Source organism: Anaerococcus sp. NML200574, from assembly GCF_026131665.1.
GTDB lineage: Bacteria > Bacillota > Clostridia > Tissierellales > Peptoniphilaceae > Anaerococcus > Anaerococcus kampingae.
In genome coordinates, this window is sequence record NZ_JAMXSM010000007.1 from 1 (window position 1) to 57671 (window position 57671).

Here is a 57671-nt window from a genome sequence, read left to right on the forward strand (position 1 = left end):
GAATTTAGAAGTTTAAATCAACTAAAATTAGAACTATCAGAGTATGTTTACTGGTACAACAACCTAAGGATCCATGGATCCTTAGGTTACTTGCCACCAGTTAAATATAGACATTTAAGATTAAATAGATATTATTAGTTAATCTTAAATTAGTACGTTCGATTTTAGATTGTACAAATAGGTGTTGACAATCCAATTCATTCTGGTACAAAATCTATTATTTCAAATCTCGTCAGCTAAAAATTTAGATTCGCTTCGCTCAACAAAATTTTTGGACGCTTCCTCGATTTAAAATAATTAACGATTTTATTTATGTAAGTCTTAAAGTCTTTATCCTTAGACCTACCTATTGCAATGTTTGCCAAAGGCAAACGAGCCTTGGAATTACTCAGAGGTTAACATTCTCTCAGAATACAGAATAATTCACCCAAGGTCGGAAGATTTTGTAAATGGAGATGCCGTTAAGAAAATCTCTTGATGCACGAGTTAAAATTAAATTTCAGTAAGTGCTGAGATGTAGAGTGAATATGAAAGAAATATTCGGGCTAGATTGAGATTTTTAGGCATCGGAATGTCAAAATCAGTTGGAATAAGTATAGCTAATACAAGGGATTCTGTATACAAAGAGTGGCTTGCCAACGGCAAGCTTCTAATCATGCTCCCCGCCTTAGGGGCCGCCTGGGGGTGTAACGGGGAGGGGTTTAAGGGGAGGCCGATGAGGGACCATGCGGAAGGTCCCTTGGGCCTCCCCTTATTACGAAGATTCAATAGTATATAAATATTATTCATTATGAGATTAAGGTACGAAGAAAAATACCATATGATATTGTATCACTAAAATAAAAGACTCTTGGATAATAATCCTCCAATAGTTTTCTGGAACAAAAAAACCAGAATTTTTAAAATCCTGGTTTTCACATAAAGTATGCTAATAAAAATATTGGCGCTAGAAGTAGGAGGACGAAGGGCATGAAGACCCTCATTGCTGCTAGAAACATTGCTAGCTTGTCTCCTCTTTCTAGGTTGTCCCTATCTAGGAGGTCTTCTTTTGCTTCGATTTCCTCCCTGGACTTGCCTTTAAATCTGTCTATTGGTCTTTTCATATGGCAGATATTTCTTCTAATTCTTCGGCTTCTTTGGCTCTCTTGGCCATGTTTTTCTCATAAGCTCTTTGTTTTTCTTCTTCTGATACATCCATTAGGTGGCAGGCTATAAAGTGGCCGCCGCCATTATCTTTTAGTTCTGGCTCGAAGTTTGAGCAGATGTCCATCGCGTATTCACATCTTGTGTGGAACCTACATCCCTTTGGTGGTTTTACTGCTGAAGGTATATCTCCCTCTATTACCGCTAATTCTTGACCTTGCTCTACATCTGTCCTTGGTATGGCTTGTAGTAGGGCTTTTGTGTATGGGTGAAGTGGGTTTGCGAAGATTTTTTCTGAATCTGCAAGCTCTACCATTACTCCTAAATACATTACCCCTATCCTGTCAGAGATGTATTTTACTACTGATAGGTCGTGGGTGATGAATAGGTAGGTTAGGTTGTTTTCTTCTTTTAGGTCTTGAAGAAGGTTGATGATTTGTGACTGGATAGATACGTCTAGAGCTGATACTGCCTCATCACAAACTATGAAGCTTGGTTTTAGGGCAAGGGCTCTGGCTATACCTATTCTTTGTCTTTGTCCACCTGAGAATTGGTGTGGGTATCTGTGAAGGAAGTATGGGGCTAGACCACATTTTTCCATTGTTTCTTGAATATACTCGTTGTAGCCTTTTTCATTTCTAGATTTGAATAATTCGTGACCTAGAACTCCTTCACCGATGATGTTACCTACTGTCATCTTTGTATCAAGGGATCCGTAAGGGTCTTGGAAGATCATTTGTAGGTCCTTACGAAGCTGTCTCATCTCTTCTTTTGTTAGCTCTGATAAATCTATACCATGATCTATTTGACTTTCTAGCTCATTAAACTTATCTTTATCTTTTAGGCTTTGTCTGTAAACTTCGATTTCATCTCTTTTTTCTTGGACTCTCTTTGAGATTTCATCTAACTTGTTTGTTAATTCTTTATACTTTGGATCTTCTGCCAAGATCTTGTCGTACTCTTCCCAAGTCCTTACCATCATTTGAGATTTTTGTTCAAATTCTTCTATGGCTGTAAAAACTTTGGCTCTTTCTTTTAGGATTTGATATTCCTCATTTAGCAGGCTTGCTACCTTGTTTAGATCATCTGATGCAAGAAGTCCTCCTGCTATCCTTATCATATTTAGGTATTCTTCTTCTATTTCACGGCGTTTGAACATGGCTTTTTCGTTGTTCATTGCCCTGTCTTCGTCTGTTTCTGCCTTTTCTAGGTCCTCATAGATTTTGTTTAACTCATCTAGTTCCTTGTGGTAATTTGGGAATTTTGATGGTATTTTTGAAATCATCTTGCCCATATATTCTGGGGCTAAATCTTCTAGAGTTTTGCCGTAGTATAGAGTTGTTCCCTCTGTTTGTTCATATATTTGTAGAAGGGTCCTACCGAAGGTTGATTTACCACAACCTGACTCTCCTACTAGACCAAGTGTTTCACCCTCATAGATATCTATTGATATAGATTCATTGGCGTGGACATATTCGCCTGGACCTCTGTTGAAAAAGCCCTTTTTCTTAAGAGGGAAATATTTTTTGAGGTTTCTTATCTTAAATAAGACCTTCTTGTCTTTATTTTCCATCTTCTTCTCTTTCCTTTCTATTTGGGTAGTGGCACCTGATTAGTTGGTTCTCGCTTACCTTTCTAAGCTCAGGCATCTCTTTTACGCATCTTTCTGTAGCAAATTTACACCTATCGGCGAATTTACAACCTTCTGGTAGGTTGAGTGGGTGAGGTACACTTCCTGGTATGATGTCTAATCTCTCGTTTCTATCTGATGTGATAGATGGGATTGAGTTTAGAAGGGCTACTGTGTATGGGTGGTTGAAATCTGTTATATCACGTTTGAAGATAAATTCTACTGGTGATTGTTCTACGATTTGTCCACAATACATTACTGCTACTTCATCAGCCATTTGGTTGATTACACCTAAATCGTGGGTGATAAAGAGGATTGATGTGCCAGCCTTATGTTTTAGGTCATTCATTAGCCTTAAGATTTGGGCTTGGATTGTTACGTCAAGCGCTGTTGTAGGCTCATCTGCTATTAGTAGCTTTGGTTCACAAGCAAGTGCCATGGCTATCATTACCCTTTGGTTCATACCACCTGATAATTCAAATGGGTATTGCTTAGTTACTACGTGTGGGTTTGGTATCTTAACAGCTGCTAAGAGTTCTTCAACTCTTTCAGCTGCTTGTTTTTTATTCATTCCCTTATGGAGCATTAGCACTTCTGAAAGTTGCTTTTCTACTGTAAATACAGGGTTTAGGGAGCTCATTGGCTCTTGGAAGATCATTGAAATCTTATTTCCCCTTATATGCTCCATCTGGCTTGTATTATATTCTGAGATTTTTTCTCCATCGAAGTATATCTCACCACCATAAATCTTTTGGTTTGATTCAAATAATTGGAGAATACTCATAGCTGTCTGGCTCTTACCAGATCCAGACTCGCCTACAAGTCCTAGGGTTTTTCCTGCGTCAACTGACAAGCTTACGTCGTTAACTGCCTTTATTAGACCACGTCTTGTAGAAAAGTAGGTATGGAGATTTTTTATTTCTAGTAAACTCATATTTTCACCTATCTTTCGTTTGCTCTTGGGTCGATTGCATCTCTTAGGGCATCACCTATAAGGTTAACTGAGAAGGATGTCAAGAATACTGCTAGGGCTGGGAATACCCATCTCCACCAGTAAGTGTTAAGTACATCTGAACTTTGGGCCGCTGTTAGCATGTTACCCCAAGATGGTGTAGGCTCTTGAACACCGAATCCTAAGAATGATAGACCACTTTCAGTTAGGAGGTTGCCCGCATAACCTATGGTCGCATTTACTATAACTATTGATAAGACGTTTGGTAAAATGTGTTTGATCATGATTGACCAGTCTTTTACACCAAGTGCCTTGGCTGCTGTAATATAATCTCTTTCACGTTCTGCAAGGATTTGTCCACGTACAAGACGAGCAAGTCCTGTCCAACCTAGGACACCTAAAAGAATCATAACCATAGTTATTCTTTGTTCTTGGCTTGCTCCTGGTGGAAGAAGTGCAGATAGGGAAATAAGCATTGGGTAGAATGGGAAGGATGCAACAATCTCTGAAATTCTCATTAGCACGTTATCAACCCTACCACCGACGAAACCTGATACCATACCTATTAAAACACCAAGTCCGATTTGGATAATTGATGAAATAAGTGAGATAATCATGGTCATCTTTCCACCGTGGATTAGTCTTGTAAATATATCACGTCCTTGGTCATCTGAACCAAATCTAAAACCATTTAGTCCCCAAGTATCTATTTTTCCATTTTCATCTACTGCATAATTGTTGAAGTAGTTGGCAAATACTTGCTTAAATTTGCCGTCTGGAGTCTTAAGCTCTCCGTAGTTTTCTATACCCCATTGGTAGATTTTTCCATTTTCATCAAGGGCTGTTAGAACTGAATCACTTGCTTGAATATCTACAAGCTTAGCGTTAAATTTTGGAACATTGTCTCCTGATAATTTATCTCTTGATGGACCCCAAACAAATAGCTTGCCATCTTCTGTAAGGGCTGCTGCAGAGTTGGCTGTAAGAACGGCTTTTTTGACCTTCTCCTTACCTTCTCTTAGCTCAGCAGGCATAGCTGTATCATTTTCAGCTCCTCTTACACCTAAAAGGTCGATTGAGCCATCTTTTTTAACTACTATTACGTTAATTGTGTTTGTATCAAAGTCGACTATTTGACCTTGTAACTTTGATGGAATCATATCCAGTCTTGATGCAAGGGTTGAACCCCACACTATAAGGTTGTTCTTATTTGTTAGAACTACTGAATATTGACTACCACCGCCAATTTTTGCAATCCCCTCTTCTTTGATTTTAGCTTCTTGCATTGGAGGTGTTTTTGTTTGGTCAAAGGTCTTGTTACCCCAACCATATATTTCATTATCATTTGTAGCAACTAGGATATGTCTATCACCTGCTGCCACATCTTTGATATTACCTTGTTTAATCTTATCCTTTATATTATCTGGAATAGTTAATACATTATCTTCGTTATTTGAACCCCAAACATAAAGGTTATTTTCTTCTGTAAGACCTACTGCAAAGGTGTTACCTATAGAAATTTTAGCCACACCTTCCTTTTCCATTGCACTAGGATAATTCATATAACCTGCACCTGGTGATACGTTTGTAAGATTACCTTGAGAATAGTATTGGTCAAAAGGAAGCATCTTTGATCCGACAAAGATTACAAGAACTATAGCTATAAACATAGCAAGCCCTATAACACCAAGTGGATTTCTAAAATAGTTTCTAACTGCTACCTTGCCAGGGCTCATGATAGCTTCTTCTTTTAGCTTATCATTTTCAGGGCTCTGTTTTGGGCCGCCCTCAAGGTTAGCATTAAGGTCATTTTTTGGACCTTCATTTTCTGAATTTTGCGAATTTAAATCGCTATCCATGCCATTTGCAAAGGTAAAGCCTCTTAAGAGGTAAGCTTTTAGGAAGCTAAAATAAGATTTGAATGGTTTATTTAATTTTCTATTCATATTAAGCCTCCAATTTTACTCTTGGGTCTACTATGGCATAGGCTATATCCATTAGGAGGTTACCTAAAAGTGTAAGTATAGCATAAAACATTGATAGGGCAAGGATTACATTGTAATCTTGAGCCATTACCGCAGAAATAAGCTCATTACCAATTCCCCTATAAGAGAAGATTCTCTCTGTTATAGCAGAACCTGAGAACATTCCAAGAACCGCCCATGTCAAAGCTGTTACTACTGGAATAAGAGCATTTCTAAAGGCGTGAGAATATACAACTGTTTTTTCCTTAAGACCCTTAGATCTTGCTGTTCTTATATAGTCTTGGTCAAGAGCATCAAGCATTGAGTTTCTTACATATCTAGAAAGAGATGCAAGAGAACCTACTGTAAGGGTAAGGGTTGGTAGGGTTAGATATTTAAGCCATTCAGCGAAGGTATTTTCTCTAGGCATACCATTAGCTGGGAACATCTTTAGCCTAAAGGCAAAGAAGAATATCATAATCAAACCTATAAAGAAAGTCGGAATTGATAGACCGACCAAGGTTAGGGTCTGACTCGTCTTATCAAAAATTCCTCCCTTCCTAGTCGCCGACCTAATTCCTATGAGCACCGAAAGCACAAAGGAAATTATTGTAGAACCAATATTTAAATAAACTGTATTTTTAAGTGGTTCAGACAAGTATTCCTTAACAGGTCTTCTAACTCTGGTAGATTCACCAAAGTCTCCCTTAAGGGTTCTGCCTAACCATCTTACATATTGTTCTGGTAGTGGCTTATCATATCCATATCTTGCTTGTAAGTTCTTATACATTTCTTCTTTTTGTGCCTTAGTAATCCTACCTGTAGTAGGGATCATTGCCTGGATTGGGTCACCTGGCATGGCCTTTGAAAAGGCAAAAAGCATGATAGATATAATAAGAGCTACTGGTATTAAGTTTAATATTCTCTTAACTATATAACGTAACATAAGTTTCCTTCCTATTCTCGCCTAGTTTCTGCTGCCTATGTATTATTACTTTAATATATTAGTAAAATGAATTTTGGGCATAGTCCTAGACCATTATAATTTATACATACAAATTTAATATATTTAGCCATTTTTGTCAACCTTAATTTTCCTACAATCCCTTGGACTGATTAATAAAAATTCTTCTAAAAAATTATAGGCTTGTTAACAATTGACTTGTTATGTATATTTATAAAGTTTTGTAAATATTGATAATCATACTTCCTAATGAGTAATTTTTCAACATTCTTTATCTTAATTCATTGCCTATATTAAAAGGTCCACCTAGGAGTAGACTTAGTGTTTTAGTACCTTGTATATAGCATTATAAAAGCTTAGGATTGAAATATAAACTTAATATTCATGGTTTCTCCATAAAGTATAAGCTAAATTCCAATCCTTTATTAAGAAAATTTTACAATGTTAATTAGATATTTTCTTCACTTTTTTCATCCTAGGTGGACTTTATTTTTATTCTAGAGTCATAGCATTGATCTGATATTCAGATTCCCAAACTGGTGTGTTGATATCAAATCCTTTTACTCTCTTAGAGTAACCTGAGTGGTATTGGTTAGAGTATAGTGGGATTTCTGGTAGATAGTCGTTGTACCACATTTGGAAAGCTTCCCAGTTATCTAGGTATTCATCTTTCTTTGTAGGATCTGTTTGACGAAGTTTAACTGTGATTTCATCAGCTTTTGGATCGTTTGTCCTTGTTGTGTTGTTTGATCCTTTTGAGTTATATTGATACCATGGATCAAATGGTGTACCAAATCCTGTACCCATGTTGAATGCTGTGTATTCTGCGTCTTCTTTTGGATAGTAGTAGTAATCAAGTAGAGTTGCAAATGAACCAGCTGTTACGTTATATTCCATACCAACTTGCTTAGCATTTACTGGGACTTGGTTTGAGATTAGGGTTGTGATTGGTGATTCATCAGAACCGTATTGGTTTACTTGAAGTTTCTTACCATCTTTGTCGTATCTATAGTAATCGAATCCGTCAGGATTTTTAGCAAATTCTTCATCAGCTTTTGCCTTATCCCATGGAGTTTTTCCGTCAGCTTCGAATGTATATGGACTTGCATCAAGAAGTTTGTTTGCTTCATCAAGGTTTAGTTGATATTTCTTGAATTCTGGGTTAGCTTCAAGATCAGCTCCTCTTTCTTTGTACATCCATTGGCTTGTACCATACATACCGTTTGTTACCACACCGTAACCACCAGCAAATGATTGTACGAAGTTGTTTCTATCCATTAGTGAAGCTATAGCTTGTCTAACTTCTTTATATTTTGTAGCTCCTCTATCTGTTAGGAATGTTACGTTACCATAACCATTTCTTTCAAATGTGTTGTAACCACCGATTTTACCTTCATCAGCTGCAGCTCTCATTTGGTCTATTAGTGGGCCTTCGCCTTCAGCTTCCCAAATATCGATATCGCCATTGATTAGTAGGTCGATAGCTATGTTTTTGTTTACGTATTGTAGGATTACGTGTGGGATGGTTGGTTTTTCGCCTTTGAAGTTACCAGCATAGTTTTCGTTTAGGCTTAGCTTAACCATGTTATTTTCGAATCCATCGAATTTGTAAGGACCAGCTGTTACAGTTGGTTTAATTCTGTATTCATTGTATTCTCTTTGCATTGCTTCTTCTATTAGCATAGAAGTTGGATCAACTTCACCAGTTTTTCTCTTTTCAAGATCTGCTAGCTTTTCTTCTTGAGCCTTTTTAGCTTCTTCATATGCTGCTTTTTCCTCATCTTTTGCATCATCTTTTGGAGCTGGGTTGTTTTCATCAAAGTCTTCTTTAGATTTTGCTATTTGATTGTCGATGTTTTCTATATATTTTTTCTTCTCATCTTCTGTTGGCTTATAGCCATCTTTTGCAACTATCTTATTTCCTTCTTTGGCTACTTCGATATTATCAGCTATAGCGTGAATTGGGAAAGGTGACACTTGTTTTAGGAAGGCTGATTCATAATATGGTAGGTATGAAGCATCAGTTGTAACCTTAAATGTATAATCATCAACTTTTTCAAGACCTTCAAACTTGTCATCATCTCCACCCTTATAAGCCTCATAACCCTTTACAGAGTCTGCACCTATAGTAAAGGCTCCTGTTACCAATTGATAAGAAGGATAAGCGTGGAATAACATATCGAAAAGATAGTTATCTGCTGTTATAGGTTGTCCATCAGACCACTTCAAGTCTTTTTTGATTGTGAAAGTTGTTGTTTCAGAACCATCTTCATTTTTAACTGTTTTTGGTTCTTCTTTAAGAACGGTCATGTTGTTAACCCATTGACCAGCTTCATCTTGAACTACTGTTCCATAGCCGTTGTTACCTTCGATACCCATGTATCTACGAGCCTTAACGTCCATTGAGTTGTTTATCCAACCTTGTAAGAAGTCGCCGTTGAATTCTTGAACAGCACCTACTACTAGGGTGTCATCTGATGTTTGTTTGTCAAATGAGTCTAGTTCAGCCTTATCATCAGCTGCTTTTTCTTCACCATCAGCTGGAGTTTCAGCTTTGTCAGTAGATTCTTTTGAATCTTCTGCTTTTTTGTCAGCATCTTTTGCTGTGTCTCCACCACAAGCAACTAGAGTTGTTGCTAAGCCTAGGGCCATAAGTGATGAGAATACTTTTTTCATTTTCATAGTTTTCCCCCTAAAAAATTAAGTAACTTTTTTATAGTATAATATTTTATTCTATTAAACCGATTTTGTCAAGTTTGTTAGCGTTTTACTTTTCGCTTTTGTGAATATTTATTCTGTTACTTTGTCATGTTTTCAAGGAATTTGTTATTTATTATTGCAAGTTCTTTCATTTCCGGTTAGTTCTTTACCTAGCTAAACGCATTATTTTAAGCTTATCTTAAGCTTGGCTGGGAAATGTTATCCCCTTGAAGGAATTAGGATATTATTGAATATTATACAAGAAAATTCCCACAACAAAAGCAAGGATTAATCCTTGCTTTCGTTGTGTACTTAATTTTATTTGGGTTTTCTATTTGTTGCTATTATCTAAGCTCATTGCGTTGATTTGATATTCAGATTCCCAAACTGGTGTGTTGATATCAAAGCCTTTTACCCTCTTAGAGTAACCTGAGTGGTATTGGTTTGAATATAGTGGGATTTCTGGTAGGTAGTCGTTGTACCATTTTTCAAATTCTTCCCAAGTATCTAGATAACCTTCCTTATCATCTGGGTCTGTTTGACGTAGCTTAACTGTTAGTTCATCTGCCTTTGGATCATTTGTCCTTGTCATATTATCAGAACCTTTTGAGTTGTATTGATACCAAGGATCAAATGGTGTACCAAAGCTTAAGCCCATGTTGAAGACTGTATATTCAGCATCTTCTTTTGGATGGTAGTAGTAATCTAGGAGGGTTGCAAAGGATCCTGCTGTTACGTTATATTCCATACCAACTTGCTTAGCATTTACTGGGACTTGGTTTGAGATTAGGGTTGTGATTGGTGATTCATCAGAACCGTATTGGTTTACTTGAAGTTTCTTACCATTTTCATCATACCTATAGTAATCAAATCCATCTGGGTTTTTAGCATATTCTTCATCTGCCTTTTTCTTATCCCAAGGTGTCTTACCATCTTTTTCAAATTTGAATGGTGTTTTATCTAATAATTCATTTGCTTTTTCTAGGTTTAGGGTGTATTTATTAAAGTCATCAGAAGCTTCTAGGTCTGCTCCTCTTTCCTTATACATCCATTGGCTGGTACCGTACATACCATTTGTTACTACTCCGTAGCCGCCTGCAAATGATTGAACATATGAGTTTCTGTCCATTAGGTGGGCAATTGCTTGTCTTACTTCCTTATATTTTGTAGTTCCCCTGTCTGTTAGGAATACTACGTTACCATAACCATTTCTCTCAAAGGTATTGTAACCACCGATTTTGCCTTCATCAGCTGCAGCTCTCATTTGATCTATTAGAGCACCTTCAGCTTCTGATTCCCAAAGATCGATGTCACCATTTTCAAGTAAGTCAACAGCTATCTTACTGTTTACATATTGAACTATTACATGTGGGATGGTTGCTTTTTCACCCTTGAAGTTGCCTGCATAGTTTTCGTTTAGGCTTAATTTTGCCATGTTATTTTCATAAGAATCAAACTTGTATGGACCACAAGAAACTGTTGGCTTTATCCTATATTCGTTGAATTCTTTTTGCATAGCTTCTTCTATTAGCATGTTTGTTGGGTCTATATCACCTGATTTACGGCTTTCAAGGTCTGCTACCTTTTTGTCATTTTCTGCCTTAGCTTCTTCGTAGGCCTTCTTTTCATCTTCACTTGCATCATCTTTTGGTGCTGGATTTTGTTCATTGAAGTCCTCATTAGTCTTAGCTATTTGAGCATCGATGTTTTCTATATATTTTTTCTTCTCATCTTCTGTTGGCTTATAGCCATCTTTTGCAACTATCTTATTTCCTTCTTTGGCTACTTCGATATTATCAGCTATAGCGTGAATTGGGAAAGGTGACACTTGTTTTAGGAAGGCTGATTCATAATATGGTAGGTATGAAGCATCAGTTGTAACCTTAAATGTATAATCATCAACTTTTTCAAGACCTTCAAACTTGTCATCATCTCCACCCTTATAAGCCTCATAACCCTTTACAGAGTCTGCACCTATAGTAAAGGCTCCTGTTACCAATTGATAAGAAGGATAAGCGTGGAATAACATATCGAAAAGATAGTTATCTGCTGTTATAGGTTGTCCATCAGACCACTTCAAGTCTTTTTTGATTGTGAAAGTTGTTGTTTCAGATCCATCTGCATTCTTAACTGTCTCTGGTTCTTTTTCAAGAATAGTCATATTGGCTTTCCACTGGCCGCCTTCATCTTGTACCATTGTTAGGTAAGCATTATTACCTTCTGTACCTATGTAGCGTCTAACCTTAACATCGTAAGAGTTATTTGACCAAGAACCGTAGAAGTCCCCGCTCATCTCAGATGTACCTACTACTAATGTGTCATCTGCTGTTTGTTTGTCGAAGTTATCTAGTTCTGCTTTTTCATCATCAGAAAGAGCATTTTCATCAGCATCTTTAGCATCTTTGTCGTCTTTTTTATCTGCTGCTTGATCTACTGCTTGATCATCTTTCTTATCAGCAGCGTCGTCTTTTTTAGCGTCATCTCCACCACAGGCAGCAAGGGTTGCTGCAAGGCCAAGGGCCATCATGGTCGAGAATATTTTTTCATTTTCATTTTTATTCCCCCATTTAATAACTTTTCTTGTTTAGTATTTTATCCTGATAATATAGTTTTGTCAAGTAGTGTTTTGAATTTATTTTTGCATTAAGGAATAATAATGCAATTTCACTCTAGATTTTCAAGGTCTTTGCAATTAATAATGCAAGTTTTTACATTTACTTACGGATGTTATCAAGCTAAATCTTTATTTTTAGCCCAAGATTTATAAAATCTTCTATAAGCTGGGGGTTATTATTTTATTCTTAAATCTGGATAATATTCATGATTTTTTTAAAAAATTTTATAAAGAAATAGAGCAGATTAAAGTAAAATAGTCAACCTGCTCCATAAATATAGATTTAAGTTCTACAAAAGTTTTTTAAAGAAAAAATAAATTCAATACAAGGGGAATTTTATTTTCATCAATTGAAAATTTAATCAAAATTTTTTCACTAATAAAAAAACTAGCCCCTAAGGACTAGTCTTTAATATTATTTTTTATCTACAAAGATCCTGCTTGATTTGGCTCCAACAAGCCTGTAATATCTTATTGGTCTGCCTGAAGCATCTCCCATTCTTCCTTTTCTAGGTGTTACTCTCACTCCGTTGTCTGAGTAATTCATATGGATTATGGAGTCATTTTGTTTGTTTAAGATGAAACCTGTATGACCACCTGCTCCTAGAGACTGACCTGGATTACCTGCTACGAATATATCACCGTAGTCGATTTCATTTTCTTTAATTTCATACATTACTTCGCCCTTTGCACCCATGGCAAATAGGGTTTCAGTGTTTCCTACGTAGGCATCAGATTTTAGGAAACCTCCGTAGATTAGGGCTCTGTATACAGCTGATGAGCAGTCTGCTTGTGTTTCTGTATTTCTTCCAGCACCCATATTATAGGTCATATTTTTGTTTTTTGCTTGGAACATCCAGTCCATGACTGTGTCGATATTTCTATCGCCTTTTACTTCAAAGCCTGTTCTTCTTGCAAGACCTTTATCATCTGTGCTATACTCTAATCCATTTTGTAGGTATTTAGAATTTCTAACTAGACCATTATCATCAAAGCAATAAGTCTTGCCTTCTATATCCCATATACCTTTTTGGATGTAGCCATTTGCATTGGTGTGGAAGGTTTTGCCTTCGTGTGTTACCCATGCATCTTTTGGATTTGTTGCTACTCCGCGATTGTCAATTTCAAAGAATTTACCATTTGCTAGGGCAGTTTTTCCTGTAATCATTACTCCGGTTTTATGATCGAATACATAGGTGTTATTATTTATCTCTTGGACATTTTTTACAATTTTACCATCTTTATCTGTCCTATATGTTAGACCATCTATGGCTAGCCATTCGTTCTTTGGATTTGTTACTAGTCCTGTTGCATTTACTGTGTAGTATTTGTCATTTAGGATTAGTTTTTTATTGGTTTGAAGCTTACCGCTATTGTCAAACATGTAGTCGGCATTTCCAATTTTGGTAATTCCTCTAGCTATAGAACCATCATTTTGGGTACGATATATCGCACCGCTGATATTAACCCATTTGTTAGGGGCTGTCTTCATTTGGCCAAGCCTATTTACTTCATAATAAGTATTTTGGGTTACTAGCTTTTGGTTTCTTTGTAGGACTCCTTCATTATCAAAGTAATATTTTTGATCTTTGATTTGAGTGATTCCCTTTGTTATAGAGCCATCCTTGCCATTGTAGTAGATGCTTTTGCCTACATTTAGCCAAGAATTTCTAGGGTTTGATAGGGACCCTGTTTTATCTGCCCTATAAATCCTATCTTTTACTTTGATAGATTCATTTTTAACTAGTTTATTATTTCTAAAGTAGTTTATCTTGCCCTTATTTTTGACAAAATAACCACTTGTGCTTGGTGCATAATATTTCTTTTCTTCTATTTGAGTTTGGCTATTATGAATAGTATTTGTAGCTTCATTGCTAACTTCGCTCTTGTTTACTTCAGGTATGCTTAAATCTGAATTATCATAATAAATTACATTAGCAAGCTTCTTAGGGCTTTGTCCAAAAATTTGATCTAAGTCATCAGAGCTTTGATCTGCTTGTTGATTTTCATCTACAGAAGGAGCTTGACTTGCCTTATCATCGACTAATTGTTTATTTTCCAGAGAGATTTCTCCATCAGAAATAGAAGCCTCTTCTGGCTTGTTTGCCACTGGCTCAATTTTAGTATCTATTTCAGACTCTGCTGGCTTTGCATCTTGGTTTTCTGCTGCCTGGTCTGTATTTGTTTGAACTTTCGTGAAATTTTCACTTGTAATAAGTTCACTATTATCAGAACTGTCAATACTCTCCTTTAAATCTAGCTTATAATCATTTTTAAACTCTTCGCTAGCGTAAGTTTTATCAGTCAATAAGAAAGCTTGCGAAATAAGAAATGATGAGGCGAGTAGGACAGTTTTATTGATTTTTTTCATTGTCTTTACCTCACTTTTTGTTACAAATAATTTACAAAAATATAGTCTTTTACTCAAATTCTATTCCTATTATATAACAAAGCGGAAAAAATTGCAACAAAAAGGTTACAAATTTGTTAAAATTGGTGATTTTTTTTTCTAAAATACATAAGAACGATAAAGAAGAAGGGGCTTATCTTTTAAAACAACTTTAAAAATGGTATGATTGTATAAGAAAAACCTATCACATATTATCAAAAAATTGAAATAAAGAGAGGATAAGCATGAAAAATAAAACTTTAATCCTAGCCCTTGCCCTAACATTTTTAGTTACAGGCTGTAACAAGGCAGATAGCCCTTCTTCAAAAGTATCTGAAGAAACTATTGCCAAGGCCCTAGATAAAAAGGTTGATCTAGAAAAAGAAAAAGCAAATGAAGAAAAAACTGACGAAAAGTCTAGCGATTCTAAATTTGAAATAACCGGCAAGAACCTAAAGAAGCTTCTAACAGATATAGGAGAATTTGACCCAGCTTTTGTAAGAAAATTAGATGACGATGAGCTTATTAAGCTTTACGAAAAGGCAGAAGAGGAAAGCAAAGATACTGGATATTGGGATGTAAAAGACTTCTTCTTCCAAGAGCTTGCAAATGAAAATCCAGAAAAATCCCTCAAATTTCCACTAGATTCAGTAGAAAGCAAATATAATTGGCAGGCAAGCCAAGATGACACCATAGGCAATAAATTTGAATACGAAAGAAATACCATGGTAGAAAATGGTGAAGACTACAATGAAGTATGGTCCTACACCGACAAGGAAATGGAAGATGCCTTCCACGAGGCTTACGAAAAAGACCCATTAGCCTACTATGAAGACTATGTAAAAATGGCCTATGAGATCCTTTCTGGAGAAGATCAAGGAAACTCAAAGAATGACAAAAAATCCACCTCAAAAGAAGATGGTGCAGCAAATCCAGAAGACTACGAAAACCTACTCAAATTCGGCTCAAGCGACAAAGACTACCAAGCACTAAAAGAAGCCCTTGTAAATCACTACGAATTTGACAAGAAAATAGTAGATAAGATACCAAACAAGGACATAGACCTAGCCTTCACCAGGGCCCAAAAACGCCTAGAAGAAACAGGCTTTGGCGATATAGGACTAGTATTTGACGAACTAGGAAAATTATATCCAGGCGCATCCACAATGTATACAGGTAAAAATTAATATTTACAAAGCTAAAGACGGGGAAATCCTCGTCTTTTACTCTTCCAATTAAAATCTAACCAATCATCTTTCTAAGTTCTAAGGCATGGTAAATAATATCTGTACCAGATTTTTTAAAAGTCATCTGCCTATAATTTTTGAATCCATTATTATAGCAAGCTTTTAAAGATCCAATATTTTCTTTAGCCACATCTGCTGATATAATTTTCCCACCTCTAGATTTAATAAATTTTTCTAAGGCTGAAATCAACTCTGTCGCAAGACCCTTGCCCCAAGATTCTTTTTTAATAGTATAACCAATACCCCAGATATCTCCATCAATTATCCAGGTACAAGCAGTGCCGATTATTTGATTATTTATTTTATCTAGCAAAACAAAATAAAAATCATCATCCCAATAAGAGCTATTATCAAAAACACCACTTCCAAAACAACTTCTAAGATCCTCACCATCCTTATAATAGGGATCAGCTAGGTATTTTCCAACTTCAATATTTCCCCAAATCTTTGCAACTTGGTCTAAATCTTCTAAAGTCATGTCACGAATAATTAACCTGTCCGTCTTAAATCTATACTCTGCCATCAAAATACTCTCCAGATTCTATATAGTAATATAATACCTCATAGGTTCATGCTTTTGTCAATAGCTTTTTAACCCCTGAAATACTAGTCTAATTTTAGAAAGTATTTTCACTCGCCAAGCCCCTTGTTTCTAAACCCTTGCAGCGTATATTTACTAAAAAGGGGGATTTATGATACTTGATAATATAAAAAACTTAGAAAAATACGAAAAAGTCCACGATCAGATAAAAAATATAATAACTTTCTTGAAAAATTTTGACAAAAATGATTTTAAAACTGGAAGAATTGATATAAATAATAATCTTTTTGCTTCTCTTCAGACCTATGAGCCACTTGAATCGAGTAAAAAAGATTTTGAAGTCCACAAAGACTATATAGACCTCCAATACCTAGTGACATCTTCTGAAAGAATAGACTTTGCCACAGAAGATTCTTATGGTAAGACTTATGAAATGGATAAGGACGGGGATTTCTTTTTAACAAATGATATAGCAAACTTCTCAAAACTCATCCTTAATGAGGGAGACTTCGCTATATTTTTCCCTGGCGAATTCCACAAACCAGGTTGCGCCCTAGAAAAAAGTGGAGAGGTTAAAAAAATCGTATTTAAAATCAAGGCCTAATAAAAAGGTGGTAAGATTTAGAAAAAATTTCTATTTATTTACCACCTTTTTTTATTAATTTATTTGCATAAGTCCCTTAGAATCTAACTCATATACCCTATCAAAGACCTCCCTTATGAAGTCCCTATCGTGAGATACAGCAATTATAGCTCCTTTGTAAGATTTAAGACTTTCTATGATTTCTGGTTGGGAAGTTGGGGATAAGTTTCTAGTTGGTTCATCTAAAAGCAAAACCTCTGCCCTATCCATATTCATCTTAGCAAAAAAAACCTTGGCTTTTTGGCCGCCTGATAGGCTTTTGAGGCTTCTTTCCATCTCTTCTCTAGAAAAATTTAAACTGCCTAGGAGATTTGAAACCCTGGTTTTCTCATCCTTACTATCTTGTTTTGCAAGGTAGGAGATGGGAGTTTCCGAATCTTTAAGGTATTCAAAATAATCTTGAGGCATATATCCTATTTTAAGATTTGTTTTTTCGAGACACTTATAAATCTCCTTCAAAAGAGTAGTTTTTCCTGCACCATTTTTCCCAATTATGCATATTTTTTCAGGTCCTACTACTTTCAGCTCAATATTTTTAGATAATATTTTTTCTCCCGCCAAAAGCTCATCCAAGTTAAAATCCAAAACCACTTTTGAATTGGGAATATCGATACTATCATCAAAAAATATTCCTATCGAATCTTCAAAATCAGGTCTTTGGGTTAAATTTTCTTTTTCCTTATCAAGCCTTTTTCCAAGCGATTTTACACTGGCCATCTTATCCTTTAGATTTTTGCCTTCTATATCATTTTTCGTAGCATTTATAGCATAGTTTACAGAATCATAGACTTTTCTGTACCTTTCTGCCTTCTTAGCAAATTCTTCCCTTTCCTTATTTGCCCTGGCATTTTGAATCCTAATTTGATTTTCTCGCTCTTTCACATACCTATCATAAGATCCATTAAAAACCGTAAATCTAGGGACTTGCCTCCTATGAACTTGTTCCAAATGAACAATCCTATTGGCGACTTTTCTTAAAAGCTCTGGATCGTGGGATACAAAAATTAAGGGGATTTTCATCTCAGCCATAAGCTTTGTGATAAAGCTTGCCGATCTGTAATCTAAATCATTGGTCGGTTCGTCAAATAAAAAGACAGTCGGCTCTTTTAAAAGTTCAAACAAAAGCAGGGCTTTTATCCTCTCCCCACCTGAAAGATCCCCTAGTTTTAATTTGCCAAAAACAAGGTCTTCATCAAGGCCAAATTGATCCAAATACTTATAAAGTTTATTATAATCTAATAGGCTCATACCAAGCACTTTATTCATATAGGTCTCTACTGTCATTTCTAAAAAATTCTCATCAAGACTTTGGGGAAGATATCCAATAATTTCTTCTTTTTTGTATATTTCTCCACTTATTTGAGCGTAATTCTCAACACTTTTCCTATCAATTATTGTCTTTAAGAGAATTGACTTGCCATTTCCCTCTTCGCCAATAAGGCCGACCTTGTCTCCCTGATTTAGGGCAAAATCAAAATCCTTTAACAAGTCTCTGTCATCCTTAATTAAGTTAATTCCTAAATTTTTAATCTGCAACATATATCCTCCTAGGATGATATGCCACTTATGAATAATATTTATAAATTTTCACAAAAAAAGTCCGTCCCAAGTGAACAGACCTATTCCAAGAAGAATTATCTTATCCACAATATGGCATACCAAAACACGCCAAGGAAAATCCTCAGCACAATCAGTATCAATTTCCATATTGCTTATAAAATCATCTATATATTTCTCCTTATATGTTTATTAGCTTACTATACTAGATTTGTGAAAAAATAAAAGCTGATAGATATCTGTTTCTTAAAACAAGCAGATTTACCATGTATTTGAATTAATCACCAAGATTCTAAAAATATATCTCATGCATCTTTTCAAGTAATTCTTTGCTTAGAATAAATGATTTTGACTCAGCTATCACAGAATCTACAAAACAATATGGGTAGAGGGCTGTGGAGTCTGGCTCATCTTCAATCCGCATAGTTATTTCCTCCGTGCAAAATATCCTACAGCAATAAAAACACCCACACTTCTTAGCTTGCTTAAGAATCTTCTTGTTTGCAAATGAATTCCTGTGAATTTCTATTAAATCCATTCCTTCTCCTTATAAAACAAGACCCGAGCCTGAGCTGCGGGTCTTGGTTTGTTATTTTTTTAATCTTCTCTATATTCTCCAGTTATTAGTTTGGATGATATCCAGGCATTATCGCCTATATTTAGCCAATATCTTTCGCCATCGCTTTTTACATCATAGATGTGGTAGATTTCTCCTCTGTAGACATCTCCTATTTGCTCTGAGTTCATGTCTGCATTTGCCCTTACTTTTCCACTGTCTGTATCGATTCTAAATGATTTGTTTAAAAAGTCTTCTGGCTTGTAGATTTCTGTGTATTGTGGATTGCTACCCTCGCCGTAGGAGTTATTTTTTCTTATTTCTTCTAGGTCGTAGTCTTTGCTTTTTTCTAGGTCACTTTCATTACGAGCTTCACTATCTTCGATTTTACCACTTTCTAATTGATTATATATGTCTTTTATTTTCTTAGAGTTTGGAATTATTTTTAGGTAGCTTGCTGCAAGGCTTTTTGCTGTATTGTAGTCCTCATCTTCTATATAGGAATTGAGGTCATTTACTAGTCTTTTTTCTATTTGTGATAGATTTTTTTGTGCCTTGGTGTATAGGTCGACCTCTTCTTGCGGAATTGATTTGAATTTCTCAGCTGCTTCGTTGTAGTCTTCATTATAAAACGCATCTAGGGCCTGGTCGTATAGGTCTTGGTAGGAACTATTTTCAGTTGATTCTATCTCTTGATTTTGCTTATAAGCTGGCTTTTGGGATTTTTTGGATCCGAAAAATCCTACCGCTATTACTACTGTTAGAACTATTAGGCAAAATCCTGCTATTAGAGCGTAGACTAGGACATTTTTCTTTTCATTTTCTTCGCTGAATTTTTCTTCTTGGGCTCTTTCGTGCCTCTTAGCTCTTCTATTTTCTCCAAGCTCCTTGTTTAAGTCTTTTTTAAAGTCTTGGCCTAGTCTTTCGGTATCTCTTCTCTTTTTGATTTCTATATAGGAGTCCTCGCTTGCTTTGTGGGCAGCTTTCTGTGGGTTTTCCTTATTTTCTGCCTTTTTTACTTCTTGGCCGAGGTTTTTTTCTTGAGAATTTTCTCTATTTTTCCCTATTAGCTCTTCAAGTCTTTCTTTGTTGACTAAGGTAGTTTGGCCTTTTTCTTCTTTTGCTTCATCTAGTTTGCTGCCACAAGATTCGCAAAATTTAGAGTCTTTGTCATTTTCAAAGCCACATTTTGGGCAAGCTTTGCTGTCTTTTTTCTCTTCTATGATAGCTGGCTTTATATTTTCTAATTTTGATCCACAAGATTGGCAAAACTTGGAGTCTTTGTCATTTGCAAAGCCACATTTTGGGCAAACTTTGGTGTCTTTTTTCTCTTCTATAATCTCTGGCTTTATCTCTTCTAATTTTGATCCGCATTTTTCACAAAACTTAGAATTTTTTTCGTTTTCATGGCCGCAGTTTTTACAAATCATTGGATGCTCCTTTTCTCTACTTGGATTAGGATAATTATATCACATCTTCATTTTTTTTACTAGAAAAGACCTAGCTTATTGCTAGGCCTTTAAGATTTTAGTCTCTAAATTCACCTGTGACTAGTTTGGATGATATCCAGCCATCGCCTATATTTAGCCAATATCTTCCTCCATCATCGTGGACTTCGCTTACCTTGTAGGTTTCGTTGCGGTTGACATAACCTGCTACTCCTGAGTTTAGGTTTGGTTCTGTTCTGATTTCACCCATGTTGGCATCTATCTTTACAGTTTTGTTTAAGAAGTCGCTTTCACTGTAGACATCTGTATAAGCTGGGTTACCATTTTGACCGTAAGAATTGGTTCTTCTTAGGTATTCCTTGTCATAGTTTTTAGATTCTTTTTTAGTATTTTCTTTCTTGTCAGTTTCTTCGTCTGTACTTTCTTCTGTGTCTTTATCAGTTTCTTTTTCTTCGTCTTTTTCTGGAGTTTCTTCCTTATCTTTCATATTAGCTCTGAGCTCTTTTATATTTTTAGCATCGGCATTTGCCTTTAGGTACTCATCAGCAAGGTTTCTTGCCTTGTCTTCATCACCTGCTTCTACTAGCTCATTTATCTTAGCTTCTACATCTTTTTCCATGTCTGCTATTTGCTTTTGACCCTTGTCATAGAAGTCGCCTGCTGCCTCTGGTATAGCATTTAAAACCTTAAGAGCGCCTAGATAGTCTTCATCTTTTATAGCTTCTTCTGCCTTAGTAAGGGCTTGTTTGTAGAGGTCTTTGTTCTCTTCAACCTTTTCTTCTACTTGGCTTGGTGACTTTTCAGTTTTATTTGAGCCTAGGTTTATGAAGTAGGAAAAGATTATGGCTGCTACAGCAAATATTAATATTCCACCAAATATCATACCTACTGTTATTAGGTCCATATCCTTATCTTTTCTATTATTTTCTCTTTTTCTGATGACTATTTTCTCATCATCAGCCTGTTGGCTTCTTCTTTGTCTTCTTCTATCTCTTTGGTCAGAATTTTCTAACTCTTGTCCGCAATTTTCACAGATTTTTTTGCCATCTTCATTTTCGTGGCCACAATTTTTACAAATCATAAAATCTCCTTTACTATGTTCTCATATTATTATATCACAAGTTGTCTAAAATTATTAGTTTTTCAAGGTATTTTTTTAGATTTGTCTGATTTTTTATTTGTTGAGGCTGTCTATATAGAAACTTAGGTCTTGGACAGTTTCTAACACTCCCTTATAGGTACCATTCTTATCTCTGACTGCAAAATAGCCTATTGCTATATCCTTACCACCAATATTTTTTACAAGCTTGAAGGAATCTCTTTTTCCTTCCTTAAAATCTTTTATAAGGCCCCTAACTATAGGCTCAACTTGTGGTGGGTGGCAAGAATAAACTTCCCTACCGAGAGATGATTTAGGTCTTTTGAATAATTTTGCCCCTTCGTGATTATTGTAATAAGAATTTATGTCATTTTCATCCACAAAGGTTATTTCAATTTCCATGGTATCTAGCATGGCTTCTAGCTGGTCAATCCTCATCTTGCCCTTGGCAAAGTGTATATAATTATCATCTGCTAAATCTTTGCTTGCTGTTTCTTCTATATCGTAAGCTACTAGGTCGTGGTCATAATCGGCTAGGTCCTCATAAAGAATGGCTAAATCTTGGCTGGTTAGGTTATCTTTCATAAGGGGATAGAGGATATTTTCCTCTTTGTAGGTCATCTCCTTGGCCCTTTCGATAGATTTTTCTAATAGGTCTTCATTTTTTAATTTCAAAGCCTTTTTGATATTATTTACAATCTCGATATCCACAGCCCACATTACATCAGAAGGGCCCGGCTTATTGTATTTGGCCTTTAGAATTGGGTAGATGAGATCTCCCTTTTTCTTGTAATGGTTTGATAGGATCCCTCTTAGTTTTTCATAATCACCTTCATAGTTTTCCAATATTTCCTTTATCTTTTGATTTTCTCTAGCAAAATAGGAAATAAATGGGATGTCATCATAGGATGTTTTTTCATTTTCATTTTCAGTCATCCCATGAAAAAGACTTGAGTGAACATCGCAAAGCTTTCTAACTTCATCCTTATCCATGCCAGAAGCCAAGAGCTCTTCTTCTGCATCCATTATTTCTGCTGATGAAACTCCCTCAAAGTTTTCCCTAAAATCAGCCCTCACACTTTCAAGGTCTTCCCCTGCTGTGAGTCTTTCTATAAAGGATTTGATGAGTTTTTTCCTTTCTATGACTTCCGGATCTTGGGATGAATCGCTTAGCTCATATCCAAGATCTTTTAGCTTATCTTCAAGATTTTCTATCTTCATCATAGAAGCTCCACGCTTTAGGCTCATCTTTTTGCCCACTGTACTTACCATTAGTGGATTGGCTAGGGCATTAAAACCTAGGCCTATTAGGTCATTTTTTAGTTTATCATTATCTTTTATTAGATCTGCCACAGGCATATTTATATCAATTATCATAAAATCCTCCTAATCTTACCATAATTATATCACCATAGATAATGATTATCAGTAACTTTTGTTACAAAATTTGAAATTATTATAATTTTTTTTAAAAAGCAAAGAACTCAAGGTATTCCTCGAGTTTCTTGCTTTTTATTTCTTTATTTTTTCTTGTTCTTTATTGATGCAAATAATCCGGCTAAAGATGCTGCTGATAATCCAAATAAGTAATTTAAGCTTCCTATACCCGTTTTTGGATTAGATGATTTTTTCATATATTTTCCTAATGCATTTTCTTCTTTTGATTCCTTATTTGATTTTTCTTCAGAGATTTTTTCTTCCTTATTTTCTTTTGTTTTTTCTTCCTCAGATTCTTTTACAGAATTTGCCTCATCTTCTTTCGTTTCTTCTACTTTTATTTCAGGGAGTTTTACATCTTCTTCTTTTTTATCTTTTGCTTTATTTTCCTCTACACTTATAGCTTTATCTTTTTCACCTTCTGGTTTTGATTCTTCTCGAGGTTCTTCTATATTCTTCTCCTCATCTTCTACTACATCAACCCCATCTATACCCATCAACCAGTTCCAGTTAAACTCAGTATATCTTATAACCATCTTTGTTTTTCCATCCACTACCTGGTTTGATTCATAAAGTAGGCCGAAAGTATCTTCTAAATTTGTATTTTCTAATGATGAATATTGGTATTCGCCTATATTAATATTTCTTTGGGCAACAGTTTTAAATTCAAAGTTTTTATTTTCTTTGTTAATAACTTCCATAACCTTTATCACACCATTTTTTCTTCCTCCAGGTTCAGAGTTTGATAAAATGATGTATTCCTTACCGTCTCTATCGTGTTTAACGACAGATAAATTGTTTTGGCTATAGGATTTGAAATCAACAGATCCTACACCATAATTCCAGTTTTCTCCATCATCTTTACTTATTGCATAATTAATTGTTGGATTATTTCCAGGGCTTCTCATAAATGAAACTACAGTTCCATTATTTAATTGTACAAGTTGATTTTCAGAGTTTTGTCTATTTACTAATCCGCCAAGCGAAGATTGACCATCATGGTCGTTAGGATTTGTTAATGACCTTTTCCAATTCTCTCCGTCATCAGAATAGATGAAGGTTGTAGATTCTCTATTATTATACTGACCTGGATTCGTTCCAAAATATAAAGGAAGTAGCAATCTACCGCTCTTAAGTTGCAGGCCTCTTCCTGGGGAAGAACCTAAAAATTTCATTCTATTATCTGTTTTTACTTGTGGTGTTATATCCTTAGGAGAAGACCAAGTTTGTCCACTGTCGTCAGAGTAAGTTAGCCATAAATATGGAGTTTGATGGACTTGCAAATCTGAAGAGTCTTGATACACATTTCCTAGATACTCATCACCTCTATATAAATTTCCTATCTCTGTAAACGGCTGTTTATCAGTAGTTTTTACCTTTAAATCTGTAGCTTCGCCTGCTTGGTTGAAAACTACTCCATCTTCTCTAACAGTATATCTTCTACCTTGTTTATCTTTCAACTCAAGGTAGTCATTTCCATCTATATTTACATATCCTGATCCACCTTGTGAAGACCAATATTTTCCTCCGGATTTAAAACTGTCTAGTAGCATATAAACTCTACCAGCATTCTTTCCAGTATATACTGGAGTTAATTGCATATCAATTGTGAAAGGGGCATTTTTATCAATCCCTTCTTCAGGTCTATCAACAACTTTTATCGCCGGCGAAAAATCTTTATCTCCAGGTTTTTTAATTCTAACAACAGCATCTATGTCGCCCCAATCAGATTCTGTTGATAATCTCTGATCAGCACCAGCTATGATTGTACCGTCCTTTAATTTTGCTAAAGAAGGGATTCTATAGAAATCAGAGCCTTGATATGTAGGGTAATACATATCGAAATCTTCGGTCTTAGCTTGTTTATTTGTTTTCTCTTCGATATGTTCTCCATTAGATGCAAGCTTTTCAATATCCTGCTTCAATTCTTCATACTTTTCATTTGTTAAACTTTTTTCACTACTGATTTTATCAAAATTATTCTTTAATTCGTATATTTCAGGGTATTCTTCCTTTAATTTATCATCTAGCTTGATCTTATCTAACGTATACTTTATAATATTGTAATTTAATTCTTCTTTCTCAGAGTCATTCATCTGCGAAACAGGTGCAGGTATATTTTCTTCTGATAATAATATATTATCTTGCTCAATTTCATCTACACCTGATTTTTCAATCGAATCTTCAGACTCTATCATTTCTTCAGCTTTTTTATCACTATCATTATCCACTAACTCATCTTTTAAGTTATCGGTGTTATTAATATTTTCTTCACTTACTTTTTTCTTTTCTATCCCTTTATCATTTAAGCTTTCTGCCGCTTGGGAGATGTTAGGAAAACATACTAAAATAGATAAACTTAGAGCACAGGCCATCATTTTCTTAGGTAACTTATTTTTTTTCACAATTCGTACTCCTTTTATTTAATATCGTTTTCATGAAAACTCGATTGATAATTATTTTGTTATTATATTATGTTATTAGAATTATATTGTCAATAGTTTCAAAGAATATAAGCTATTTAGAAAGTATTTTCAGTATTTTTTATAAATATTTTATTTCCATTATTTAATAAGTTTTAATTTAGATTTTTATAATCACAATAATATTTTTGCAATATCGAAAAACGTTTTCTTAATTTTTGACTTTCATTAACACCAATTTTAAAAGAATGATATTAAAAATAAATAAGTTCTCGAAATTATATTCTAATTTATAAACAATGAATTTTTACAAAAAAGACCAATAAAGGATTATAAAATCCGGTATTAGTCTTTAGCATTAATTTATTTCACAAATATACAAAGCCAAATAGTTTTATACTGACTTACTACCCTATGGATTTTGTGGGGTGGGATTTCTAAGATGTCGCCTTCTTTTAATTCGACGATTTTTCCTTCTATTTCAAGCGTCGCCCTTCCCTTTTCGATTTTTACTATTTCGAGCTCTTCCTGATCATAATAGTCTGTAACTTGGTCAAGGGAGCTAGTTCTTAGGATTTTTATTTTATCATTTCCAAAGATTAGGTCTTCTATTTCTTTATCTTTATCGAAGTTTATATTTTCGTAGATGTTGTAGATTTTCATATTTCTCCTTAAAAAAAGCAGCTCTTAACAAGCTGCTGATTTTTTCTTTAATCCCATTAGAAGGGTCCCAATTGCAAGCCCATATGCTAGGCCCTTGGCTAGGTCTGGGATATTTGGGTTTTGGTTTAATACTATGGCTAGAACAAAAAAGGCAAGTCCTGCCCTTGTTGGGTTCTGGATTTTTTTCATTCTGTCATCCTTTCAAATTCTATGGAGAATTTCTTGAGGATTTTCTTCTCTAGTCTTGATACAGTCATCTGGCTTATATCCAAGCTTTCTGCTATGTCTACCTGGGTTCTGCCTTCGTAGTATCTAAGCTCTAGGATTTGCTTTTCTAAGTCGGTGAGCCTTTCTTTTGACTTGTCTATCATATCTTTTAGCTCGATTGAGTCGAAGTTTTTATCTTCTTCGCCGACTATATCTGCTAGGTCTATGGCATTTTCTCCCTTTTGAACCTGGTATTTCATGTCCAAGGATTGAGGAGTGTAAACCTTACTTGCTTCCATGGTTTCTAGGATTGTTTCCTCATCTTCTCCTAGATAATCGGCTATGTCCTTACTTGTTGGAACTCTTTGAAGCTCTTGGGTTAAGGTTTTTTTTGCTGTATTTATCTTTTTGTATAGGTTTTGGATGCGTCTTGGCACCCTTATTACCCAGCCCTTGTCCCTAAAATATCTCTTTAGTTCACCCATGATTGTTGGGGTGGCAAAGGATGAGAAGGCATAGCCCTTTGATGGGTCGAACCTATCTACAGCATTAATTAGGCCTAGGCTTGCTACCTGGTAGAGGTCGTCTTTTTCTATGCCCTTGCCTACATATTTATTTGATAGGATATCGACTATATACATGTGCTCTTCTATGAGCTCATCTCTTAGCTTTTTATCCCTAGTTTTTGCAAATTCTTCAAATTTCTGATTGATTTCATCCTTACGGTCTTGGCTTTCCTTAGTCATAAGTCTTCCTCATGCTTATTTTTAGGAAATCTTCTCCTGTTTCAAGGTCATCTGCTAGGGCCTTTAGAATGGCATCTCTCATTGATATTGCCTTTGGATCAGCTGTCTTATCCTTGCCCCTTACTTCTATGGATAGGATATCTTCTTCTACTAGAAAGTCTATTTGTACATCTTCTTCTGTTATCTTGTAGTTTATGGCCTCGCTTACTAGGACTTTGAGGTCTTCGATTTGTTCTATATCAAAGTCAAGATCTGAGCCAAGACCTGCCACAAATAGCCTTACAGCTTTGAGATAGAGGCTATTTTGTGGTAGTTTTATGCTTATTTTTTCCATGTCTACTCCATATTGAAGACTTCTGTTAGGTCTGTTATTTTAAAGAGCTTGTAGATGTTTTCTTTTGGGTTTGTTATTGTGGTTTTATGGCCCTTTTCATTTACAAGCTTGTATATTTTCATAAATTGGCCTAGGCCTGTTGAATCTAGGTAGTCTAGCTTTTCTAGGTCTATGCTTAGGTCCTTGTCTATGTCCCTTAGGTTTTCTTCTATGAAGTCTCTGAATTTTTCTTCAGAGTAGACATCTAGGTCACCTTCAACTTTTAATAATAAGTGGTCGTCTTTGTCAATAATAAAGCTTTGAAACATTTTATTCCTCTTCTTCTAGTGTATTGTCATATTTAGTTACTGAAACAATCTTATCCTTATCATTGGCTAGATTTTTAAGTTTTACACCTACGGTATTTCTACCTGTTGTAGATATATCTCTTACACTTAGTCTAATCATATCACCTGTTAGAGATACCATCATTATGTCAGTATCTAAATCTACTGCCAAGCTGTCTACTAATTGACCTGTCTTTTCGGTTATCTTGTGGCATCTGACACCTTTTCCGCCCCTGTTTTGGTTTTTGAAATTGGTGAAGGAGGTCTTCTTACCGTAACCATTTTCTGTTACTACTAGAAGATAGGTTTCATCTCCTTTGATATTCATTGATACTACTTCATCACCCTTATCAAGCTTGATTGCCCTTACTCCTGCTGCCGCTCTTCCCATGCTTCTAACATCTTTGGTGTTAAATTGGATGGTCATACCGTTTTTGGTGGAGATGATTAGTTCTTCGTCTTTTTCGATTTGTCTTACTGATATTAGCTTATCGTCTTCCTTGAGGGAGATGGCTATGATGCCATTTCTTCTAATCTTAGTGAAGTTTTCTGCTTCAGTTTTCTTAATCTGACCGTTTTTTGTTTGAAGAACCATTTGGCTATCCTTGCTTAATTCAGATAGGGTCACCATTTCGGTAATTTTCTCGCCACTTTCCAGGTTTAGGATGTTGATTATCGCTTGACCCCTGGATGTACGGCTACCTTCTGGAATCTTGTAGGCTTCTAGAGAATAAACCTTGCCCATGGATGTGAAGAATAAGAGGTCTTCGTGGGTGTTGGTTGTGATTATCTTTTTGATGAAGTCGCCTTCTTTGGTATTGCCTGCTGCAATTCCCTTGCCTCCCCTATTTTGTACCTTGTAGGTGTCGATAGGAAGTCTCTTGATGTAGCCTTCCTTGGTTAGGGTTATTAGGATATCTTCTTCTTCAATTAGCTCTGTTATGTCCATCTCTCCCTCATCTGGGACGATTTTACTTCTTCTATCATCGGCGTATTTTTCTTTAATTTCTGTCATTTCGTCGATGATTAGGTTGATTAGGGTTTCTTCAGAGTTTAGGATTGAAAGTAGGTATTCAATTGTTCTTTCTAGCTCGTCATTTTCTGCATTTAGCTTTTCAATTTCTAGTCCTGATAGACGTTTTAATTGCATGTCTAGGATGGCTTGAGATTGAACATCGGTTAGCTTGAATTTGTCATAGAAGATTTTCTTAATTTGGTCATTGTCATAGGATGATCTGATTATCTTGATTATCTCATCTATGTGGTCAATGGCTATTATAAGACCTTCTACTATGTGCTTACGGTCCCTGGCCTTTGATAGGTCAAATGTGGTCCTACGGGTTACGACTTCCTTTTGGTGGTCTACGTAATATTCGATTAATTCTTTTAGATTTAGAATCTTTGGCTCGCCTCCAACTAGGGCTAGGTTTATGATACCGAAAGTATTTTCTAGTTGGGTGTATTTGTAGAGGTTATTTAGGACTATATTGGCATTGGAATCCCTCTTGATTTCAACTACTATCCTCATTCCTTTTCTGTCTGATTCATCTCTGATGTCAGATATGCCATCAATTCTCTTGTCTTTTACAAGTTCAGCTATTTTTTCGATTAATCTTGCCTTATTTACCTGGTAAGGAATTTCTGAGATGATGATTCTTTTCCTATTTTTCTTAAATGGCTCGATTCTTGCTACCGCTCTTTGCTTAATCTTGCCCCTACCTGTGTGGTAGGCATCTTTTATGCCGGATTTTCCTAGGATTAGGGCGCCTGTTGGAAAGTCTGGACCTGGGATTATCTCTATTAGGTCATCTATGGATATTTCTGGGTCTTTCATGTAGGCTACACAAGCATCGATTGCTTCACCTAGGTTGTGTGGGGCCATGTTTGTGGCCATACCTACTGCTATACCGTTTGACCCGTTTACTAGTAGATTTGGAAATCTTGATGGAAGGACTGTTGGTTCTAGCTCTTCTTCATCGAAGTTTGGCATGAAGTCAACTGTATCCTTGTTTATATCCCTTAGCATTTCCTTGGCTATCTTGCTCATTCTGACTTCTGTATAACGCATGGCTGCTGCCGCATCCCCGTCTATAGAACCGAAGTTACCTTGGCCTTGGGCTAGGGGATATCTGGTTGAGAAGTCTTGGGCTAGCCTTACTAGGGCATCATAGATTGCAGAGTCGCCGTGAGGGTGAAATTTACCCATTACATCTCCGACTACCCTGGCTGATTTTCTGGTTGGTTTATTTGGATCAAGGCCCAGAAGTTGCATATCATAGAGGATTCTCCTATGAACTGGTTTTAGGCCATCACGCACATCTGGTAGGGCTCTTGATACTATTACAGACATTGAATACTCAAGATAAGATGTTTTCATCTTGGTCTCAAGGTCTATATTCATTATGTTTTGATTTTCTGTCATTTTGCCTCCTATACGTCTATATCTTTAACGTACTTGGCGTTTTCTTGGATGAAGTTACGTCTAGGTTCTACCTTTTCTCCCATGAGGAGGGCGAAGGTGTCATCGGTTGTGGTTGATTCCATATCTTCTACTACTCTTAGGAGGACACGCCTGTCTGGATCCATGGTTGTTTCCCATAATTGTTCGGCATTCATTTCACCAAGACCCTTGTATCTGTTGATCTTGTAATTATCTGCTCCAAACTCTTTGATTACCTTATCTCTTTCATCGTCTGAATAAACGTATCTTTCCTTCTTGCCTACGCTTATCCTGTATAGAGGTGGAAGGGCTACATATACGTGGCCTTCATCTATTAGGTCTTTCATATATCTGTAGAAGAAGGTTAAAAGCAAGGTTCTGATGTGGGCACCGTCGACATCCGCATCGGTCATGATTATGATCTTGCCGTAGCGAAGCTTTTCTAGGTCAAATTCCTTGCCTATACCTGTACCGAAGGCTGTAATCATGTTTTTTATCTCTTCTGAGTTTAGGACCCTATCTAGGTGGGCCTTTTCTACGTTCATTATCTTTCCTCTTAAAGGAAGGATGGCTTGGATTCTGTTGTCCCTACCGCCTTTGGCAGAACCTCCCGCAGAATTACCCTCGACTATGAAGATTTCATTTTCGCCAATGTCTGTTGATTGGCAATCGGCAAGCTTGCCTGGAAGGGTAGCTGAATCTAGGATTGATCTCTTGCGGGTTAAATCTCTTGCCTTTCTGGCTGCTTCTCTGGCACGTCTGCTGGCAAGTGCCTTGTCTATAATAGCTTTGGCTGGTTTTGGATTTTCTTCAAGGAAGGCTGTTAAATGCTCTGAAATAAAGGTATCTACTGCACCCCTTACCTCTGAGTTTCCAAGCTTAGATTTGGTTTGGCCTTCAAATTGAGGCTCAGATATTTTTACAGAAATTACAGCTGTAATTCCCTCTCTGATGTCCTCACCTTGGAGGTTGTCCTCGTTATCTTTTATGAAATTATATTTTCTAGCGTAGTCATTTACAGTTCTTGTAAGTGATGACCTAAGTCCTGCCAAGTGGCTTCCGCCCTCTGGGGTTTGGATATTGTTGGCATAGGATAGGATATTTTCGCTATAGGCATCTGTATATTGGAAGGCAAATTCAACTTCGGTATCTTCTTGGTAGCCATCAAAGTGTGGAATCATCTCCATTATTGGATCTTTGTTCCTATTTAGGTAGGCTACAAATTCTGATATACCTCCTTCAAATTTGAAGCTTGTTAGGAAATCTTCTCTTTTATCTTCAAAGATGATTTCTACTCCCTTATTTAAGAAGGCCATTTCTCTGAACCTATTTTCTAGGATTGTCCTGTCATAGATTGTTGTATCAAAGATTGTTCCATCTGCCTTAAAGGTTATCTTTGTACCTGTTTCATCAGTATCGCCTATTACTTCTATATCTTTTGTAACTTGACCTCTGGCAAATTCCATTTTATAGATGTGGCCATCTCTTTTTACTTCTGCTATTAGATATTCAGAAAGGGCGTTTACTACTGAAACACCTACACCGTGAAGACCTCCTGATACCTTGTAGGCTGAATCGTCAAACTTACCACCAGCATGGAGGACTGTTAGTACGGTCTCTAGGGTTGATTTGTGGGTTGTTGGGTGTTCTTTGACTGGGATTCCTGATCCGTCATCTTCTACACTTACAACATTATCCTTGTCTATGGTAACTTTTATGTAGTCACAACGTCCGGCTAGGGCCTCATCTACCGAGTTATCTACTACTTCGTAGACTAGGTGGTGGAGTCCCCTCTGGCTGGTTGATCCTATATACATACCAGGTCTTAGACGAACGGGTTCTAGTCCCTCTAAGACCCTGATATTACCAGCATCATAATTATTCTCTGTCATATTTATCCTTTCTAATTCTGCCATCCTTGATATAGGATATCTTATCAGCTGATACTTCTTCTAGGCTCTTGGTGTTGGTGGCTGTGATTATGGTTTGATAGTCAGCTAGGTTTTCTAGAAGAAATTTCGACCTAGATTCATCTAACTCTGAAAATACATCATCAAGTAGAATCACCGCCCTATCTCCGCTTATCTCCCTTACAAGCCTTACCTCGGCTAGTTTTATATTGATAATAGCCGACCTCTGCTGGCCTTGGGAGGCGAAGAGCCTGGTGTTTTTGCCATTTATTTTGATAATTATATCGTCTCTGTGGATGCCAGATTTTGTTGTTTGGTATCTTAAATCCTCATCCCTATGGGCTAAAAACTTCTCCTGATATTCTTTTTGGCTACTTGCCTTTATATCCGGTATATACTCTATCTCTAGCTTTTCAGCACCCTTGGTTAGGGCATTTTGGAAGTCATTGGCGTATTTTTCTATATAGCCTATAAATTTATTTCTTCTCTTATAAATTTTGTAGGCTTCCTTTACCAAGGACTGATCAAAGGCATCTAGCTGCTCTTTGAAAAATGAGGAAGACCTGTTTTTTAGCAATTTATTTCTAGAATAAAGAATCTTATCGTAGTCTTTTTTGACCTGCTTATAGGAAAAATCAATGCTTGTTATGATTTCATCTAAGAGGTCCCTCCTAAGATTTGGTCCTTCCTTTATAATAAGAAGGTCTTCTGGAGTGAATAAGACTAGCTTGAATAATGATCTTAAATCCTTGTTCCTAGTATATTTTACTTCATTTACGAAAATATTCTTATCAGAAGAATCTACTTCTATCCTTACTTTTTTAAAGGAGCGGCCCTTTCTGATTGTGCCAGAAAGCTCCATCCTTTCCTGGCCAAACTGGATTAAATCCTTATCCCTTAGCTTCTTAAAGGAAGTGGCATTGGCTAGGTAATAACAAGATTCAAGCAGATTTGTCTTGCCCTGGGCATTATCTCCTATAAAAATATTTATATTGTCGTTAAAGCTTACCTTTTCGTAGAAATAATTCCTAAAATTGTGTAATTTTATATCCTGTATCCACATTATTTGATTATAATCTTGTAATCATCAAAGATTACAACATCGCCTGGGTGGGCCTTTTTGCCAGCTACAAAGCAAGGCTCATCGTTAAGGATTATGCCCTCTTCTTTGATAATAGCCTTGGCAATGCCGCCTGTTGGCACTAGGTTTAGGACCTTTAGAAGGTCCTTTAGTTTTATCTCTTTACTTTCAAATTCAATTATTTCCATAAGGTCCTCACTTAGCAAGTCTAACTGGTAGGACTAGGTAGGTAAAGTCCTCACCCTCATGGCTAGAGTTTGTTGGGTAGATTAGGCATGGATTTAGGCTTGATTTGAAGTTTAGCTTAATCTTTTCGCTGTCACAAGCCTTTACCCCATCTTGCATGTATTTGGCATTGAAGGCTATATCAAGACCTTCACCCTCTTGTTCTACTTCTATAACTTCTTTTACATCCCCTATTTCAGAATTTGACATGATTGTCATAACTTTCTCATCGATGCTTACTTTTATAAGATTAGCCCTGCCTGGATCTGATAAGACTTGAGCCCTGTCTAGGGCTGATGTTAATTCTCTTTTTTCTAGGACTATGGATGTTTCTGAGATGTCGTTTATTATATTTCTGTAATCAATATAATTTTTATCTATTACCTTGCATAGCATAGTAGTAGACTCTGATACAAACATTAGGTCATTATCATTTTTATAAAGACTTGTCTTGCTGTCATCTGAAACTATCCTTGACCATTCTAAAAGTGATCTCTTTGGTATAATGTATTCTGTATTTTCAAAATCTGCCGGATAATCTAGGGCAAGCTTCTTAAGGGCTACCCTATAGCCATCAAGGGCTACCATATTTAGAGAACCTTCCTTTAATTCAAAGAGAATTCCTGTTAGGGCAAGCTTTGTTTCATCAAGACTTGTTGCAAATTCTGTTTGGTTTATGGATCTTTTTAGCTTGTCATTATCTATTTGTATAGGCTTAGAATCTGGCTTTCTGATTTCTTCCTTCTCAAAATATTCAAAGGATATAAGGTTAAAGTTTGATCTTTTGCACTTGATATTGATCTTGCCATTTTCAAGTTCAATCTTTACTAGCTCATCTGGAAGCTTTCTTATTATATTACTAATAAGGTCTGCCTTTACAGCCATTACTCCTTCTTCTATAATATTGGCTTTGGCATATGTTTTGATTGAGATTTCGCCATCGAAAGAAGTCAATGAGAGTCCATCCTTATCTGCACTAAAGTATATTAATTCATGGATTTGTATATTGGTTGACTTGGATACGGCCCTATTGGCAATATTGATTGCTCCTAGTAGATCTTTTTGTTTGATTTCAAATTTCATGTCTTCTCCTTAACTATTATTTAAACTTAGTAGTATTAGTAGTAGGGAGTGTATAAATGTGGATATCTTTTATTGATATTAGTATTTCAATCTTTATTGGTGTTTATATCTTCTGAATATCTCTATGAATAAATGGCTAGTTTTCCACATTTTACACAAGAGGTTTTTGAAGATTTGTTAAAAATAACTTATCAACAGACTTATCCACAAGCTTATACACAAATCACTCTTTTATTTCTTTTATTAGAGATTCAATCTCATTTTTAATGTCACTATCTTCTTCCATCATCAGGCTAATCTTATCTATGCCGTGGATGACAGTTGTATGATCCCTATCAAAGGCATTTGCAATAGTTACTAGGCTATCATCAAGTAGCTCTCTAGCTATAAACATGGCTATCTGTCTAGGATTTACAATCTCTTTCTTGCGGCTTTTGCCCTTAAGGTCGGAAAGCTTAATATTATATTTATTTGCTACAGCCTGCTGGATATCTCCTATAGATAGCTTTTTCTTGGTATTTTTGACCCTGGTTCCTACACCCTTTATAGCATCTTCCATAGATACCTCTATCCTGCCGTCGCTTTTGGCATAGGCAATGGCTGTAGAAAGGGCTCCTTCTAGGTCTCTGATGTTTGTATCAATCTCATGAGCTATATAGGAAAGTATTGAATTATCAATGATAGCTCCCAAATCTTCAAGCTTTTTTTGAAGTATTGCCACCCTTGTCTCATAATCAGGCCTTGAGATATCAGCTATAATACCGTAGTTAAACCTTGAAACCAGCCTATCTTCTAGGTGCTTAATCTCCCTTGGTGGCTTATCTGATGTTATAACTATTTGCTTGCCTGCATTGTAGAGGTCATTAAAGGTATGGAAAAATTCCTCCTGGGTCGCCTCCTTATTGGCAATAAATTGAATATCATCTATAAGAAGGATATCAACTGACCTATACCTGGACCTAAACTCTTGGTTTTTATTAGTCCTAAGGGCTGCAATCATCTCATTTGTAAACTTCTCACTAGATAGGTACATGACATAGACATCATCTCTAGCTTCTAGGACCTGGTGGGCAATAGCTTGGATTAAGTGGGTCTTGCCAAGTCCACTTGCCCCGTATATAAAGAGAGGATTATAGACTTTGGACTGCTCCCTCCTAGAAATGGTATCGGCAACAGCCTGGCTAATTGATAAGGCGTATTGGTTGGACTTGCCTTGGACAAAATTTTCAAATACATTGGCCTCTTCAAGCTGAGGTCTAGGGTAGGATTTGACCTTATCAATCCTCATCTGACCATCCCCATCGTATTCCTTGCCTAGGGTAAGGACCTTGTCATAATCATCCCCATCCTTGGCCACAACCTTGACATCTAGCCTAGCTCCAATCTTTTCCTCAATAGCATAAAGGGCCTCTTGCAACTTTGGAAGCCAAATGCCATCAAAAATAAAGAGAGTATCCTTCTTAGGAATCTCTAGATAAAGGGTGCCTTCATGCAAATTTAGGGGCTTTAGTATGTTAATCCATGTATTAAACTGCTGTGAATCGGTAACATGCATTTTCATTTCATTTTTTAATTCATTAGTAATGAATTCTAAACTTCGCATATAAACCTTCCTTTCGTATTGCTTATCCACATAGATAAAAGTCTTTAAAATTAGCTCTTATATAAAAAAATAGACAGCTTATCCCCAAAATAGGGATAAGTTGTGGATAAGTCCATTGTTGATAAAAATAATCTTGATATTTAAAGCAAAATTAGGATAAGCAAAAAAATTTATATGTAAAAAATTAATCTTATCCCCAAAATAATATTAAATTAATGCTCAAAACTTAGTTTTACCCTTACTTTTACACAAGCAATTATACCATAAACAAGCCATTAATTCAACTTATCCACAATAAGTAGATAAAAATATGGATAAGTCTCAATTTATAAAAAGATAAGACCAAAAATCATTGTTGATATGTGGATAAGTCTGTGTATTTATTAAAATTTTGGATAAGAAAAATCGGTTTTGTCTTTATTTTAGGATTTTAAAGTCAAAATAATCACTAAAGTAAAAAAATATTCACACAAAAAATTCTCTTGAAAATGTGTGGATAAAATTTTATCAAGAATCTTATCCACAATTAATATTTATACCAAAAATCACCGGGAAAAAGAATAATTTTTAATTTACGCCCTAATACTTATGCAAATATTAAGAAAAATTTAAATAGGGTCCTAGCTTTTGAAAAATACTTATAAAAAAAGAATAAAAACCTTGACATATATGCTTATTTTCAATATAATAGTAAGAGTCAAAAATTATAGGAGGTGTAAAGATGAAAAGAACCTATCAACCAAATAGAAGAAAAAGATCTAAAGATCACGGTTTTAGAAAAAGAATGTCTTCTCCAGGCGGAAGAAGAGTACTTAAAGCTAGAAGAAAGAAAAACAGAAAAAGACTTTCAGCTTAAGCTTTATAAGTAAAGAAGCTCTTAATGGAAAAAAGACTAAGCTTAAGGAAAGACAAAGACTTTCAGAAAGTCTACAAAAAAAACTTTGCATGTTATAATAGAGATTTCACAGTCCTAGTCAAAGATAATGGAACAAATACTCCAAGATTTGGTTTTACAATCAGCAAAAAAATTGGCAAGGCACATACAAGAAATTCTCTAAAAAGAAAGCTTAGAGAGATAATAAGGCTACATTACAAAAATCTCAATGGAGTAGATATAGTAATAATACCAAAAAAGCATACCACAGAATTTGACTACAAAAAACTAAAATCCTCTCTAGGTCATGCTCTTAACCAGGCATTTAAGAAAAAAAAGATATACTATGCTAAATAAAGTTTTTATAAAAATGATAAGATTTTATCAAAAATTCATTTCTCCACAATTAGGCAGTTCAAAATGCAAATACTACCCTACTTGTTCCAATTATGCCCTAGAGGCCTTTAGGAAATACGGGCCAGTAAAGGCTTTTTTTATGTCTTTGTGGAGAATTTTAAGATGTAATCCATTTTCAAAGGGCGGCTATGACCCTGTAAAATAAAATCTAGCCAGCTAATACCACAGATAAAAAACGGAGAAAATATGTTCAATTTTATAGCGATAATACTTGGTAAGCTCATGAGGTTCATCTATGATATCCTCGCAGTAAACTTCACAGAGCCAGGATCTGTAAGTTTCTATGCCTTATCAATAATCATAATGACCCTATTAGTAAGTCTTATGACAATACCAATAACCATATCAAGTCAAAAACAAGCAGAAAAAGCAAGAAGATTCAAGCCAAAAATGGACGAGATCCAAAAAAAATACGGCTATGACCAACAAGTACTACAAAAAAAGATGCAAGAACTCTACAAAGAAGAAGGCGTAGGACCAGGACTTGGAGGATGTCTACCAATGATAATCCAACTACTCGTAATAATAGCCCTCTTTAGAGTAATGCAAGATACCACAAAGTACGTATTCCCAGAAGGAGTAACCCACCTAAAAACCAACTTCTTTTGGATCGAAAACCTACTAAACCCAGACCCACTATGGTATGGTCTACCCCTACTAACATCCCTATCACAATTTGGTGTAACCCTATTCTCAATGAAGACAAACCCACAAATGCAACAGCAAGGCGGGGCAATGGGATCAATGAACACAATGATGCTAGTAATGCCACTAGCTTACTACTTCTTCTTTGTAAAGCTCCCAGCAGGTCTTCCACTATACTACACCCTATCATCAGTATTTAGATTAATAATAATGGTAGGAATGCACTTATTTATGAGTAAAGATGAGGCAACAGAAAAATGAAAAAATCAGTAATCAAATCAGCAAAAACAGCCGACGAAGCTATAAAACTAGCCCTAGATGAAATAGGCAAAAAGAGAAGCGAAGTAAGTGTAGAAATCCTAGAAGAAGCATCAGCAGGCTTCTTAGGACTCATAGGCGGTAAAGATGCCCTAGTAAGAGTATCATATGAAGAAGACATCAAGGAAGTTTTAGACGACCTAAAAAGCGAAATAGAAGTCGAATCCTTCAAAGAAGCCAGCAAAGACTACGACGTCAAAGAAAGAAGCAGCTACTTCCAAAAAGAAGAAGGCTTAGAAGAAGAAAAAGAGACAATAACAGAAAAAGCTAAAAATCTAGGCGATAAAGTCACAGAAGAAGCAAAAGATTTAGGCGAAAAGGTAAAAGACAAATTCGAAGAAGTAAAAGAAGAAGTAGAAGATGTCTTTGAAGATGACAGCCAAGACGAAGAAACAGAAGAAGTCGAAAGCAAAGACTACGCCCTAAACAAAAAGCGTTCAAACATCGACAACTACTACAAAGCCAAAGAGCTCTTAGAAGAAATCCTAAAAGCCATGCACTTTGAAAACACAAGCGTCATCGGCAACCTCGACGGCCAACTAATCAAGCTAGAAGCAAAAGTAGATGAAAACGACACAGGCATCGCCATAGGCAAAAGCGGATCCACACTAGATGCCATAGAATTCATCATCAGAAAAGCCATCGACTCAAGAGCCAACAGCCTAAGAGTAAACGTAGACATCAACGGCTACAAAAAGCGTCGTGACGAAAAAATCGTAAGACTAGCAAGAGAAACAGCAGAAAAAGTAGCCAAAACCCAAAAATCATGGAACTTACGCTACATGAACTCCTACGAAAGACGCCTAGCCCACGAAGAAATCAGCAAACACAAAAACGTAACAAGCCACTCAGAAGGCCGCGAACCACAAAGATACGTAGTAGTAGACTATGTAGAAGAATAAAAACAAGAGAGCACTCGAAAGGGTGCTCTTTTTTAATGGGGTTTTAGAAGAGGATCTTTGATACGTGATAGAGTAAAGTAACTTATAGTTACCAGATAATAGGAAGGACAACTATGAGCGAACAAGAAAAAGATAATTTCACCAAACCATTTTTAAAATGGGCTGGTGGGAAGAGTCAATTATTGCATGAAATAAGAAAATATTATCCTTTTAATGATCAAATTAATAAATATTGCGAACCTTTTGTTGGAGCTGGAGCAGTTCTTTTTGATATATTGAACAATTTTGATTTAAAAGAGATTTATATAAGCGATATAAATAAAGAAGCAATAAATTTATATAAAGTAATTAGAGATGATGTAGAATATCTAATAGAATTATTAGATGAATTTCAAAAAGAATACCAAGATTTAAATCTTGAGCAAAGAAAAATAATATATTATAGAAATAGGGAAGAATTTAATCTCTTAAAATTATCAGATAATTCTAATAATTTAAGAAAAGCAGCTTTATTCATGTTCTTAAATAAGACGGGATTTAATGGATTATACAGAGAGAATATGAGTGGAGAATTTAATGTACCAATAGGTTCATATAAAAATCCTAAAATTTTAGATAGGGAAAATCTCATAAATGTAAATAAAAAACTTCAAAACGTCAAAATTATCCATGGAGATTATAAAAAATCTGAAGATTTTATAGATTCCAAAACTTTTGTATATTTTGACCCACCTTATAGGCCTATAAAACCAACATCAAATTTCACCGCCTATAATAAAGGTGATTTCAATGATGATGACCAAAGAGAATTGGCAGAATTTTTCAAAAAAATGGATCAAAAATCAGCACATTTATTATTAAGCAATTCGGATCCAAAAAATTATTCTCCAGATGATAATTTTTTTGATGATTTATATGGACAATTTAATATAAATAGAGTAGCTGCTAGGAGATTCATAAATTCTGATAAGAACAATAGAGGATTTATTTACGAGATTTTAGTAAACAACTTCAAGGAGGATAAAAATGAGGGATTTCAACAATTGGCTTTCAACATTCACTAATTATTTAAGGACCTATGAGTATTATGTAGATTTTGAAAAGGTCTATAGGAATGCTAATAAATATAAGGTAGAATTAAACATTTTAAATTCATTGATCGGCTCTAAAAACATCGAAATTGATTTTCATAATTTAGTTGAAAAATATCCAGAATGTTTAAAGGCAGTACCTATTCTTTTAGCGGTAAGATCTATTGAAATTTATGCATTTGATGATAACGGAGATTTTGTATATTCTTTTGATAAGGTAAATCAAAGTCCTGAACAATACATGTATTTTATGAGAGAAACTGGACTCTTTGATTTAATGGAAAATAAAATAACAAGTAATTTATTCGATTATGCTATGGGGGTTGAAACTGGTCTAGATTCAAATGCGAGAAAAAACAGAGGTGGGCATATAATGGAAGAACTAGTTGAAGATTTTATTATAGATGCCGGCTTCGTAAAAGACGTTGATTACTTTAAAGAAATGTATGCGAAGAATGTAGAATCTTTATGGGACATTGATTTAGGTTTGATAGTAAATGAAGGAAAAACAAGCAAAAGGTTCGACTATGTAATAAAAACTGATAATAATATTTATGCAATAGAAACTAACTTCTATAATAGTGGTGGTTCAAAACTTAATGAAACATCAAGGAGTTATAAAAACTTAGCAATAGAAGCCAAAAATATTGAAGGATTTAAATTTATTTGGATAACTGATGGATTTGGCTGGAAGTCAGCAAAGAGAAATCTTCAAGAAACTTTTGAATGTATGGATTTAATTTTTAATATAAATGATTTGAAAAATGGAATATTGAAAGAGGTAATCATATAGATGGTGAAAATTAAAAAATGGGAACCGGATGATTTTGAGTTGGAGATGACTACTCACTGGTCTTTTCCTAAAAGAGGGAATTGGGCAACTCATGATGCAAAATGGCGAGGAAATTGGTCGCCTTACATACCGAGAAATATCCTTTTAAGATATTCGGAAGAAGGTGATTTGGTTCTAGATCAGTTTGCTGGTGGTGGAACTACTTTAGTAGAGGCTAAGTTACTGAACAGAGACATAATAGGTGTTGATGTTAATGATGTCGCTTTAAATAGATGTAAAGAAAAAATTGACTTTAATTTGACTGATAGACCTATGGGGAAAGTTAAGCTTGTTAAAGGAGATGCAAGAGAGCTAGACTTTCTTAAAGATGAAAGCATTGACTTAATTTGCACACATCCTCCTTATGCGGACATTATTAAATATTCAGATGACATAGAAAATGATTTATCTTTACTAAAAATAGATGATTTTTTGAATGAAATGAAAAAAGTGGCTGAAGAATCTTATAGAGTTTTAAAGAAGGATAAGTTTTGTGCAGTATTAATGGGAGATACCAGAAAAAATAAACATATGGTCCATTTAGGATTTGATGTTTTAAAAGTATACGAAGATGCAGGATTTAAACTTAAAGAATTAATAATAAAGGAACAACATAACACAAGAGCAACAGGATTTTGGAAACAAAGAAGTGTCGATTATAATTTTTTATTGATTGCTCATGAGTATTTGTTTATATTAAGAAAATAAGAAGATTTAAAAAGGCAGTAGTTCGTACCTACCGCCTTTTTAAATCTCTTGATTCTCATGGAGAAACGCAATCTTTCTTTTCCTTGATATGGGTCAAGGGCTTTTTTGATTTAAGAGCTGGCTTCTCTTGCTTTTATTATATATAGAGATGCTTATATTTCAAATTTTCTCCCATATGATCCAACATATTGACTTGAAAAATTAGATTTAGCTGCTAAGTTAACAAAAGATTTAAAAAAATATCATAGAGATTAAGTTTTATTTTTGTGCTAAAATATATCAAATTTCTCCACATGGAGGTCGTTTTCTAGGAAGGTGATGAAGTTGTTTAGTTCTTCCTTATCTTTTGGGTAGATGTTGAAGTTTAGGATGAATTTGTCATCTTTAAATCTTAGGTTGTAGCCTTTTTTGTGGAAGTTGTTTTCTTCGACGTAGGTGTCGATTTTTTCTAGGATTTTGGAGTCTTTTGATTCTATTAGGGCGGTGTATTGGGTGTGTCTTTGGAAGATTTCCCCTTTGAACATATAGGATTGGAAGAAGACTATGAATCCTGTGGCTATGATTCCTATGAAATACATACCTGCTCCAAAGGCCATGCCTATTATGGATGTGGTCCAGATGCCTGCTGCTGTGGTGAGTCCTGTGACCCCGTAGTTTTTGACGAAGATGAGGCCTGCTCCTAAGAACCCTACTCCTGATACGATTTGGGCTGCGACTCTTGCTGCATCGAAGTGTTTGACATCGTAGAAGCCGTATTTGGAGATTATCATGGCTAGGCATGCTCCTAGGCAGACTAGGGTGTGGGTTCTGGATCCTGCTGATTTATTTTTGTTTTCTCTTTCGGTTCCTATTATGAAACCTGATGCCAGGGCGAGTGTCATTCTTGCTAGGAGGTAGAGGTTGAAGATATATGATTTGTCCATGGTGCCTTCCTTTATTTTTTAATAAGAAAATTTTCTAATAAGAAAAGCTTGAGTTTTTGCTCAAGCCTTTTGTTTTTTAGTTTTCACCTTCTATGTGGTAGCCGGTGTGAGTTTTTACTGGTTCTACTGTTAGTCTAGCTATATTGTAGGCGTGGTCTCCGATTCTTTCCATGGTTGATAGGATGTCGTTGAAGACGTAGCTTGCCATTGTTGTGATGTCTAGACCTTGTTTTAGTCTCTTGTAGTGGGACTTTCTTAGCTTTACTTCCATTAGGTCAAGGGCGGCTTCGTCTTCTTTTAGCTTGTTATATTTGGCTAAGTCTTTTAGCTCGAAGACTTCTACTGCGCTTGCTATGTTGTTTATTACTAGATCGTAGATTTCGTTTAGGTCTGCTACCGCTTCTTCATTGTAGGATGAACCTGATTCTAGGATTTCGTTGAAGTATTCTGCTAGGTTTTCTCCTAGGTCTGATATTCTTTCGACGTTGATTTGGACTTGTAGGTAGGATTGTAGCTCTGCTTCTATGTCTACTGGAGCCTGGTTTTGTGCAAAGTTTAGTAGGTAGGCTTGGATTTTGGTGTCCATATCGTTGACCATTGACTCAGCTTCTTTGACTGTTTGGTAGTATTTTTTGTCTTTGGTGTTTAGGTATTCCTTGCTGGCCTTGATTGTTTCTAGGGCTACTACTGATTCCTGGATGATGGCTGTCCTTATTTGATCTAGGGCTGCTGCTGGGAATTTTTCGATTAGCATTTCATCAAGTTCTAGGTTGCCTAGGTCGGTCAGGATTGAATCCTTGCCTGGTATTATGTGTCTTAAGAGCCTTGCTGTTTGGCTGATTAGTGGTAAGAAGACTACCATACCTATGAAGTTGAAGGTGAAGTGTCCTACCGCTATGGTCATGAGCTTGTTGGCTCCAATGGCTGCTGCTATGTGCTCTACTAGTATTTTGTATGGGTTTAGGAAGATTAAGAAAATCAATGATACTGACACATTAAAGAGAATGTGAAAGAGTGATGTTCTTTTTGCTGATAGGGATCCTCCCAGACTTGCTAGTATTGCTGTGATACAAGTACCTATGTTTGCACCAAACATGAGGGCTAGGGCGACGTTTAGGTCGATTGCCCCTGATGCAAAGAGGGACTGGGCTATACCGATGAAGGCTGATGATGATTGGATTAGGGCTGTAAGGGCCGCACCGATTATTACTGCTATTATTGGGTTTTGGGCCATATTTGCTACTACATCTTCAAATCCTGGCACATCTTTTAGGGCTGTGAGAGATCCTCCCATCATTTCTAGACCTATGAATAATAGGCCAAAACCTACTAAGATTTCTCCTATGTATTTATTTTTTCTTCTGGCTGAGAACATGAAGATACCTACACCGATTAGGGCTATGAAGTAGGCGAAATATCCTAGATCAAAACCGATTAAGATTGATGTGACTGTGGTACCTATATTTGCTCCAAGGGTTATACCTATGGCTTGTTCTAGGCTCATGATGCCTGCTCTTACGAAGCTTATGGCTATTACTGTTGTTGCTGATGATGATTGGATAAGTCCTGTTATAAAGATTCCGACAAAGACACCCTTGATTGGATTTGAGGTGTATTTTTCTACATAGCCTCTTAATTTTGGGCCTGCAAAGTTGGTTAGGGCATCACCCATTAGACTTATACCAAATAAGAATATGGCTAGCCCACCTGCGATTAGGTTCCATTCTAGGCTAGACAGTGACGATAATTGCATATTTCCTCCAAAAAAAATTTTGCGATTTTCGCTAAGGACTTTTGAATCTGGTCCACTAAATAAAAAATGTTTAGATTATCTTAATAAACTATACTTCTAATATATCATAATTTAGCCCTAAAACCAAAGATTTTATCAAATTTTTTGATAAGAATTCATATTTTTTTAAAAATTCTTTACAAAGGGCTTGGTTCTATGATTTATAAGTCCTGTAAATGTTGACAAATTCCTATTTTCTATTATAATCCTTATGTTAAAGACCACTAGTCAAAGTAGTGGATAATCACTAATTTTATAAGGAGGAATGATGGCAAGTACAATAGCGGCTATATCTACTCCAGCGGGGACTGGTGGGATATCAATTGTCAGAATGAGTGGGGATAAGTCCCTAGAGATTATTAATAAGATTTTTAGGCCTATTAACAATAGGCCAGTTGACCCTGATAAGGACAATAGGTATTTGCGTTATGGAAATATCGTAAATAAGGATGGGGATGTTATAGATGAGGTGATGGTGGCCTTTATGAAGGGGCCTGGCACCTATACTAGAGAAGATGTGTGCGAGATTAACTGTCACGGGTCTTTTATTTCTGTTAGAGAGATTTTAAACCTGCTCTTAGATGAGGGTTGCGAACTTGCAGAGCCTGGTGAATTTACTAAGAGGGCCTTTCTTAATGGAAGGATTGACCTTTCTCAGGCTGAGGCTGTTCTTGATATAATTAATTCGACCAATAAGCTTTCAGCAAGCCAAGGTATCAGCCATTTGCAAGGCTCTCTTAGTAAGAAGATAGAAGATATTAGAAATGACCTAAAGGAGGGCCTTGCCCGTCTAGAATATTCTATTAATTTTACTGAAGATGGGGAAGATTTGCCTGTGTCAGATATAGAAGCCTATTTGATTAAGGCTAAGGATAAGATTGATGAGCTTTCCTCTACTTCTAATAAGGGTAAGCTTGTAAAAGATGGTATAAATACGACAATTATCGGTAAGCCAAATGTGGGCAAGTCCTCTCTTATGAATGTTCTTCTTGATGAGAATAGGGCTATTGTTACAGATATACCAGGTACAACCCGTGACCTTATTACAGAATATATTTCCCTGGGAGATTTTACCCTTAAGATAAACGACACGGCAGGTATTAGGGATACTGATGATTTGGTTGAAAAAATCGGAGTTGATAAGTCAATTGACTTGGTAGATAAGTCTGACCTTATCCTTGCGATTTTTGACCTATCTAGGGATTTTGATGAAGAAGACCAAAAGATTTTAGACCTTATCAAGGATAAGAACGCTATAATTATCCTCAATAAGACTGACCTTGACCCTGTTTTTGATGAGAAAGTTTTTGATCTAAATCTACCAATCATTAGGACATCTATGACCGACCTTTTGGGTATAAAGGAATTGGAAGATACAATTAGAGATATTTTTGATACCAAGGATTTAAATAGGGAATCAGTCCTTATTACCAATACTAGACATGAAAGGCTCCTAGCTTCTGCTAGAGAAAAGCTTGCTTCATCCCTTCACGATATGCAGATGGGAGTGCCTATAGATGCTTGTGAGGTGGACCTATCTTCTGCCTATGAAGATCTGGGTCTAATAATTGGTGAGAGTGTATCAGGAGAGATAATGGATAAAGTATTTAAGGAGTTTTGCGTTGGAAAATAGAAAATATAAGGCTGGATCCTACGATGTAGTTGTCGTTGGGGCTGGCCATGCAGGATGTGAAGCGGGCCTTGCAGCAGCTAGACTTGGCATGAAGACCCTAGTACTTACAACATCTATGGAGTCAGTGGCAGATATGCCTTGCAATCCAAATATAGGTGGTACTGGCAAGGGCCATATAGTAAGGGAAATTGACGCCCTGGGTGGAGAGATGGCAATAAATATTGACAAGACTTTCATACAATCAAGGATGCTCAATACCTCAAAGGGACCGGCTGTTCATTCGCTTAGGGTTCAGGCTGATAAGAGACGCTACCACGAAGAGATGAAAAAGGTCTTAGAAGATGAGCCAAACCTTGATTTATTTGAGCAGGAAGTAGATAAGATTAATTATGAAGATGGAAAAATTGTTTCATGTGAAACAGTTCAAGGGGCAATCTTTGAAACAAAGGCTCTTATAATTTGTACAGGCACCTACCTAAATGGAACAATATTAATCGGTGATTATGCTAAAGTAAGTGGTCCTCATGGCTTATCAGCAGCGACCTTCTTAAGCGATTCCTTAAATGAAATGGGCTTTTATATCCGCAGATTTAAGACAGGAACACCTGCAAGGATTCATAGGTCTTCCGTAAATTATGAAAAGACTACAGTCCAAGCAGGTGATAGCGAAGTAATACCATTTTCCTTTATAAATGAAGGCAAGGATTTTTCTGATAGGCAGCAAGAAAATTGCTTCCTTACCTATACCACAGAAAAGACCAAGGAGATCATCATGGATAACCTTGAAAGGTCACCAATTTATGGGGGCAAGGTCAAGGGCATAGGTCCTAGGTATTGTCCATCAATTGAAGATAAGATGGTAAGATTCCCAGATAGGGATATCCACCAAGTTTTTATCGAACCAGAAAGCCTTTCAACAAATGAGATGTATGTTCAAGGGGTATCTTCATCCCTTCCACAGGAGGTTCAGGAAGAATTTTACAGGACAATTATCGGTCTTGAAGATGTAAAGATAATGAGACCTGCCTATGCTATTGAATATGACATGATCGATACCAGACAGCTAAAGAGAACCTTGGAATCAAAAGATTATGAAGGACTTTATTTTGCAGGCCAAATCAATGGCTCATCAGGATATGAGGAAGCTGCAGGTCAGGGCCTTGTGGCAGGGATCAATGCAGCCCTTAAGATAAAGGGTGAAGATGAATTTATTCTAGATAGGTCAGATGCCTATATAGGGGTCCTAATTGATGACCTAGTCACAGAAGGAACTAACGAGCCTTATAGGATGATGACTTCAAGATGCGAGTACAGGCTAACCATGAGACAGGACAATGCCGACCAAAGATTATCCAAAAAGGGCCACGACATCGGCCTTGTGTCTGATGAACGCTATCAAAAGATGCTTGATAAGAGGGCTATGATAGAAAATGAGATTGATAGGCTTAAAGACGTCCACATTACACCAAAGGATGAAACAAACAAGGCCCTAGAAGAAATGGGTTCTACTGTTCTTAATAAGGGCCTAAGCTTATATGAGCTTATAAAAAGACCTGAAATCACCTATCAGATGACAGAAATTTTTGACCAAGAAAGGCCAGACCTTCCTAAGTATATAAAAATCCAAGTTCAAACAGAAATCAAATACGAAGGCTATATCAAAAAGCAAATGGCAGATATAGAAAAATTCAAAAAGCTAGAAGGTCATAAATTATCAGCAGATATCGACTACAGCCAAATAAAAGGACTTAAGAAGGAATCAGCAGAAAAGCTTAACGAAATCAAGCCAGAATCAATCGGCCAAGCTAGCCGTATATCTGGAGTAAGCCCAGCTGATGTTAACGTGCTTTTGATTAGACTAAAGACAGGAGAGCTTTATGGATAAGAAGTATCAAATCTATACAGACTATCTTTTGGAAGTCAATTCCCACACCAACCTAACAACAATCACAGACCCGGATGAAATTGAGCTAAAGCATTTCAAGGATTCCCTTACAGTTATAGACTATATTAAGGAAGGTGACAAGGTCCTTGACATAGGTGCTGGGGCTGGTTTTCCTGGTATACCACTAAGGATTGAAAAGGACTTTGACCTTACTCTAATAGATTCTGTGAACAAAAAGGTCAATTTTATGAACCAAGTAATAGAAAAGCTTGACTTAAAAAATGCTAGGGCCATCCACACCAGAGCAGAAGATTTTGCCAAGGACCATAGGGAGGGCTTTGACCTTGTCGTATCCCGTGCTGTGGCAAATATGGCAACCTTATCAGAGTTATGCTTGCCTTTCGTCAAGGTCGGTGGACTTTTCATTGCCCTTAAGGGGCCAAAGGCAGATGAGGAAGTGGAAAATGCTGCCAATGCCCTAGAGATTTTGGGCGGAGAAGTGATAAAAATGGAAAAGCTCGACCTTGACGGCAATGAAAGGGTAAATGTCATTGTCAAAAAGGTAAGATCTTGCAAGAAAAGCTACCCAAGGGGACAAAATCTCCCAAAGAGAAAACCCCTTTAATGTTTCATATGAAACAAAGGAGTCTATATGAAATTTTTAAAATCATTACTTGTTATAGTATTATTTCTAGCCTTTAATATAGTAATAGATGCTCTTACAGGTGTCTTTATTCCAGGCCTTATAGCAGTCCTAAAAACAGGAGACTTCCTTAAGTCTGCTAATTATATGGTCTACGGGCTCTTGGCAGGCCAATTAGTAAAGCTTACCATCCTTGCCATATATATGGATAAGCGTGATAAGACTTTTTATAGAAATTTTACTCAAAGGTATATAAAAAATGAAAAACTTGAAAATCCTATAAGATTTGTAGGAATCGGCTTAGGTACAGTTGGCTTTGGTCTACTCTTAACGAATATTATAATGAAGGCCATGGCGGGTACAGAACTACTTGCATCAGCCCTAAACCTTATGGAAAATGCCTTCAATGCTCATACTAATCTTGATGGTCTAGTATTAATACTTACAGTTGCAGTTGGGGCACCAATAGTCGAAGAGCTTCTTTTTAGGGGAGTCCTCTTTGAAGAGCTTAATAGGTTTGTTTCTGTAAAGACAACAATCTTTCTAACAGCGTTGATTTTTAGTTTGTATCATTTTAATATACTCCAGTCCCCAAATACTTTTGTTATGGGTTTGGTACTGGCATGGACCTATTATAAGACCAGATCCATAAAAGCTTCTATTATAATCCACGCTACAAATAATATCCTAGCCTTGATACCGATAATCGACCAAGGTCTTAGCCCAATAGGCATTGGTATTTATATAATATTTATGGTCATAGGAATATATTCACTTACAACACTTAGGCAAAAGGCCTAGGTGTTTTTTGTTTCACAAAATTAGATTTTATAAGCTTATGAAGTAAAATATAAGTATAAAAGTTTCACGTGAAACATTAAGGTGGTTATAATGAAAGCTATAATTTATTCGGTAGGTACAGAAATCCTACTAGGATCAATATTAGATACAAATTCTAAATTTATTGCAGAAAGGCTCCAGGACCTGGGCATAAATTTATATAAGATGGAAACCATAGGTGATAATCCGGATAGACTTTATCAAGGGCTTAAGGAAGCTGATGGGGTCTATGACTATATATTTATAACAGGTGGCCTTGGACCGACAGAAGATGACATTACAAAAGAAGTGGCAGTAAAAGTCTGCGGGCTTGAAGATGAGATGGTTCTTGACCCATATTCCTATGAAGAACTTAGGAGATATTTTGAAAATAAAAATAAGGCTATGGAAGTTAATAGAAAACAAGCCGTATTTCCTAAGTCAGCAGTGATTTTAAAAAATACCCAAGGGACAGCACCAGGTTGCATCTTAGAATCAAAAAATAAGTCTAAGTACATACTTATGCCTGGGCCACCAAACGAGATGAGAAATATGTTTGATACGGAAGTAACACCGAAGCTTGTAACAGATAGGCATATAAGGTCTATAAACTGCAAGATAGGTCTTCTTGGAGAATGGGATGTGGCTAGCAGGATTGACCTTTCTGGAACTGACCCAACCATAAGCCCTTATGCCAAGACTAGCGGTGTAGAGCTAAGGATAACAGCTTCTGGTCCTGATGAAGAAAGCCTAAATAAGTCTTTAGAAAGAGGACTAAAAAGTGTGAAAGATGCTTTTGAAGGCCTAGTTATAACTACTGATGATAGGGCTCGTGAATCAGTCTTAATAGATGAGCTGAGAAATAAGAGAGAGACAGTCTCAACTGCTGAATCAATAACGGGAGGCTTAATTGCAAGCTCTATTATAGATATAAGCGGGGCAAGCGATGTGCTTAAGGAATCCTTTGTGACTTATTCTAATGAAGCCAAGCATAGAATATTAGGTGTTTCATATGAAACAATCGATAAGTACGACGTGGTTAGCAAGGAAGTTGTAAGCGAAATGCTTGATGGACTTGATTCTGACCTAAGAATAGCCACATCTGGCTATGCCCATTTGGGAATAGCCTATGTAGGAGTCTCCTATAAAGGAAAAAAATATATAAGGCAGGTAAAGGTCAAGGGCGAACGCAACAAGGTAAGACGTGTGTGCAAGAATAAGGCCATTGACATGAGTATTTTAATAGTAAGAGGTGTATATGAAGATTATATCAGTTTTTAATCAAAAGGGAGGAGTAGGAAAAACTACTACAGTTGTAAACCTAGCAGTAGCCCTTGCCTACCTAGACAAGAAGGTTTTAGTAATAGATATGGATCCCCAAGCCAATGCCACAACAGGTTTGGGCATAGATAAAAATAAGGTTGAGACATCTATCTATGACTTATTTTATTTTACAAGTCCTGAAGATGATAAAGCAGAAGTAACCGAGGGTGACATAGCAGAAGATAATACTGAAGAAGAAAAGACAGTTGAAGAAAATACAGAAGAGTCTTTAGAAAATATAGATAAGTATATAATAAAGACAAAATCTGGAGTAGACTTAATTCCTTCAGAAAATTCTCTTTCAGGTCTTGAAGTCGAGCTTGTAGAGCTTGATCCAGTAGAAAGAACCCAGAAGCTTAAGACAATTTTAGGTGCTATAAAGACCGAGTATGACTTTATCCTCATAGACTTACCACCTTCACTAGGACTCTTATCAATAAATGCTCTAGTAGGATCAAACTCTATAATTATTCCAATACAGACAGAATACTATGCTCTTGAGGGAGTAAGCGAACTTATGAATACTTTTGAGCTTGTGAAAGAATCTCTAAATAAGGACTTATATGTAGAAGGAGTCCTCCTATCTATGTTTGATAAGAGGACAAAACTTGCTTATGAAGTAGTTGAAGAAGTAAAGAAATATTTCAAAAATAGGGTCTTTATGACAATGATACCTAGAAATGTAAAACTTGCTGAAGCACCATCCCATGGCAAGTCAGCGGTAGAATATGATCCAAAAAGCCAGGGAGCTATGGCCTACATCAGCCTAGCTCAAGAAATATCGGAGGACGTATGAATAAGAAAAGAAGCCTAGGCAGGGGCCTATCATCTCTTATACCTGATGCTAAAGATACAAATCATGAAGGCAGGATAATAAAGGTCTCTCTTGATAAGATTAAGGCTAGGGAAGGCCAGCCAAGAAAAACTTTTGACCAAAAGGGTCTGGAAGATTTGGCAAGGTCAATAAAGGAATATGGCCTTTTAAATCCAATAAGCCTATCAAAAGCTGGTGACCATTACGAAATTCTAGCAGGAGAGCGTAGGTATAGGGCAAGCCTTCTAAATGGAGCTACTGAAATAGAAGCCATAATCAAAGACTATGAAGATAAGGATATAGAAATTTTATCACTTATAGAAAATGTCCAAAGGGAAGATTTATCTTCTATAGAAGAAGCCACAGCTTACAAGAAGCTTTATGAAACATATAACTTAACCCAAGATCAGATAGCAGAAAAGATGGGTAAGTCCAGGTCCTATATAGCAAATACCATGAGGCTATTAAAGCTAGAAGATTCTGAAAAAGAAGCTCTAAATAAGGGTGAAATTTCATCATCACAAGCCAGAAGCCTTCTTTCTTTAAAAGATGAGGATGATAGAAAAAAGGCTCTTGAAGATTATAAAAATAAGAAAACTGTCGTAAGGGAAGTAGAAGAACTATCCAGAGCGAAGGCTGATAAGCCTAGCAAAGAAGAAGGTCCAAAAACTATAGAAAACGAAAAGCACAAGGGTAAATACCTAGACCTAAGCAAGGATACTAAAGATACTAAGGAAGAAAAGCTACCAAACCTTGACCAACTCCTCTTTGATGACTTTGAAGAAAAATTCATGGATAAGCTTTCAACCAAAGTATCTATAAAGAAGGATAAGGATACTTATAGGCTAGTAATAGATTGCTATTCTATAGAAGATTTGGAAAATATTTATAAGAGGCTTGGTGAAGATGATTAATTCTTATTCGATTGAGAAACTCTTAGGAGAGATTAGAAGGCCAAGTGCTAACCCAGGCGGTGGAGCTCTTGTAATAATGATTGCTAATATGGCAGTAAATCTAATCTTTATGATGGATAAGAAGGACTACGGGGCTAAGAATGATCAGGCAAATGTTTCACGTGAAACATTAAATCATATCTCAGACCTACTAACAGACCTTGCTGATGAGGATATAAAATATGCGACAATCTTGGTGGATAAGTGCATAAAGGAAAAAAATGTCGATGAAAAATATTTTATAGATGCTGCAAGGCCACAAATTAAGCTAAGTACCCTAATCTTAGAGGCTATGAAGCATTTAGGATTTTTTCTAGAAAATGGAAAATCTTATACAATTTCAGATGGGGAGATTGCAAATATCCTCCTTAAGGCTGCAATTGATGCAAGCCTACCAACAATTGATATAAATTTAAATCAAACAAATTTTAAGTATAATATAGATGAAGTAAAAAATGAAGCTGAAAAGCTTTATGAAAAAAATCTAATTATTATAGAAAGAAGGAAATCTTGACAGGATTATATATAGGAATGGGATGCTTGGCACTTGTTGTAGTCATACAATTTGCTATGATTAAGTCCCTACAAAATAGAACACGCAGACAAAAACAAAGATACGATCACCTCCTAAGAGGCAATGACCCAGATGTAAACATAGAAGAGCTATTAAATAGGCTAAATGACCAGATAGAATCATCCCATAAGGAGCTAAAAAATATAAATAAAACAGCAGCAGATGCAAAAGACACAACAATGGGCGCTGTAAGCAATATATCTACAGTTCACTTCGATGCCTTTGAAGGACAAAGCAGAGAACTTTCTTTCTGCCTATGTATGCTTGATAATTTTCATAATGGAATTATCCTAACTAGTCTATATGGAGATAACACTTCAAACGTCTATTTAAAGGAAGTTGTAAGTGGTAAGGCTAGGGAAGAATTATCTGAGGCTGAGGAAGAGGCTTTAAAAAAGGCTAAAAGATAAAAAATAACTAGCAATTTAATATATTTTACAATATAATATTAGTAATAAAATTAAGTATAAAAATTAGGAGGACTTAATGGCACAAGTAGGTATTTTAGATCAAGCGATAAAAACTATAGAAGGAAAAAACCTTACCATTGTCTTACCAGAAGGTAAAGACGAGAGAGTTTTGGAAGCAGCTATTAGACACCAAGAAGAAGGTTTATTACAACCAATCGTATTAGGTGACCAAGGAGAAATCCAAAAAACAGCCGACAAATTAGGCAAGAGCATATCTAATATAAAGATATTAAATCCAGAAACATTTGAAAAATTTGATGAATTGGTTGATTCTTTTACAGAAATTAGAAAAGGAAAAATAGACAGAGAAGAAGCAGAATTTATCCTAAGAAGAGATTTAAACTACTTCGGTGTTATGCTTGTTAAATCAGGTTATGCAGATGGTCTTGTATCAGGTGCAATCCACACAACAGCAGACACTATTAGACCTGCCCTACAAATTATAAGAACCAAACCTGGTCAAAAGAGAGTATCAGGTGTTATGGTAATGTTAGGACCAAACGGTGAACAATTAGTATTTGCAGATACTGCGGTAAATATAACCCTAGAAGCTGATGAGCTTGCAGAAGTTGCAGTAGAAACAAGCCACACTGCTAAATCATTTGGTATCGACCCATATGTAGCACTTTTATCATTCTCAACCCTAGGCTCTGCTCACCATGACCTAGCTACAAAGGTTGCAAGAGCTACAGCAATAGCAAGAGACCTTGACCCAGAATTAAGAGTAGAAGGAGAAATCCAATTTGATGCAGCAATAGATCCAAAAACAGCTGCTAATAAGGCACCAAAATCAGATGTAGCTGGTAAGTGTAATGTATTTATCTTCCCAGACCTACAAGCAGGAAACATCGGTTATAAAATAGCACAAAGACTTGGCGGTTACAAAGCCCTAGGACCAATACTCCAAGGACTAAATGCACCAGTTAACGACCTTTCAAGAGGTTGTTCAGCTCAAGATGTATATGAAATAGCTATTATAACAGCAATGCAAGCATCAGAAAGAGCAAGAGAAGCAGCAGAAAGAGCCGCTTCAAGCAAATAAGAAAATATATAAGGGCAATCTTTTTGGATTGCTCTTTTTTTATAAACATTTAAAGAAGAAAGGTGAGGATTATATTTTTAGAAGAAATTAAAAACACATCCAAGTCCGTAATACCCATAGCCATCCTAGTAGTGGTCCTGAACCTCTTTGTGGGAGTGGAAGCTAAGCTACTAATCAACTTTTTTATAGGATGTGTGGGAGTAATTCTTGGCCTGGGAGTATTTCTAACAGGAGTAGAGATTTCAATTTCAGAAATTGGATCTATGATGGGGGATTTTATAGCAAGATTTGATAAGATAGCAAAAGTGGTATTCTTTGGTATTTTTATTGGCTTTACAATTTCAGTTGCAGAACCTGATTTGCTGATTCTTGCTAATGAAGTAACAAGTGCTGTGGGAATTCCTGCCCAAATTATTGTTATGATCATATCCTTGGGAGTGGGAATGATGATTTCCCTGGGCCTATTTAGGATATTTAAGGAAATAAGCTTATCAAATATGATGTGGGCATTATATCTTACAGTCTTCGTCCTAATGATATTTACAGATGATGTGGGTCATGCAATTGCCTTTGATGCATCAGGGGCTACAACAGGAGCTATGACCACTCCTTTCATAATTGCCCTAGGCCTAGGGGTGGCATCCCTTAAGGGCGAGAGGACTGAGGATGATTCCTTTGGCCTAGTAGGTCTTGCATCAACAGGTCCTATACTTGCAGGACTTATCATGAGTTTATTTTCTAAGGGAGGAGATGTCCTAATCGAAGAAGCTGCTCATAGGTCGGCCCTATATAGTGGTTTTATTAATTCTACCTTTGCTATAGTGCCAATTGCCCTTGTCTTTTATATAATGAATTTTTTATATTTTAAGGTAGAAAAAGATGAGCTCAGAAGAATCAGCATAGGAATGCTTTATACCTATCTTGGCCTTATAGTATTTTTGACAAGTGTTGAAGGCGGATTTATGGAGCTTGCAAGAGTCATGGGCGAAGGCCTTGCCGATTCCAAATTCCTCCCTCTAATAGGTTTTGTACTTGGGCTTTTGGTAGTCTTGGCAGAGCCAGCCGTATCTGTTCTTGCCGAGCAGGTAGAGGATGTAACAGGTGGTTCTATACCAAGGAAAAATATCCTAGTAGCCCTATCTATAGGGGTTGCCTTTGCGGTGATGCTTGCCATCTTTAGGATAAGAATCGATGGTTTTGCCCTATGGATGCTAATTGTACCAGGCTTTTTACTTTCCCTAATCCTATCAAGGAGGGTTGACCAAATCTTTGTTGGTATAGCCTTTGACTCAGGCGGGGTAGCCTCAGGGCCAATGACAGCCACCTTTATTTTGGCCTTTTGCCAGGGAGTTGCTGGAAATATAGCTGATGGCTTCGGGGTAATCGCCTTTGTAGCCATGATGCCGGTTTTGACCATTATGATAATGGGTAACTTATATAGGAGATAAGATGCAATTTTTAAGAATAGTTCTTCCGAGAGGGAAGGGATCAGGATTTATGAAAATTCTACAAGACCATGGGGCAAGTGCTATTTCATGTTTTTATGGAGAAGGATCAGCACCAAGCCACATCCTAAATTCCCTAGCCATTGATAAGACCAAGAAGGAAGTAGTGGTCGGTCTAATAGAGGAAGATATAGCAGGTAAAATTATTGAGAAAATTTCAGATAAGCTTAAGTCTGTAAATACAGCTATAGCTTATTCGACAGCTTTAGAGGGAGAAAATAAGATGGAATATGTATGTTTGTATGTCATTGTGGATAGACATATGGGCCAAAAAGCCATCCACATAGCTCAGGACAATGGAGCAAGGGGTGCTACTGTCATCCATGGTAGGGGCGCTGGAGAAGAAATAAAGGGCAGGATATTTTTTAATATGAATATAGAGCCTGAAAAAGACATGGTAGTAATGCCAATTAAAAAAGACCTTGAAGAAAAAATTACAGCAGAAATATATAAGCAGATGGATTTGGAAGTACCTGGAAAGGGTATAATATATTCTGTACCAGTAAACCACGTAGCAGGACTAGTGGAACAAAACAATTAAGGAGCAATAATGAAACAATTAGATACATTTGAATTTAGAGAAAAGGTAGAAAATGGAAGTGGCCTTTGCCTAGTAGATTTTTCTGCAACTTGGTGTGGACCATGCAAGATGCAAGCACCAATCCTTGAAGAATTGGCAGATGAGGTTGACTATAAAATATATAAGCTAGATGTGGATGAATCTAACGAAATAGCTGCCCAATACAATGTAAATGCTGTACCAAGCCTTTTTATATTTAAAGATGGTATCCTAAAACAAAACCTAGTGGGCTTTCACACCAAAGATGCCATAATAGAGGAAATGAGTAAATTCATATAATGAGATATGATATTGCAATAATCGGCGCAGGTCCTGCAGGACTTAGCGCCGCTTTAAATTCTAAGGTGAGAAACAAGTCAGTAATAATTTTTGGGACCGATTCAAAAAAAATTACACAGACTAGGTCCATCAGAAATTACCTGGGCTTTGGGGAAATAAGCGGCAAAGACTTAAATGAAAATTTCAAAAAGTCCCTTGCAGGATATCCTATAGAAAGGTCAAGTAAGAGAGTTAAAACAGTCTATGCCATGGGCAAGTATTTTGCTCTAGAGATAGAAAATGGTGATATGATGATAGAAGCATCATCTGTAATAATTGCCACAGGCATAGAGCTTGCAAGAGATTTAGAAAATGAAGAGAAATTCTTTGCAAGGGGTGTCAATTATTGTGCAACTTGCGATGCAGCCCTCTACAGAGGCAAGAAAGTCGTAATTATAGGCTATAACCAAGAGTCGATTGAAGATGCAAATTTTACATCAGAAATAGTTGGAAAAGTGACCTTTGTTAACATGACAAAAAAGGAAGTAAAACTTAACGATTCTATAGAGGTTATAGAAGGAGAAATCCCATTAGGCTTTGAAGGAGAAAATCATGCAGATAAGCTCATCTTTAAGTCTGGTAGGGAAATTGAGGCTGATGGATTTTTTATAATAAAAGACTCATCCAAGCCTGAAAGACTTATCCCATCGATAAAGCTAGATGGAAACCACATCCTGGTAAATAG

53 protein-coding genes (1 of these 53 running past the window's edge) are annotated in these 57671 nt (G+C 36.2%); 25 read left to right on the forward strand and 28 right to left on the reverse strand.

Annotated features, from left to right (window positions below; genetic code table 11):
* Window positions 1–138 (forward strand): IS3 family transposase (locus tag NH286_RS04770; protein WP_265237377.1); only part of this gene is annotated, 138 nt, incomplete at its 5' end.
* Between the two features lie 776 nt (window positions 139–914).
* On the opposite strand, the gene NH286_RS04775 is transcribed toward NH286_RS04770, so the two are convergent.
* The 8 genes from NH286_RS04775 to NH286_RS04810 form a co-directional block, all read right to left on the reverse strand.
* Window positions 915–1103, reverse strand: a complete 189-nt coding sequence (locus NH286_RS04775; protein ID WP_106461222.1) for a hypothetical protein — start codon at window positions 1101–1103, stop codon at window positions 915–917.
* Window positions 1100–2716: an oligopeptide/dipeptide ABC transporter ATP-binding protein gene (locus tag NH286_RS04780; protein ID WP_265214393.1), complete on the reverse strand. Its 1617-nt coding sequence runs from the start codon at window positions 2714–2716 to the stop codon at window positions 1100–1102. The genes NH286_RS04775 and NH286_RS04780 overlap by 4 nt, the downstream gene beginning before the upstream one ends.
* Window positions 2706–3707, reverse strand: coding sequence for an ABC transporter ATP-binding protein (locus NH286_RS04785; RefSeq protein ID WP_106461224.1), 1002 nt, complete (start codon window positions 3705–3707; stop codon window positions 2706–2708). Before NH286_RS04785 ends, NH286_RS04780 begins: the two co-directional genes overlap by 11 nt.
* Before the next feature lie 8 nt (window positions 3708–3715).
* Complete coding sequence (locus NH286_RS04790) at window positions 3716–5671, reverse strand: ABC transporter permease subunit (protein WP_265237316.1); 1956 nt, start codon at window positions 5669–5671, stop codon at window positions 3716–3718.
* A 1-nt stretch (window position 5672) separates the two neighbouring features.
* Entirely contained in the window at window positions 5673–6635 is a 963-nt protein-coding gene (locus NH286_RS04795; protein WP_265237317.1) for an ABC transporter permease, read from the reverse strand.
* 510 nt (window positions 6636–7145) lie between these two features.
* On the reverse strand, window positions 7146–9335 hold the full coding sequence (locus tag NH286_RS04800) for an ABC transporter substrate-binding protein (protein WP_265237318.1): 2190 nt from the start codon (window positions 9333–9335) through the stop codon (window positions 7146–7148).
* 349 nt (window positions 9336–9684) lie between these two features.
* The gene (locus NH286_RS04805; protein WP_265237319.1) at window positions 9685–11880 is read right to left on the reverse strand and encodes an ABC transporter substrate-binding protein; all 2196 of its coding nucleotides are present in this window, start codon (window positions 11878–11880) and stop codon (window positions 9685–9687) included.
* Between the two features lie 502 nt (window positions 11881–12382).
* On the reverse strand, window positions 12383–14338 hold the full coding sequence (locus NH286_RS04810) for a peptidoglycan amidohydrolase family protein (RefSeq protein ID WP_265237321.1): 1956 nt from the start codon (window positions 14336–14338) through the stop codon (window positions 12383–12385).
* A gap of 263 nt (window positions 14339–14601) precedes the next feature.
* On the opposite strand from NH286_RS04810, the gene NH286_RS04815 reads away from it, so the two are divergent.
* Window positions 14602–15543 carry a hypothetical protein gene (locus NH286_RS04815; protein ID WP_265237323.1) on the forward strand — a complete coding sequence of 314 codons (942 nt, stop codon included), beginning with the start codon at window positions 14602–14604 and terminating at the stop codon, window positions 15541–15543.
* Between the two features lie 55 nt (window positions 15544–15598).
* Here NH286_RS04815 and NH286_RS04820 read toward each other — a convergent pair whose 3' ends face one another.
* Window positions 15599–16126 carry a GNAT family N-acetyltransferase gene (locus NH286_RS04820; protein WP_265214407.1) on the reverse strand — a complete coding sequence of 176 codons (528 nt, stop codon included), beginning with the start codon at window positions 16124–16126 and terminating at the stop codon, window positions 15599–15601.
* Window positions 16127–16295: 169 nt separating this feature from the next.
* On the opposite strand from NH286_RS04820, the gene NH286_RS04825 reads away from it, so the two are divergent.
* A complete protein-coding gene (locus tag NH286_RS04825) occupies window positions 16296–16748 on the forward strand; it encodes a YhcH/YjgK/YiaL family protein (RefSeq protein ID WP_265237325.1) in 453 nt (150 codons plus the stop codon).
* A gap of 54 nt (window positions 16749–16802) precedes the next feature.
* Here NH286_RS04825 and NH286_RS04830 read toward each other — a convergent pair whose 3' ends face one another.
* From NH286_RS04830 to dnaA, 17 genes are all read right to left on the reverse strand, one after another.
* On the reverse strand, window positions 16803–18326 hold the full coding sequence (locus NH286_RS04830; RefSeq protein WP_265237327.1) for an ATP-binding cassette domain-containing protein: 1524 nt from the start codon (window positions 18324–18326) through the stop codon (window positions 16803–16805).
* A gap of 310 nt (window positions 18327–18636) precedes the next feature.
* Complete coding sequence (locus tag NH286_RS04835; RefSeq protein WP_106461235.1) at window positions 18637–18882, reverse strand: cytoplasmic protein; 246 nt, start codon at window positions 18880–18882, stop codon at window positions 18637–18639.
* A gap of 59 nt (window positions 18883–18941) precedes the next feature.
* Window positions 18942–20330, reverse strand: coding sequence for a double zinc ribbon domain-containing protein (locus tag NH286_RS04840; RefSeq protein ID WP_265237328.1), 1389 nt, complete (start codon window positions 20328–20330; stop codon window positions 18942–18944).
* Between the two features lie 97 nt (window positions 20331–20427).
* Entirely contained in the window at window positions 20428–21429 is a 1002-nt protein-coding gene (locus NH286_RS04845; RefSeq protein ID WP_265237329.1) for a zinc-ribbon domain-containing protein, read from the reverse strand.
* A gap of 93 nt (window positions 21430–21522) precedes the next feature.
* A complete protein-coding gene (locus NH286_RS04850; protein ID WP_265237330.1) occupies window positions 21523–22824 on the reverse strand; it encodes a DUF438 domain-containing protein in 1302 nt (433 codons plus the stop codon).
* 143 nt (window positions 22825–22967) lie between these two features.
* A complete protein-coding gene (locus tag NH286_RS04855) occupies window positions 22968–25289 on the reverse strand; it encodes a sialidase family protein (protein ID WP_265237331.1) in 2322 nt (773 codons plus the stop codon).
* 381 nt (window positions 25290–25670) lie between these two features.
* Entirely contained in the window at window positions 25671–25970 is a 300-nt protein-coding gene (locus NH286_RS04860; RefSeq protein ID WP_265214467.1) for a cupin domain-containing protein, read from the reverse strand.
* Between the two features lie 24 nt (window positions 25971–25994).
* Window positions 25995–26159 carry a hypothetical protein gene (locus tag NH286_RS04865; RefSeq protein ID WP_265237332.1) on the reverse strand — a complete coding sequence of 55 codons (165 nt, stop codon included), beginning with the start codon at window positions 26157–26159 and terminating at the stop codon, window positions 25995–25997.
* Window positions 26156–26923 (reverse strand): SigB/SigF/SigG family RNA polymerase sigma factor, encoded by a 768-nt coding sequence (locus NH286_RS04870; protein WP_106461240.1) that lies wholly within the window; start codon window positions 26921–26923, stop codon window positions 26156–26158. The genes NH286_RS04865 and NH286_RS04870 overlap by 4 nt, the downstream gene beginning before the upstream one ends.
* The gene (locus NH286_RS04875) at window positions 26916–27257 is read right to left on the reverse strand and encodes an anti-sigma regulatory factor (protein ID WP_265214469.1); all 342 of its coding nucleotides are present in this window, start codon (window positions 27255–27257) and stop codon (window positions 26916–26918) included. Before NH286_RS04875 ends, NH286_RS04870 begins: the two co-directional genes overlap by 8 nt.
* Before the next feature lie 2 nt (window positions 27258–27259).
* The gene (locus tag NH286_RS04880) at window positions 27260–27565 is read right to left on the reverse strand and encodes an STAS domain-containing protein (protein ID WP_265214471.1); all 306 of its coding nucleotides are present in this window, start codon (window positions 27563–27565) and stop codon (window positions 27260–27262) included.
* Between the two features lies 1 nt (window position 27566).
* Window positions 27567–30005 carry a DNA gyrase subunit A gene (gene gyrA / locus NH286_RS04885; RefSeq protein ID WP_265237333.1) on the reverse strand — a complete coding sequence of 813 codons (2439 nt, stop codon included), beginning with the start codon at window positions 30003–30005 and terminating at the stop codon, window positions 27567–27569.
* An 8-nt stretch (window positions 30006–30013) separates the two neighbouring features.
* On the reverse strand, window positions 30014–31915 hold the full coding sequence (gyrB, locus tag NH286_RS04890) for a DNA topoisomerase (ATP-hydrolyzing) subunit B (RefSeq protein WP_321160847.1): 1902 nt from the start codon (window positions 31913–31915) through the stop codon (window positions 30014–30016).
* Window positions 31902–32996 (reverse strand): DNA replication/repair protein RecF, encoded by a 1095-nt coding sequence (gene recF, locus NH286_RS04895; protein WP_265214475.1) that lies wholly within the window; start codon window positions 32994–32996, stop codon window positions 31902–31904. Before recF ends, gyrB begins: the two co-directional genes overlap by 14 nt.
* Window positions 32996–33202: an RNA-binding S4 domain-containing protein gene (locus NH286_RS04900; protein ID WP_265214477.1), complete on the reverse strand. Its 207-nt coding sequence runs from the start codon at window positions 33200–33202 to the stop codon at window positions 32996–32998. The genes recF and NH286_RS04900 overlap by 1 nt, the downstream gene beginning before the upstream one ends.
* Window positions 33203–33209: 7 nt before the next feature.
* Window positions 33210–34322: a DNA polymerase III subunit beta gene (gene dnaN / locus NH286_RS04905; RefSeq protein WP_106461246.1), complete on the reverse strand. Its 1113-nt coding sequence runs from the start codon at window positions 34320–34322 to the stop codon at window positions 33210–33212.
* 223 nt (window positions 34323–34545) lie between these two features.
* On the reverse strand, window positions 34546–35925 hold the full coding sequence (gene dnaA / locus NH286_RS04910) for a chromosomal replication initiator protein DnaA (protein ID WP_106461247.1): 1380 nt from the start codon (window positions 35923–35925) through the stop codon (window positions 34546–34548).
* Between the two features lie 721 nt (window positions 35926–36646).
* Here dnaA and rpmH point away from each other — a divergent pair.
* From rpmH to NH286_RS04950, 8 genes are all read left to right on the forward strand, one after another.
* Window positions 36647–36781 carry a 50S ribosomal protein L34 gene (gene rpmH, locus NH286_RS04915; RefSeq protein WP_037326218.1) on the forward strand — a complete coding sequence of 45 codons (135 nt, stop codon included), beginning with the start codon at window positions 36647–36649 and terminating at the stop codon, window positions 36779–36781.
* A 24-nt stretch (window positions 36782–36805) separates the two neighbouring features.
* Entirely contained in the window at window positions 36806–37156 is a 351-nt protein-coding gene (gene rnpA, locus NH286_RS04920) for a ribonuclease P protein component (protein ID WP_106461248.1), read from the forward strand.
* Window positions 37146–37361, forward strand: a complete 216-nt coding sequence (yidD, locus tag NH286_RS04925) for a membrane protein insertion efficiency factor YidD (RefSeq protein WP_234025866.1) — start codon at window positions 37146–37148, stop codon at window positions 37359–37361. Before rnpA ends, yidD begins: the two co-directional genes overlap by 11 nt.
* A gap of 41 nt (window positions 37362–37402) precedes the next feature.
* Window positions 37403–38122, forward strand: a complete 720-nt coding sequence (locus NH286_RS04930; RefSeq protein ID WP_265237334.1) for a YidC/Oxa1 family membrane protein insertase — start codon at window positions 37403–37405, stop codon at window positions 38120–38122.
* Window positions 38119–39081 carry an RNA-binding cell elongation regulator Jag/EloR gene (gene jag / locus NH286_RS04935; protein WP_265237335.1) on the forward strand — a complete coding sequence of 321 codons (963 nt, stop codon included), beginning with the start codon at window positions 38119–38121 and terminating at the stop codon, window positions 39079–39081. Before NH286_RS04930 ends, jag begins: the two co-directional genes overlap by 4 nt.
* A gap of 113 nt (window positions 39082–39194) precedes the next feature.
* Window positions 39195–40145: a DNA adenine methylase gene (locus NH286_RS04940; protein WP_265237336.1), complete on the forward strand. Its 951-nt coding sequence runs from the start codon at window positions 39195–39197 to the stop codon at window positions 40143–40145.
* Window positions 40108–40965: a type II restriction endonuclease gene (locus NH286_RS04945; protein WP_265237337.1), complete on the forward strand. Its 858-nt coding sequence runs from the start codon at window positions 40108–40110 to the stop codon at window positions 40963–40965. The genes NH286_RS04940 and NH286_RS04945 overlap by 38 nt, the downstream gene beginning before the upstream one ends.
* Window positions 40966–41712 (forward strand): TRM11 family SAM-dependent methyltransferase, encoded by a 747-nt coding sequence (locus NH286_RS04950; RefSeq protein ID WP_265237338.1) that lies wholly within the window; start codon window positions 40966–40968, stop codon window positions 41710–41712. It begins immediately after the preceding gene.
* Window positions 41713–41981: 269 nt separating this feature from the next.
* On the opposite strand, the gene NH286_RS04955 is transcribed toward NH286_RS04950, so the two are convergent.
* Both NH286_RS04955 and NH286_RS04960 read right to left on the reverse strand, forming a co-directional pair.
* Window positions 41982–42635, reverse strand: coding sequence for an MgtC/SapB family protein (locus NH286_RS04955; RefSeq protein WP_265237339.1), 654 nt, complete (start codon window positions 42633–42635; stop codon window positions 41982–41984).
* Window positions 42636–42711: 76 nt separating this feature from the next.
* Entirely contained in the window at window positions 42712–44388 is a 1677-nt protein-coding gene (locus tag NH286_RS04960) for a Na/Pi cotransporter family protein (RefSeq protein ID WP_265237340.1), read from the reverse strand.
* A gap of 307 nt (window positions 44389–44695) precedes the next feature.
* Here NH286_RS04960 and mnmE point away from each other — a divergent pair, with 307 nt between their 5' ends.
* From mnmE to NH286_RS05030, 14 genes are all read left to right on the forward strand, one after another.
* On the forward strand, window positions 44696–46060 hold the full coding sequence (gene mnmE, locus NH286_RS04965; protein ID WP_265237342.1) for a tRNA uridine-5-carboxymethylaminomethyl(34) synthesis GTPase MnmE: 1365 nt from the start codon (window positions 44696–44698) through the stop codon (window positions 46058–46060).
* Window positions 46050–47945 (forward strand): tRNA uridine-5-carboxymethylaminomethyl(34) synthesis enzyme MnmG, encoded by a 1896-nt coding sequence (gene mnmG / locus NH286_RS04970; protein ID WP_265237344.1) that lies wholly within the window; start codon window positions 46050–46052, stop codon window positions 47943–47945. Before mnmE ends, mnmG begins: the two co-directional genes overlap by 11 nt.
* Complete coding sequence (gene rsmG, locus NH286_RS04975) at window positions 47938–48570, forward strand: 16S rRNA (guanine(527)-N(7))-methyltransferase RsmG (protein WP_265237346.1); 633 nt, start codon at window positions 47938–47940, stop codon at window positions 48568–48570. The genes mnmG and rsmG overlap by 8 nt, the downstream gene beginning before the upstream one ends.
* A gap of 27 nt (window positions 48571–48597) precedes the next feature.
* Window positions 48598–49389: a CPBP family intramembrane glutamic endopeptidase gene (locus NH286_RS04980; RefSeq protein ID WP_265237348.1), complete on the forward strand. Its 792-nt coding sequence runs from the start codon at window positions 48598–48600 to the stop codon at window positions 49387–49389.
* A gap of 90 nt (window positions 49390–49479) precedes the next feature.
* Complete coding sequence (locus NH286_RS04985; RefSeq protein ID WP_265237350.1) at window positions 49480–50688, forward strand: CinA family nicotinamide mononucleotide deamidase-related protein; 1209 nt, start codon at window positions 49480–49482, stop codon at window positions 50686–50688.
* On the forward strand, window positions 50666–51526 hold the full coding sequence (locus NH286_RS04990) for a ParA family protein (RefSeq protein WP_265237352.1): 861 nt from the start codon (window positions 50666–50668) through the stop codon (window positions 51524–51526). Before NH286_RS04985 ends, NH286_RS04990 begins: the two co-directional genes overlap by 23 nt.
* Window positions 51523–52458, forward strand: a complete 936-nt coding sequence (locus NH286_RS04995) for a ParB/RepB/Spo0J family partition protein (protein ID WP_265237354.1) — start codon at window positions 51523–51525, stop codon at window positions 52456–52458. Before NH286_RS04990 ends, NH286_RS04995 begins: the two co-directional genes overlap by 4 nt.
* Window positions 52451–53011 carry a cyclodeaminase/cyclohydrolase family protein gene (locus NH286_RS05000; protein WP_106461809.1) on the forward strand — a complete coding sequence of 187 codons (561 nt, stop codon included), beginning with the start codon at window positions 52451–52453 and terminating at the stop codon, window positions 53009–53011. The genes NH286_RS04995 and NH286_RS05000 overlap by 8 nt, the downstream gene beginning before the upstream one ends.
* A complete protein-coding gene (locus NH286_RS05005; RefSeq protein ID WP_265214032.1) occupies window positions 53008–53481 on the forward strand; it encodes a DUF4446 family protein in 474 nt (157 codons plus the stop codon). The genes NH286_RS05000 and NH286_RS05005 overlap by 4 nt, the downstream gene beginning before the upstream one ends.
* A gap of 76 nt (window positions 53482–53557) precedes the next feature.
* Window positions 53558–54583: a phosphate acetyltransferase gene (gene pta, locus NH286_RS05010; RefSeq protein ID WP_106461264.1), complete on the forward strand. Its 1026-nt coding sequence runs from the start codon at window positions 53558–53560 to the stop codon at window positions 54581–54583.
* Window positions 54584–54645: 62 nt separating this feature from the next.
* A complete protein-coding gene (locus tag NH286_RS05015) occupies window positions 54646–56031 on the forward strand; it encodes a DUF1538 domain-containing protein (RefSeq protein ID WP_265237356.1) in 1386 nt (461 codons plus the stop codon).
* 1 nt (window position 56032) lies between these two features.
* Entirely contained in the window at window positions 56033–56629 is a 597-nt protein-coding gene (locus tag NH286_RS05020; RefSeq protein ID WP_265237358.1) for a transcriptional regulator, read from the forward strand.
* Between the two features lie 9 nt (window positions 56630–56638).
* Window positions 56639–56947 (forward strand): thioredoxin, encoded by a 309-nt coding sequence (gene trxA / locus NH286_RS05025; RefSeq protein WP_265237361.1) that lies wholly within the window; start codon window positions 56639–56641, stop codon window positions 56945–56947.
* Window positions 56947–57671: the 5' portion of an NAD(P)/FAD-dependent oxidoreductase gene (locus NH286_RS05030; RefSeq protein WP_265237363.1), read on the forward strand. The gene runs 133 nt beyond the window's last position; 725 of the gene's 858 nt are visible here — the first part of the coding sequence; its start codon is at window positions 56947–56949; its stop codon lies off the right edge, out of view. The genes trxA and NH286_RS05030 overlap by 1 nt, the downstream gene beginning before the upstream one ends.

Bases quoted from the DNA above. Each gene is read 5' to 3' on its own strand.
- NH286_RS04830 (WP_265237327.1), bottom strand. From the start codon at position 18,326: ATGTTGCAGATTAAAAATTTAGGAATTAACTTAATTAAGGATGACAGA.
- NH286_RS04800 (WP_265237318.1), bottom strand. From the start codon at position 9,335: ATGAAAATGAAAAAAGTATTCTCATCACTTATGGCCCTAGGCTTAGCA.
- NH286_RS04790 (WP_265237316.1), bottom strand. From the start codon at position 5,671: ATGAATAGAAAATTAAATAAACCATTCAAATCTTATTTTAGCTTCCTA.
- dnaN (WP_106461246.1), bottom strand. From the start codon at position 34,322: ATGAAATTTGAAATCAAACAAAAAGATCTACTAGGAGCAATCAATATT.
- jag (WP_265237335.1), top strand. From the start codon at position 38,119: ATGAAAAAATCAGTAATCAAATCAGCAAAAACAGCCGACGAAGCTATA.
- NH286_RS04785 (WP_106461224.1), bottom strand. From the start codon at position 3,707: ATGAGTTTACTAGAAATAAAAAATCTCCATACCTACTTTTCTACAAGA.
- NH286_RS04820 (WP_265214407.1), bottom strand. From the start codon at position 16,126: ATGGCAGAGTATAGATTTAAGACGGACAGGTTAATTATTCGTGACATG.
- pta (WP_106461264.1), top strand. From the start codon at position 53,558: ATGGCACAAGTAGGTATTTTAGATCAAGCGATAAAAACTATAGAAGGA.
- NH286_RS04900 (WP_265214477.1), bottom strand. From the start codon at position 33,202: ATGGAAATAATTGAATTTGAAAGTAAAGAGATAAAACTAAAGGACCTT.
- rnpA (WP_106461248.1), top strand. From the start codon at position 36,806: ATGGAAAAAAGACTAAGCTTAAGGAAAGACAAAGACTTTCAGAAAGTC.
- NH286_RS04780 (WP_265214393.1), bottom strand. From the start codon at position 2,716: ATGGAAAATAAAGACAAGAAGGTCTTATTTAAGATAAGAAACCTCAAA.
- NH286_RS04815 (WP_265237323.1), top strand. From the start codon at position 14,602: ATGAAAAATAAAACTTTAATCCTAGCCCTTGCCCTAACATTTTTAGTT.
- rsmG (WP_265237346.1), top strand. From the start codon at position 47,938: ATGGATAAGAAGTATCAAATCTATACAGACTATCTTTTGGAAGTCAAT.
- trxA (WP_265237361.1), top strand. From the start codon at position 56,639: ATGAAACAATTAGATACATTTGAATTTAGAGAAAAGGTAGAAAATGGA.
- NH286_RS04825 (WP_265237325.1), top strand. From the start codon at position 16,296: ATGATACTTGATAATATAAAAAACTTAGAAAAATACGAAAAAGTCCAC.
- gyrB (WP_321160847.1), bottom strand. From the start codon at position 31,915: ATGACAGAGAATAATTATGATGCTGGTAATATCAGGGTCTTAGAGGGA.
- NH286_RS05020 (WP_265237358.1), top strand. From the start codon at position 56,033: ATGCAATTTTTAAGAATAGTTCTTCCGAGAGGGAAGGGATCAGGATTT.
- rpmH (WP_037326218.1), top strand. From the start codon at position 36,647: ATGAAAAGAACCTATCAACCAAATAGAAGAAAAAGATCTAAAGATCAC.
- gyrA (WP_265237333.1), bottom strand. From the start codon at position 30,005: ATGACAGAAAATCAAAACATAATGAATATAGACCTTGAGACCAAGATG.
- NH286_RS04995 (WP_265237354.1), top strand. From the start codon at position 51,523: ATGAATAAGAAAAGAAGCCTAGGCAGGGGCCTATCATCTCTTATACCT.
- NH286_RS04955 (WP_265237339.1), bottom strand. From the start codon at position 42,635: ATGGACAAATCATATATCTTCAACCTCTACCTCCTAGCAAGAATGACA.
- NH286_RS04930 (WP_265237334.1), top strand. From the start codon at position 37,403: ATGTTCAATTTTATAGCGATAATACTTGGTAAGCTCATGAGGTTCATC.
- NH286_RS04860 (WP_265214467.1), bottom strand. From the start codon at position 25,970: ATGAAAATCTACAACATCTACGAAAATATAAACTTCGATAAAGATAAA.
- NH286_RS04875 (WP_265214469.1), bottom strand. From the start codon at position 27,257: ATGGAAAAAATAAGCATAAAACTACCACAAAATAGCCTCTATCTCAAA.
- NH286_RS04960 (WP_265237340.1), bottom strand. From the start codon at position 44,388: ATGCAATTATCGTCACTGTCTAGCCTAGAATGGAACCTAATCGCAGGT.
- NH286_RS04870 (WP_106461240.1), bottom strand. From the start codon at position 26,923: ATGACTAAGGAAAGCCAAGACCGTAAGGATGAAATCAATCAGAAATTT.
- NH286_RS04840 (WP_265237328.1), bottom strand. From the start codon at position 20,330: ATGATTTGTAAAAACTGCGGCCATGAAAACGAAAAAAATTCTAAGTTT.
- NH286_RS04845 (WP_265237329.1), bottom strand. From the start codon at position 21,429: ATGATTTGTAAAAATTGTGGCCACGAAAATGAAGATGGCAAAAAAATC.
- yidD (WP_234025866.1), top strand. From the start codon at position 37,146: ATGCTAAATAAAGTTTTTATAAAAATGATAAGATTTTATCAAAAATTC.
- NH286_RS04940 (WP_265237336.1), top strand. From the start codon at position 39,195: ATGAGCGAACAAGAAAAAGATAATTTCACCAAACCATTTTTAAAATGG.
- recF (WP_265214475.1), bottom strand. From the start codon at position 32,996: ATGTGGATACAGGATATAAAATTACACAATTTTAGGAATTATTTCTAC.
- NH286_RS04805 (WP_265237319.1), bottom strand. From the start codon at position 11,880: ATGATGGCCCTTGGCCTTGCAGCAACCCTTGCTGCCTGTGGTGGAGAT.
- NH286_RS04810 (WP_265237321.1), bottom strand. From the start codon at position 14,338: ATGAAAAAAATCAATAAAACTGTCCTACTCGCCTCATCATTTCTTATT.
- NH286_RS04985 (WP_265237350.1), top strand. From the start codon at position 49,480: ATGAAAGCTATAATTTATTCGGTAGGTACAGAAATCCTACTAGGATCA.
- NH286_RS04795 (WP_265237317.1), bottom strand. From the start codon at position 6,635: ATGTTACGTTATATAGTTAAGAGAATATTAAACTTAATACCAGTAGCT.
- mnmE (WP_265237342.1), top strand. From the start codon at position 44,696: ATGGCAAGTACAATAGCGGCTATATCTACTCCAGCGGGGACTGGTGGG.
- NH286_RS04950 (WP_265237338.1), top strand. From the start codon at position 40,966: ATGGTGAAAATTAAAAAATGGGAACCGGATGATTTTGAGTTGGAGATG.
- dnaA (WP_106461247.1), bottom strand. From the start codon at position 35,925: ATGCGAAGTTTAGAATTCATTACTAATGAATTAAAAAATGAAATGAAA.
- NH286_RS04850 (WP_265237330.1), bottom strand. From the start codon at position 22,824: ATGATAATTGATATAAATATGCCTGTGGCAGATCTAATAAAAGATAAT.
- NH286_RS04865 (WP_265237332.1), bottom strand. From the start codon at position 26,159: ATGAAAAAAATCCAGAACCCAACAAGGGCAGGACTTGCCTTTTTTGTT.
- NH286_RS04990 (WP_265237352.1), top strand. From the start codon at position 50,666: ATGAAGATTATATCAGTTTTTAATCAAAAGGGAGGAGTAGGAAAAACT.
- NH286_RS04835 (WP_106461235.1), bottom strand. From the start codon at position 18,882: ATGGATTTAATAGAAATTCACAGGAATTCATTTGCAAACAAGAAGATT.
- NH286_RS05000 (WP_106461809.1), top strand. From the start codon at position 52,451: ATGATTAATTCTTATTCGATTGAGAAACTCTTAGGAGAGATTAGAAGG.
- NH286_RS04945 (WP_265237337.1), top strand. From the start codon at position 40,108: ATGAGGGATTTCAACAATTGGCTTTCAACATTCACTAATTATTTAAGG.
- NH286_RS04980 (WP_265237348.1), top strand. From the start codon at position 48,598: ATGAAATTTTTAAAATCATTACTTGTTATAGTATTATTTCTAGCCTTT.
- NH286_RS04775 (WP_106461222.1), bottom strand. From the start codon at position 1,103: ATGAAAAGACCAATAGACAGATTTAAAGGCAAGTCCAGGGAGGAAATC.
- NH286_RS04880 (WP_265214471.1), bottom strand. From the start codon at position 27,565: ATGTTTCAAAGCTTTATTATTGACAAAGACGACCACTTATTATTAAAA.